The 56,698-nt window shown below is 62.2% G+C and carries 53 protein-coding genes and 1 pseudogene (2 of these 54 only partly in view); 27 read left to right on the top strand and 27 right to left on the bottom strand.

Annotated features, from left to right (window positions below; all coding sequences use genetic code 11):
* The 3 genes in view from HV782_RS04400 to HV782_RS04390 are tightly spaced (at most 13 nt apart) and all read left to right on the top strand, a layout consistent with a single transcriptional unit that may run on beyond the window.
* A protein-coding gene (locus tag HV782_RS04400; RefSeq protein ID WP_186748579.1) for an ABC transporter ATP-binding protein crosses the window boundary here: on the top strand, positions 1-1,122 show its 3' portion. It extends 426 nt beyond the left edge of the window; the window shows 1,122 of its 1,548 coding nt (coding positions 427-1,548); its start codon lies beyond the left edge, outside the window; it ends in the stop codon at positions 1,120-1,122.
* 13 nt (positions 1,123-1,135) lie between these two features.
* Positions 1,136-2,242: an ABC transporter permease gene (locus tag HV782_RS04395; RefSeq protein WP_123471138.1), complete on the top strand. Its 1,107-nt coding sequence runs from the start codon at positions 1,136-1,138 to the stop codon at positions 2,240-2,242.
* Positions 2,242-3,168, top strand: a complete 927-nt coding sequence (locus HV782_RS04390; protein WP_186748580.1) for an ABC transporter permease — start codon at positions 2,242-2,244, stop codon at positions 3,166-3,168. Before HV782_RS04395 ends, HV782_RS04390 begins: the two co-directional genes overlap by 1 nt.
* A gap of 59 nt (positions 3,169-3,227) precedes the next feature.
* Here the strand turns inward: HV782_RS04390 and HV782_RS04385 are convergent, their stop codons facing one another.
* Complete coding sequence (locus tag HV782_RS04385; protein WP_128614368.1) at positions 3,228-3,674, bottom strand: hypothetical protein; 447 nt, start codon at positions 3,672-3,674, stop codon at positions 3,228-3,230.
* Between the two features lie 83 nt (positions 3,675-3,757).
* Here HV782_RS04385 and HV782_RS04380 point away from each other — a divergent pair, with 83 nt between their 5' ends.
* From HV782_RS04380 to HV782_RS04370, 3 genes are all read left to right on the top strand, one after another.
* The gene (locus HV782_RS04380) at positions 3,758-4,108 is read left to right on the top strand and encodes a MerR family transcriptional regulator (RefSeq protein WP_186748581.1); all 351 of its coding nucleotides are present in this window, start codon (positions 3,758-3,760) and stop codon (positions 4,106-4,108) included.
* A 27-nt stretch (positions 4,109-4,135) separates the two neighbouring features.
* The gene (locus tag HV782_RS04375; protein ID WP_186748582.1) at positions 4,136-4,831 is read left to right on the top strand and encodes an SDR family oxidoreductase; all 696 of its coding nucleotides are present in this window, start codon (positions 4,136-4,138) and stop codon (positions 4,829-4,831) included.
* A gap of 254 nt (positions 4,832-5,085) precedes the next feature.
* Positions 5,086-6,444, top strand: a complete 1,359-nt coding sequence (locus HV782_RS04370) for an 8-oxoguanine deaminase (RefSeq protein ID WP_186748583.1) — start codon at positions 5,086-5,088, stop codon at positions 6,442-6,444.
* 125 nt (positions 6,445-6,569) lie between these two features.
* Here the strand turns inward: HV782_RS04370 and HV782_RS04365 are convergent, their stop codons facing one another.
* Positions 6,570-7,661, bottom strand: coding sequence for a calcium:cation antiporter (locus HV782_RS04365; RefSeq protein WP_128614372.1), 1,092 nt, complete (start codon positions 7,659-7,661; stop codon positions 6,570-6,572).
* Between the two features lie 285 nt (positions 7,662-7,946).
* Here HV782_RS04365 and HV782_RS04360 point away from each other — a divergent pair, with 285 nt between their 5' ends.
* From HV782_RS04360 to HV782_RS04350, 3 genes are all read left to right on the top strand, one after another.
* A complete protein-coding gene (locus HV782_RS04360) occupies positions 7,947-9,020 on the top strand; it encodes a BMP family ABC transporter substrate-binding protein (RefSeq protein ID WP_123471126.1) in 1,074 nt (357 codons plus the stop codon).
* Positions 9,021-9,162: 142 nt separating this feature from the next.
* The gene (locus HV782_RS04355) at positions 9,163-10,128 is read left to right on the top strand and encodes a 2-oxoglutarate and iron-dependent oxygenase domain-containing protein (protein WP_186748584.1); all 966 of its coding nucleotides are present in this window, start codon (positions 9,163-9,165) and stop codon (positions 10,126-10,128) included.
* An 80-nt stretch (positions 10,129-10,208) separates the two neighbouring features.
* Entirely contained in the window at positions 10,209-11,162 is a 954-nt protein-coding gene (locus HV782_RS04350; protein WP_123471122.1) for an adenosine deaminase, read from the top strand.
* Between the two features lie 121 nt (positions 11,163-11,283).
* Here the strand turns inward: HV782_RS04350 and HV782_RS04345 are convergent, their stop codons facing one another.
* From HV782_RS04345 to vimR, 3 genes are all read right to left on the bottom strand, one after another.
* Positions 11,284-12,666: an MFS transporter gene (locus HV782_RS04345; protein ID WP_123471120.1), complete on the bottom strand. Its 1,383-nt coding sequence runs from the start codon at positions 12,664-12,666 to the stop codon at positions 11,284-11,286.
* A gap of 131 nt (positions 12,667-12,797) precedes the next feature.
* A complete protein-coding gene (locus HV782_RS04340) occupies positions 12,798-13,529 on the bottom strand; it encodes an ArsR/SmtB family transcription factor (protein WP_123471118.1) in 732 nt (243 codons plus the stop codon).
* A 317-nt stretch (positions 13,530-13,846) separates the two neighbouring features.
* Entirely contained in the window at positions 13,847-14,776 is a 930-nt protein-coding gene (gene vimR / locus HV782_RS04335) for a transcription regulator VimR (protein ID WP_123471116.1), read from the bottom strand.
* 117 nt (positions 14,777-14,893) lie between these two features.
* On the opposite strand from vimR, the gene HV782_RS04330 reads away from it, so the two are divergent.
* Both HV782_RS04330 and HV782_RS04325 read left to right on the top strand, forming a co-directional pair.
* The gene (locus tag HV782_RS04330) at positions 14,894-15,907 is read left to right on the top strand and encodes a zinc-binding alcohol dehydrogenase family protein (protein ID WP_123471114.1); all 1,014 of its coding nucleotides are present in this window, start codon (positions 14,894-14,896) and stop codon (positions 15,905-15,907) included.
* 150 nt (positions 15,908-16,057) lie between these two features.
* Positions 16,058-16,231, top strand: coding sequence for a hypothetical protein (locus HV782_RS04325; protein ID WP_007914687.1), 174 nt, complete (start codon positions 16,058-16,060; stop codon positions 16,229-16,231).
* Positions 16,232-16,238: 7 nt separating this feature from the next.
* Here the strand turns inward: HV782_RS04325 and HV782_RS04320 are convergent, their stop codons facing one another.
* Together HV782_RS04320 and HV782_RS04315 are read right to left on the bottom strand one after the other, a co-directional pair.
* Positions 16,239-17,441 (bottom strand): multidrug effflux MFS transporter, encoded by a 1,203-nt coding sequence (locus tag HV782_RS04320; RefSeq protein WP_123471112.1) that lies wholly within the window; start codon positions 17,439-17,441, stop codon positions 16,239-16,241.
* Positions 17,442-17,590: 149 nt separating this feature from the next.
* A complete protein-coding gene (locus HV782_RS04315) occupies positions 17,591-17,788 on the bottom strand; it encodes a heavy-metal-associated domain-containing protein (protein WP_123471110.1) in 198 nt (65 codons plus the stop codon).
* A gap of 148 nt (positions 17,789-17,936) precedes the next feature.
* On the opposite strand from HV782_RS04315, the gene HV782_RS04310 reads away from it, so the two are divergent.
* The 3 genes from HV782_RS04310 (at position 17,937) to cueR (ending at position 21,251) form a co-directional block, all read left to right on the top strand.
* A complete protein-coding gene (locus tag HV782_RS04310; RefSeq protein ID WP_186748585.1) occupies positions 17,937-18,320 on the top strand; it encodes a hypothetical protein in 384 nt (127 codons plus the stop codon).
* Positions 18,321-18,447: 127 nt separating this feature from the next.
* Positions 18,448-20,841: a heavy metal translocating P-type ATPase gene (locus HV782_RS04305; RefSeq protein WP_186748586.1), complete on the top strand. Its 2,394-nt coding sequence runs from the start codon at positions 18,448-18,450 to the stop codon at positions 20,839-20,841.
* Positions 20,838-21,251 carry a Cu(I)-responsive transcriptional regulator gene (gene cueR, locus HV782_RS04300; protein WP_025111722.1) on the top strand — a complete coding sequence of 138 codons (414 nt, stop codon included), beginning with the start codon at positions 20,838-20,840 and terminating at the stop codon, positions 21,249-21,251. Before HV782_RS04305 ends, cueR begins: the two co-directional genes overlap by 4 nt.
* On the opposite strand, the gene HV782_RS04295 is transcribed toward cueR, so the two are convergent.
* Positions 21,205-22,419, bottom strand: coding sequence for an MFS transporter (locus HV782_RS04295; protein ID WP_186748587.1), 1,215 nt, complete (start codon positions 22,417-22,419; stop codon positions 21,205-21,207). The two genes, cueR and HV782_RS04295, sit on opposite strands and share 47 nt — an antisense overlap.
* A 177-nt stretch (positions 22,420-22,596) precedes the next feature.
* Between HV782_RS04295 and HV782_RS04290 the strand changes: the two genes are divergently transcribed.
* Positions 22,597-23,739 (top strand): IS481 family transposase, encoded by a 1,143-nt coding sequence (locus HV782_RS04290; RefSeq protein ID WP_186748803.1) that lies wholly within the window; start codon positions 22,597-22,599, stop codon positions 23,737-23,739.
* Positions 23,740-24,020: 281 nt separating this feature from the next.
* Here HV782_RS04290 and HV782_RS04285 read toward each other — a convergent pair whose 3' ends face one another.
* Positions 24,021-24,917 carry a PA4780 family RIO1-like protein kinase gene (locus HV782_RS04285; RefSeq protein ID WP_123471103.1) on the bottom strand — a complete coding sequence of 299 codons (897 nt, stop codon included), beginning with the start codon at positions 24,915-24,917 and terminating at the stop codon, positions 24,021-24,023.
* A gap of 444 nt (positions 24,918-25,361) precedes the next feature.
* On the opposite strand from HV782_RS04285, the pseudogene HV782_RS28910 reads away from it, so the two are divergent.
* A pseudogene (locus tag HV782_RS28910) lies at positions 25,362-26,450 on the top strand (cache domain-containing protein); the annotation flags it as partial.
* Positions 26,451-26,540: 90 nt separating this feature from the next.
* Positions 26,541-27,308 (top strand): methyl-accepting chemotaxis protein, encoded by a 768-nt coding sequence (locus HV782_RS28905; RefSeq protein ID WP_418951573.1) that lies wholly within the window; start codon positions 26,541-26,543, stop codon positions 27,306-27,308.
* Between the two features lie 218 nt (positions 27,309-27,526).
* On the opposite strand, the gene HV782_RS04275 is transcribed toward HV782_RS28905, so the two are convergent.
* Positions 27,527-28,804, bottom strand: a complete 1,278-nt coding sequence (locus HV782_RS04275; protein ID WP_123471099.1) for an acetyl-CoA C-acetyltransferase — start codon at positions 28,802-28,804, stop codon at positions 27,527-27,529.
* A gap of 239 nt (positions 28,805-29,043) precedes the next feature.
* Between HV782_RS04275 and HV782_RS04270 the strand changes: the two genes are divergently transcribed.
* The 4 genes from HV782_RS04270 (at position 29,044) to HV782_RS04255 (ending at position 35,101) form a co-directional block, all read left to right on the top strand.
* Entirely contained in the window at positions 29,044-30,396 is a 1,353-nt protein-coding gene (locus tag HV782_RS04270) for a 3-oxoacyl-ACP reductase (protein ID WP_186747419.1), read from the top strand.
* Positions 30,397-30,398: 2 nt separating this feature from the next.
* On the top strand, positions 30,399-31,253 hold the full coding sequence (locus tag HV782_RS04265) for a MaoC family dehydratase (protein ID WP_186747421.1): 855 nt from the start codon (positions 30,399-30,401) through the stop codon (positions 31,251-31,253).
* A 478-nt stretch (positions 31,254-31,731) separates the two neighbouring features.
* Entirely contained in the window at positions 31,732-33,297 is a 1,566-nt protein-coding gene (locus HV782_RS04260; protein WP_186747423.1) for a collagen-like triple helix repeat-containing protein, read from the top strand.
* Positions 33,298-33,430: 133 nt separating this feature from the next.
* A complete protein-coding gene (locus tag HV782_RS04255; protein WP_186747425.1) occupies positions 33,431-35,101 on the top strand; it encodes a ShlB/FhaC/HecB family hemolysin secretion/activation protein in 1,671 nt (556 codons plus the stop codon).
* A 107-nt stretch (positions 35,102-35,208) separates the two neighbouring features.
* Here HV782_RS04255 and HV782_RS04250 read toward each other — a convergent pair whose 3' ends face one another.
* The 8 genes from HV782_RS04250 to cpaB are packed head-to-tail and all read right to left on the bottom strand — an operon-like array spanning position 35,209 to position 42,688.
* On the bottom strand, positions 35,209-35,490 hold the full coding sequence (locus tag HV782_RS04250; protein ID WP_123471089.1) for a DUF3613 domain-containing protein: 282 nt from the start codon (positions 35,488-35,490) through the stop codon (positions 35,209-35,211).
* An 11-nt stretch (positions 35,491-35,501) separates the two neighbouring features.
* Positions 35,502-36,197, bottom strand: coding sequence for a tetratricopeptide repeat protein (locus HV782_RS04245; protein ID WP_123471087.1), 696 nt, complete (start codon positions 36,195-36,197; stop codon positions 35,502-35,504).
* A gap of 10 nt (positions 36,198-36,207) precedes the next feature.
* Positions 36,208-37,098, bottom strand: coding sequence for a type II secretion system F family protein (locus tag HV782_RS04240; protein WP_123471086.1), 891 nt, complete (start codon positions 37,096-37,098; stop codon positions 36,208-36,210).
* Positions 37,095-37,979 (bottom strand): type II secretion system F family protein, encoded by an 885-nt coding sequence (locus HV782_RS04235; RefSeq protein WP_186747427.1) that lies wholly within the window; start codon positions 37,977-37,979, stop codon positions 37,095-37,097. The genes HV782_RS04240 and HV782_RS04235 overlap by 4 nt, the downstream gene beginning before the upstream one ends.
* 10 nt (positions 37,980-37,989) lie before the next feature.
* Positions 37,990-39,261 carry a TadA family conjugal transfer-associated ATPase gene (locus HV782_RS04230; protein ID WP_186747429.1) on the bottom strand — a complete coding sequence of 424 codons (1,272 nt, stop codon included), beginning with the start codon at positions 39,259-39,261 and terminating at the stop codon, positions 37,990-37,992.
* The gene (locus HV782_RS04225; RefSeq protein WP_123471080.1) at positions 39,258-40,448 is read right to left on the bottom strand and encodes a CpaE/TadZ family protein; all 1,191 of its coding nucleotides are present in this window, start codon (positions 40,446-40,448) and stop codon (positions 39,258-39,260) included. The genes HV782_RS04230 and HV782_RS04225 overlap by 4 nt, the downstream gene beginning before the upstream one ends.
* On the bottom strand, positions 40,445-41,716 hold the full coding sequence (locus HV782_RS04220; RefSeq protein WP_186747431.1) for a type II and III secretion system protein family protein: 1,272 nt from the start codon (positions 41,714-41,716) through the stop codon (positions 40,445-40,447). The genes HV782_RS04225 and HV782_RS04220 overlap by 4 nt, the downstream gene beginning before the upstream one ends.
* Positions 41,717-41,737: 21 nt before the next feature.
* A complete protein-coding gene (cpaB, locus tag HV782_RS04215) occupies positions 41,738-42,688 on the bottom strand; it encodes a Flp pilus assembly protein CpaB (protein WP_186747433.1) in 951 nt (316 codons plus the stop codon).
* 172 nt (positions 42,689-42,860) lie between these two features.
* Here cpaB and HV782_RS28795 point away from each other — a divergent pair, with 172 nt between their 5' ends.
* Positions 42,861-43,229, top strand: a complete 369-nt coding sequence (locus HV782_RS28795; protein WP_367616130.1) for a Flp family type IVb pilin — start codon at positions 42,861-42,863, stop codon at positions 43,227-43,229.
* Positions 43,230-43,288: 59 nt separating this feature from the next.
* Positions 43,289-43,696: a response regulator gene (locus HV782_RS04205; protein WP_123471074.1), complete on the top strand. Its 408-nt coding sequence runs from the start codon at positions 43,289-43,291 to the stop codon at positions 43,694-43,696.
* A gap of 43 nt (positions 43,697-43,739) precedes the next feature.
* On the opposite strand, the gene HV782_RS04200 is transcribed toward HV782_RS04205, so the two are convergent.
* Both HV782_RS04200 and HV782_RS04195 read right to left on the bottom strand, forming a co-directional pair.
* Complete coding sequence (locus tag HV782_RS04200) at positions 43,740-44,519, bottom strand: response regulator transcription factor (protein ID WP_123471178.1); 780 nt, start codon at positions 44,517-44,519, stop codon at positions 43,740-43,742.
* A 126-nt stretch (positions 44,520-44,645) separates the two neighbouring features.
* Positions 44,646-45,116, bottom strand: coding sequence for a prepilin peptidase (locus HV782_RS04195; protein WP_186747435.1), 471 nt, complete (start codon positions 45,114-45,116; stop codon positions 44,646-44,648).
* Between the two features lie 75 nt (positions 45,117-45,191).
* Here HV782_RS04195 and HV782_RS04190 point away from each other — a divergent pair, with 75 nt between their 5' ends.
* Positions 45,192-45,632: a TadE/TadG family type IV pilus assembly protein gene (locus HV782_RS04190; protein WP_123471071.1), complete on the top strand. Its 441-nt coding sequence runs from the start codon at positions 45,192-45,194 to the stop codon at positions 45,630-45,632.
* Entirely contained in the window at positions 45,629-48,358 is a 2,730-nt protein-coding gene (locus HV782_RS04185; protein ID WP_186747444.1) for a PAS domain-containing sensor histidine kinase, read from the top strand. The genes HV782_RS04190 and HV782_RS04185 overlap by 4 nt, the downstream gene beginning before the upstream one ends.
* Here HV782_RS04185 and HV782_RS04180 read toward each other — a convergent pair.
* The 5 genes from HV782_RS04180 to HV782_RS04160 all read right to left on the bottom strand — a co-directional run bounded on the left by HV782_RS04180 (position 48,355) and on the right by HV782_RS04160 (position 52,845).
* On the bottom strand, positions 48,355-50,343 hold the full coding sequence (locus HV782_RS04180) for a pilus assembly protein TadG-related protein (RefSeq protein ID WP_186747446.1): 1,989 nt from the start codon (positions 50,341-50,343) through the stop codon (positions 48,355-48,357). The two genes, HV782_RS04185 and HV782_RS04180, sit on opposite strands and share 4 nt — an antisense overlap.
* 214 nt (positions 50,344-50,557) lie before the next feature.
* Positions 50,558-51,115, bottom strand: coding sequence for a DUF4136 domain-containing protein (locus HV782_RS04175; protein WP_123471066.1), 558 nt, complete (start codon positions 51,113-51,115; stop codon positions 50,558-50,560).
* A gap of 51 nt (positions 51,116-51,166) precedes the next feature.
* Positions 51,167-51,781, bottom strand: coding sequence for a DUF4136 domain-containing protein (locus HV782_RS04170; RefSeq protein WP_123471065.1), 615 nt, complete (start codon positions 51,779-51,781; stop codon positions 51,167-51,169).
* 12 nt (positions 51,782-51,793) lie between these two features.
* Positions 51,794-52,543: a methyltransferase gene (locus HV782_RS04165; RefSeq protein ID WP_123471063.1), complete on the bottom strand. Its 750-nt coding sequence runs from the start codon at positions 52,541-52,543 to the stop codon at positions 51,794-51,796.
* A complete protein-coding gene (locus tag HV782_RS04160; RefSeq protein ID WP_128616478.1) occupies positions 52,543-52,845 on the bottom strand; it encodes a MazG-like family protein in 303 nt (100 codons plus the stop codon). Before HV782_RS04160 ends, HV782_RS04165 begins: the two co-directional genes overlap by 1 nt.
* A gap of 165 nt (positions 52,846-53,010) precedes the next feature.
* On the opposite strand from HV782_RS04160, the gene HV782_RS04155 reads away from it, so the two are divergent.
* Both HV782_RS04155 and HV782_RS04150 read left to right on the top strand, forming a co-directional pair.
* The gene (locus HV782_RS04155; protein ID WP_115985475.1) at positions 53,011-53,304 is read left to right on the top strand and encodes a hypothetical protein; all 294 of its coding nucleotides are present in this window, start codon (positions 53,011-53,013) and stop codon (positions 53,302-53,304) included.
* Between the two features lie 612 nt (positions 53,305-53,916).
* Positions 53,917-55,266: an MATE family efflux transporter gene (locus HV782_RS04150; RefSeq protein WP_186747448.1), complete on the top strand. Its 1,350-nt coding sequence runs from the start codon at positions 53,917-53,919 to the stop codon at positions 55,264-55,266.
* Here HV782_RS04150 and HV782_RS04145 read toward each other — a convergent pair.
* Both HV782_RS04145 and HV782_RS04140 read right to left on the bottom strand, forming a co-directional pair.
* Positions 55,260-56,135, bottom strand: a complete 876-nt coding sequence (locus HV782_RS04145; protein ID WP_186747450.1) for an alpha/beta hydrolase — start codon at positions 56,133-56,135, stop codon at positions 55,260-55,262. The two genes, HV782_RS04150 and HV782_RS04145, sit on opposite strands and share 7 nt — an antisense overlap.
* 12 nt (positions 56,136-56,147) lie before the next feature.
* Positions 56,148-56,698, bottom strand: partial view of a DUF4123 domain-containing protein gene (locus tag HV782_RS04140; protein ID WP_186747452.1) — the 3' portion only. It continues 244 nt past the right edge of the window; 551 of the gene's 795 nt are visible here — the last part of the coding sequence; the start codon falls outside the window, past its right edge; its stop codon occupies positions 56,148-56,150.

The raw sequence follows: 56,698 nt of genomic DNA, 5'->3' as shown, positions 1-56,698 counted from the left end.
CTGTCGATCGGCGAGCGACAACGGGTGGAGATTGTGCGCTGCCTGATGCAAGACATTCGCCTGTTGATCCTCGACGAACCGACCTCGGTGCTGACACCGCAAGAAGCCGACGACCTGTTTGTCACCCTGCGCCGCCTCGCGGCCGAGGGCTGCAGCATTCTGTTTATCAGCCACAAACTCGCGGAAGTGCGCGCCTTGTGCCACAGCGCCACAGTGTTGCGCGGCGGCCGCGTGGCCGGGCATTGCGTACCGGCCGAATGCTCGGATCAACAGCTGGCGCAACTGATGGTGGGCGAGGCGGCGGCGTTGATCGGCGACTACCCGAAAGTCAGTGGCGGCGCGGCGTTTTTACAGGTGGCGGGCTTGAGCTGGCACAACCCGGACCCGTTCGGCTGCTCACTCAGCGATATCGACGTGCAAGTGCGCAGCGGTGAAATTGTCGGCATCGCCGGGGTGGCGGGCAATGGGCAGGATGAACTGCTGGCCCTGCTCAGCGGTGAGCACACCCTGCCCCGCGCCGAGGCCGCGACGATTCGGTTTGGCGAACACGCGGTCGCCGATTTACGCCCGGATGCACGACGCAAACTCGGTCTGGCATTCGTCCCCGCCGACCGTCTCGGGCATGGCGCGGTGCCGGAACTGAGTCTGGCGGACAACGCCCTGCTGACGGCGTTTCAACAAGGGCTGGTCAGCAACGGCTTGATCGCGCGCGGCAAAGTCGAAGCCCTCGCTCAGCAGATCATTCAGCGTTTCGGCGTAAAAACCCCGGATACACAAACCGCTGCGCGCAGCCTGTCCGGCGGCAATCTGCAGAAATTCATCATCGGTCGGGAAATCCTCCAGCAACCGAAGCTGCTGATTGCCGCGCACCCGACCTGGGGCGTGGATGTCGGCGCGGCCGCGACGATCCACCGTGCGCTGATCGCGTTGCGCGATGCCGGTGCGGCGATTCTGGTGATCTCCGAAGACCTCGACGAACTGTTCCAGATCAGCGACCGCCTCGGTGCATTGTGCGGGGGACGCCTGTCAGCCCTGCACAACACGGCGGACACTTTATTGAGCGATGTCGGCGGCTGGATGGCCGGCCAGTTCGACAATCCCCCTTCATCCGCCACGGCTTAACGGAGTTATTCACATGCTGCTTTCCCTCGAACCCCGTGGCCAGCAATCGCGCCTGATGCTGTGGTGCTCGCCGCTGTTGGCGGCGCTCCTGACACTGGGCTGCGGTTCGCTGCTGTTTATGGCCCTCGGTCATGATCCGCTGCACACCTTGCACACCCTGTTGATTGCACCGGTCAGCGACCTGTATGGCGTCTCCGAATTGCTGGTCAAGGCGTTGCCGATTCTGCTCTGCGCACTCGGGCTGGCCGTGGCTTATCAGGCGCGCATCTGGAACATCGGTGCCGAAGGTCAACTGTTGCTTGGCGCACTCGCCGGCAGTGCGTTGGCGGTGAACATCATCGACATGCAAAGCCGCTGGGCGCTGGTGCTGATCCTGCTCACCGGCACCCTTGCCGGTGCCGCGTGGGCCGGGCTGACGGCGTGGTTGCGCACGCGCTTCAACGCCAATGAAATCCTCACCAGCATCATGCTCAATTACATCGCGCTGAACCTGTTGCTGTTCTGTGTGCACGGGCCGCTGAAGGACCCGGCCGGGTTCAACTTTCCCGAGTCGGCGATGTTCGGTGACGCCAGTCGTCTGCCGTTGCTGATGGAGGATGGCCGTGTACATGCCGGGGTGTATTTCGCCCTGCTCGCGTTGGTCGCGGTGTGGGTGCTGTTGAAGAAAAGCTTTGTCGGCTTCCAGATCAAAGTGCTTGGGCTGGACAAGCGTGCAGCGGGGTTTGTCGGTTTTCGCGAGAAACGGCTGATCTGGCTGGCGCTATTGATCAGCGGCGGTTTGGCCGGGCTGGCCGGAGTCTGCGAAGTGACCGGGCCGATCGGTCAACTGGTGCCACAGGTGTCGCCGGGGTATGGCTACGCGGCGATTACCGTGGCGTTTCTCGGGCGCCTGAATCCAATCGGCATTCTGTTCTCCAGCCTGCTGATGGCGCTGCTGTACATCGGTGGCGAAAATGCGCAGATGACCCTCAACCTGCCGCAAGCGATCACCCAGTTGTTCCAGGGCATGATGCTGTTTTTCCTGCTCGCCTGTGACGTGCTGATTCTCTATCGGCCACGCCTGAAACAGCGCTGGGCACGGCGCACCTCGACCACTGCCGTAACCGCCGGAGCGCTGTGATGGACATTGATCTGCTGAGCAATATTTTCTACGCCATGGTGCGTTGCGGCACCCCCCTGTTGTTGGTGGCGCTGGGTGAACTGATCTGCGAGAAGAGCGGCGTGCTCAACCTCGGCCAGGAAGGGATGATGCTGTTTGGCGCTGTCATCGGTTTTATCGTGGCACTGAACAGCGGCAACCTGTGGCTGGGTGTGTTGCTGGCGATGCTCGCCGGCATGCTGTTGTCGTCGCTGTTTGCCCTGGTGGCGCTGGTGTTCAACGCCAATCAGGTAGCGACCGGCCTGGCCCTGACGATTTTTGGTGTGGGACTGTCGACGTTTGTTGGTGCGGCCTGGGTCGGTAAACCACTGGCCGGCTTCGAGCCGTTGGCGATTCCGTACTTGAGTGCAATTCCGCTGATCGGGCGGATGCTGTTTGCCCAGGATCTGCTGGTGTACCTGTCGTTCGCCCTGTTTGCGCTGGTGGCCTGGGTGCTCATCAAGAGTCGTGTCGGGTTGATCATTCAGGCAGTCGGCGAAAATCCGGATGCCGCCAGTGCGATGGGGTTGCCGGTACTGACCGTGCGCACCCTGGCGGTGCTGTTCGGCGGGGCGATGGCCGGGTTGGCCGGGGCGTATCTGTCGCTGGCATACACGCCGATGTGGGCCGAGAACATGACCGCCGGGCGCGGCTGGATCGCCCTGGCACTGGTCGTGTTTGCCAGTTGGCGGGTGTGGCGCCTGTTGCTCGGAGCGTACCTGTTCGGCCTCGCCAGCATCCTGCACCTGGTGGCGCAGGGGCTGGGGCTGGCGATTCCGTCGAGTCTGCTGGCGATGCTGCCGTATGTGGCGACGATTGTGGTGTTGGTGCTGTTGTCGCGCGATGCGGTGCGGACTCGGTTGTATGCGCCGGTGTCGTTGGGGCAGCCGTGGCAGGCCGGCCATTGATTAGTGTGTGAGCGGGCCTCTTCGCGAGCAGGCCCGCTCCCACATTTTCCGCGCCCGACTCAGGAATGTGAGGTGATACCCATTTCCTGTGGGAGCGAGCCTGCTCGCGAAGACTTACTCACAGGCAACACCTGAGCAATACCCCACGCCAGTTCAAGGACCAGAAAACCTACCACCAACGAACTGGCGCCGTGGGCCAAGGCATACGCCAGCCACGCGGCGAACAGAAATCGCGTCACCGCGTCATAGCGCCCATAAATCTGCTGTGGATCACGAATCCGCAGCACCGCCCACATGCACACCACCGAACCGAACAAATTAGCCATCAACCGATGCACAGGTTCGAACGGCGGCAGCTCGCCGGGCAGATCCAGCGCCTGACTCAGCGCCGTCAATAACCCATGCAACACAGCAAAACTCCACGGTGTGACAAACGCCGCCGTCACGATCAAGTCATACCAGGCACTGCCGCGCACCAACTGCCGATACTGCGTTGAAGTCCACATCATCCTTGCTCCGAAAATTCAGGGAGCAACCACGCTAAAGCCTGGAGTATGCTCCAGGGTCAAACACTTTCGAGATCTGCAAGATGCGCATCGGTGAGTTAGCCCAGGCCTGCGATGTCAGTCGTGACACGTTGCGTTTTTACGAAGAGCGCGGATTGATCGCGGCACGACGCAGCGCCAACGGTTATCGCGACTATCCGCCGGAGATGGTGCAACTGGTGCTCTACATCAAAACGGCGCAGCGCCTGGGCTTTACCCTCGGCGAGATCGGCAGCAGCGTTGGCGCGTTGTGGCAATCGCCGAACCCCGATACTACTGTCACGCAACTGCTGCAAGACAAGCTCAAGTTGGTCGAAACCCGCATGGCCGAGCTCGGCGAGCTGCGCCACGAATTGCAGCATCGGCTCGGTCAACGCTGTCCATTGAACCCGTGATCTTTCAACTTTCAAGGAACGCCCATCATGTCCGCACTTAATCCTGCCAAGCACGCACTGATCATCGGCGCCTCCCGCGGCCTCGGCCTGGGCCTGGTGAAAACCCTGCTGGCCGACGGTTGGCAAGTCACCGCCACGGTTCGCAATCCTGCGAACGCCGAGGCGCTGAAAGCACTGGGCAACGTGCAGATCGAAAAGCTCGACATGGATGATCAGCAAGCCGTGATCGCCCTGAGCCAACAGCTCAAGGGCGAAACCTTCGACCTGCTGTTCGTCAACGCCGGGGTCAAAGGCCCGGAGGTGCAGACCCCGGGTGGCGCGACACTGGCCGAAGTCGGCCAGTTGTTCTTCACCAACGCGGTGGCGCCGATCAATCTGGCGCAGCGCTTTGTCGGGCAGATCCGCGACGGCAGCGGTGTACTGGCGTTCATGAGTTCCGGGCTGGGCAGCGTCACCGTACCCGACGCGCCGGAACTGGCGCTGTACAAAGCGAGCAAGGCCGCGCTGAACTCGATGACCAACAGTTTCGTCACGCAATTGGGCGAGCAGAAACTCACGGTGCTGTCGCTGCACCCGGGCTGGGTGAAGACCGACATGGGCGGTGAAGGTGCCGACCTTGACGTGGACACCAGCACTCGCGGGCTGATTGGTCAGGTGAATGCGTACACCGGCAAGGGTGGGCATCACTTCATCAACTACAAGGGTGAAACCATTCCCTGGTGAGCAAAGCAAATCCTGTGGGAGCCGGGCTTGCCCGCGATGACGGCGTGTCAGTCTCCGCATGAGGTGGCTGATCCGCCGCCATCGCGGGCAAGCCAGCTCCCACAGGGATGTGAGTTGTCCTGTCGGGTTGGGCTTGCCCGATGCCGCGATTTGTTTGAAACTGCGCGCCTCGTCCTTCGCGGCGACCCTGGATCAGCAGACAGGGCAACACTGAGCTGGCAACCCTGAACCCCACTTTCAGAGGAGCCGGCAACATGCCCGCGACCCGTACCTGGTTAAAAAATCCCCTCGCCATTTTCACGGCCAATGCGCTCGATGCCCGTGGCGGTCTGGTGCTGCAAGACGGCGTGATCGTCGAAGTGCTGGCAGCCGGTCAACAACCGTCCGCCCCGTGCAATGAAGTGTTCGATGCCCGCGAGCATGTGATCCTGCCGGGCCTGATCAACACCCACCATCATTTCTATCAAACCCTGACGCGCGCCTGGGCGCCGGTGGTCAATCAGCCGCTGTTCCCGTGGCTGAAAACCCTGTACCCGGTGTGGGCGCGGCTGACCCCGGAAAAACTCGCCCTCGCGACGAAAGTGGCGTTGGCCGAGCTGTTGCTGTCGGGTTGCACCACCGCCGCCGACCACCACTACCTGTTCCCGGACGGTCTGGAAAACGCCATCGACGTGCAAGTCGAAACCGTGCGTGAACTGGGCATGCGCGCCATGCTTACCCGTGGCTCGATGAGCCTCGGCGAGAAGGACGGCGGCCTGCCACCGCAGCAAACCGTGCAGGAAGGCCAGGTGATTCTCGACGACAGTCAGCGCCTGATTCACGAGTACCACGAGCGTGGCGACGGTGCGCAAATCCAGATCGCTCTGGCGCCGTGCTCGCCGTTCTCGGTAACCCCGGAAATCATGTCGGCCAGCGCCGAACTGGCGAACCAACTCGACGTGCGCCTGCACACGCACCTGGCGGAAACCCTCGACGAAGAAGACTTCTGCCTGCAGCGCTTCGGTCTGCGCACCGTGGATTATCTGGACAGCGTCGGCTGGCTCGGCCCGCGTACCTGGCTGGCCCACGGCATCCACTTCAACCCGGACGAAATCGCCCGCCTCGGCCAGGCCGGCACCGGTATCTGCCATTGCCCGAGCTCGAACATGCGCCTGGCGTCCGGCATCTGCCCGAGTATCGACTTGACCGATGCCGGTGCGCTGTTTGGTCTGGGCGTGGACGGCTCGGCCTCTAACGATGCGTCGAACATGATCCTCGAAGCGCGGCAGGCGCTGTACATCCAGCGTCTGCGCTACGGCGCGGAAAAGATCACCCCGGAACGCGTGCTGGGCTGGGCAACCAAAGGCTCGGCAAGCCTCTTGGGGCGTACCGACATTGGTGAACTGGCGGTGGGCAAACAAGCGGATCTGGCATTGTTCAAGCTTGATGAGCTGCGTTTCTCCGGCAGCCATGATCCGGTTTCGGCACTGTTGTTGTGCGGTGCGGATCGCGCGGATCGGGTGATGATCGGTGGCAAGTGGCGCGTGGTGGATGGTCAGGTCGAAGGGCTGGACCTCAAAGGCCTGATCGCTGATCACAGCCAGGCGGCTCGGCAGTTGATCGCCGGGACCTGATCCCAAGCGGGTTAAACCCTGCAGGGGTGAGCCTGCTCGCATTTGCGGTGTATGAGGTATGAATATCTCGACTGACACTCAGCTATCGCGAGCAGGCTCACTCCTGCAAATGTTGGGTGGTGGGCTTAAAGGCCCAGCAGCGACAACATGATGAAGGTCGCAAACAGCACAAAGTGCGTCATGCCTTCGATGGCATTGGTCTCGCCGTCATTCAGGTTGATCGCGCTGACGATCAGCGTGATGAAGATCATCACCGTCTGCACCGGGGTCATCGCCATTTGAAATGGCTGGCCGGTGTACAGCGCCATCGCCTCCATCACCGGCACGGTCAGGATCACCGTCGACAGTGACGCCCCCATCGCAATGTTCACCACCGATTGCATGCGGTTGGCCAACGCCGCACGCAACGCAGTCAAAATCTCCGGCGCCGCCGAAATCGCCGCCACCAGAATCGCCGTGATCACGGGCGGTGCGCCTGTGCCTTCCAGACCCAGATCGAGGGTCTTGGACATCACTTCGGCCAGCGCGCCGATCACCACCACCCCGAACACCAGAATGCCGATCGACCACGCCAGGCTCAGCGGTTTCTGCGCCTCCTCCACCGGCTCTTTCTTGCGGCGCTTGTCCGGGTAGCTGTAGCTGAAAAAGTAACTGTGCGGGCCCACCTGCATACGCAGGAACAACGCGTAAAGCACCACCATCGCGCCGATGGTGAACGCCGAATAAATCTTCCAGTTGGCCGCCGGAATAAACTCCGGCACCACCATCGAAACGCCCATGGCGGTGAGGATCATCACGCTGTAGCTGCGCGCCGAATCGTCGTTGTACGACTGCTCGCCGTGCTTGAGTCCGCCCATCAACGCGGCGAGGCCGAGGATGCCGTTGATGTCGAGCATCACCGCCGAATAGATCGTGTCGCGCACCAGTGTGGCCGACGCCTCGTTGCTCATCATGATCGCCAGAATCACCACTTCCACCAGCACCGCGGCGAGGGTCAGGATCATCGTGCCGTAGGGGTCGCCGACTTTTTCCGCGAGCAGTTCGGCGTGATGGGCGACGCGCATCGAGGCGGCGACGATGAAGGCGATCAATACCAGGCCAGACATCAGCGCGACGATCTGGCCGCTGTGCAGCATCCAGTGTTCCAGCGGGTAGGCGATGCACGCGGCAATCACCGCCAGCAGCAGAAAGCTTTCTTGCTTGAGAATCGTGAGCATGGCGGGCCTTTTTGCCGAGAGGTTCGAATGAGCTACTGACTGCGGCGCGGCGCTAACGTTTCGTTACACCTTAGCGCACCAACTGATAGCGGTACTTTGGCAGGTGCACTTTTATTGGCCTTGCAGGCCCTGTCGCGAGCAGGCTCACGCCTACAGAGGAATGCGGTCCCCTGCAGGCGTGAGCCTGCTCGCGATGGCCTTCATACAGATTCGAGCCGTTTGTTGTCCTGTTGGTCAGCAATTTGCATTGCCCTCGACCACACACAACAAAAGGAGCTCCAATTCATGCAAATACGTCCGCTGCACAAACTGCTGTGCGCCGCCATAGGGCTGGGGATCAGCCTGAGCGCCAGCGCTGCCGATCCGCTGAAGGTCGGTTTCGTCTACATCGGCCCGATCGGCGACCACGGCTGGACGTATCAGCATGAACAGGGGCGCAAGGCCCTCGCCGAAAAACTCGGCGGACAAATCACCACCAACTACGTGGAAAACGTCGCCGAGGGGGCCGACGCCGAGCGGGTGATCCGCAACATGGCCAAGGATAACTACGACCTGATCTTCACCACCTCGTTCGGCTACATGAACCCGACGCTGAAAGTCGCCAAACAGTTTCCCAAGGTGACCTTCGAACACGCCACCGGCTACAAGCAGGACAAGAACCTCGGCACCTACCTCGCGCGTACTTATGAAGGCCGTTATGTCGGTGGCTTCCTCGCCGCGAAGATGACCAAGACCAAGAAGATCGGCTACGTCGCCTCCTTCCCGATTCCCGAAGTGATCCGCGACATCAACGCCATCCAGTTGGCCCTGAACAAGTACAACCCCGGCACCGAAATCAAAGTGGTGTGGGTCAACTCGTGGTTCGATCCGGGCAAGGAAGCCGACGCCGCCAACGCACTGATCGATCAGGGCGTGGACGTGGTGTTTCAGCACACCGACAGCCCGGCGCCGATCCAGGCCGCCGAACGGCGCGGCGTATACGCCGTGGGCTACGCCTCGGACATGGCGCACTTCGGTCCGAAAGCGGTGCTGACCTCGATTGTCAACGACTGGGCGCCGCACTACATTCAGGCCACGCAAAGCGTGATCGACCACACGTGGAAGTCGCAGGATTATTGGGGTGGACTGAAGGAAGGCACGGTTGAACTGCCGATCAGCGATCTGGTGCCGGCCCCGGTGAAGGCCGAGGCCGAGCAGATCATCGCCGACATCAAGAGCGGTGCATTGCAGCCGTTCACCGGGCCGATCAAGGATCAGGCCGGCGTGGAGAAAATCCCGGCGGGCGTGAGTGCGACCAATGCCGAACTGGCGTCGATGAACTACTACGTTGAAGGGATGAAGGCCGAGATGCCGAAGTAACTTTTACTAACGACACGGACCCTGTGGGAGCTGGCTTGCCAGCGATGAGGCCATCACATTCAACATCATTGTTGCCTGTCAGACCGCTATCGCTGGCAAGCCAGCTCCCACATTTGAGTTTCAGCGTATTCAAGGATTGCGTATGGATCAGCTTCCGATCATCGACATCAGCCCGCTCTACTCCAACGACGAACACGCCTGGCCCGCCGTGGCCGGGCACATCGACCAGGCCTGCCGCGAATGGGGCTTCTTCTACATCAAGGGCCATCCGATTTCCACGCAACGCATCGCCGCCCTGCTCGATCACGCGCAGCGCTTTTTCGCACAACCGGCCGAAGAAAAACTCAGGATCGACATCACCCAGACCCGCCATCATCGCGGCTACGGCGCTATCGCCACCGAGCAGCTCGACCCGGACAAACCCAGCGACCTCAAAGAAACCTTCGACATGGGCTTGCACCTGCCGGCCGATCATCCAGACGTGCTCGCGGAAAAACCGCTGCGCGGGCCCAATCGCCATCCGGCGCAAGCAGGCTGGGAAGCCTTGATGGAGCAGCATTACCTCGACATGCAGGCGCTGGCGCAAACCCTGTTGCGGGCGATGACCATTGCGCTGGGCATCGAGCGTGATTTCTTCGACTCGCGCTTCAATGAGCCGGTCAGCGTGCTGCGCATGATCCACTACCCGCCGCGCCACACCGCCAGCAGCGCCGAGCAGCAAGGCGCCGGGGCGCACACCGATTATGGCTGCATCACCCTGCTCTATCAGGACAGCGCCGGCGGCCTGCAGGTGAAAAACGTCAATGGCGACTGGATTGATGCGCCGCCCATCGAAGGCACCTTCGTGGTCAACCTCGGCGACATGATGGCGCGCTGGAGCAACGACCGTTATCGCTCGACACCGCACCGGGTGATCAGCCCGCTGGGGGTGGATCGCTACTCAATGCCGTTCTTCGCCGAGCCGCACCCGGACACGCGCATCGAATGCCTGCCCGGTTGCCAGGACTCACAACACCCGGCGAAATATCCGACCACCACCTGCGCCGAATTCCTGCTGTCGCGCTTTGCCGACACCTACGCCTATCGTCGCGAGCAGGAAGCGGTCTGATGGATCGCTTGGTCAGGTTTTGCCAATTGTTTCGGCGAGCATCTGTAGAATGCCGTCATTGCACCTGATGAGAAAAGCATATGTACGACTGGCTCAACGCCTTGCCCAAGGCTGAACTGCACCTGCACCTGGAAGGCTCGCTGGAGCCCGAGCTGCTGTTCGCCCTGGCCGAACGCAACAAGATCGCCCTGCCGTGGAGCGACGTCGAAACCCTGCGCAAGGCTTACGCCTTCAACAACCTGCAGGAATTCCTCGACCTGTATTACCAGGGCGCCGACGTGCTGCGCACCTCCCAGGATTTCTACGACCTGACTTGGGCCTACCTGTTGCGCTGCAAGGCGCAGAACGTGATTCACACCGAGCCGTTCTTCGACCCGCAGACCCACACCGACCGGGGCATCCCGTTCGAAGTGGTGCTCAACGGTATCGCCGCGGCGCTGAAGGATGGCGAGCAGCAACTGGGCATCACCAGCGGTTTGATCCTCAGTTTCCTGCGCCACCTGAGCGAAGACGAAGCACAGAAAACCCTCGATCAGGCGCTGCCGTTCCGTGACGCCTTCGTTGCCGTCGGCCTCGACAGTTCCGAGATGGGCCACCCGCCAAGCAAATTCCAGCGGGTGTTCGACCGTGCTCGCCACGAAGGTTTCCTGACCGTCGCCCACGCCGGTGAAGAAGGTCCGCCGGAGTACATCTGGGAAGCGATCGACCTGCTGAAAATCCAGCGCATCGACCATGGCGTGCGCGCCATCGAGGACGAGCGCCTGATGCAGCGGATCATCGACGAGCAGATCCCGCTGACCGTGTGCCCGCTGTCGAACACCAAGCTCTGCGTGTTCGATCATATGTCGCAGCACAACATCCTCGACATGCTCGAGCGTGGGGTGAAGGTCACGGTGAACTCCGATGACCCGGCGTACTTCGGCGGTTATGTCACCGAGAACTTCCATGCGTTGTACGAACACCTGGGCATGACCCAGGATCAGGCCAAGCGCCTGGCGCAAAACAGCCTGGATGCGCGTCTGGTAAAACCGTAAACCTCAGCGCATAACCCTTTGCAGGAGTGAGCCTGCTCGCGATTGCGTCGTGTCAGTCGAAACATCTGTATCTGACACACCGCCATCGCGAGCAGGCTCACTCCTACAATTGGATTTGTGTTCAGCCTGCGACTTGGGTTTCAGTCAGCTCCTCCAGCGTCTTGCCCCGCGTTTCCATCCCGAACAGCCACACCACCCCCGCCGCGATCGCAAAACACAACGCCCCCAGCGCAAACACCCCGCCCTGCCCGGTTATCGGAAACACCAGCCCGGTCACCAACGGCCCGAGCAATGAGCCGACCCGGCCAATCGCCGAGGCAAACCCCGAACCGGTCGCCCGCGCCGAGGTTGGATACAACTCGGGCGTGTAGGTGTAGAGCACCGCCCACATGCCGAACAGGAAAAACTGCATCAGCAGCCCCGTACTGATCAGCAGTGCCACGTTGCCGCCGAACACCGCGCTCTGGCCATAGAAAAACGCCATCACCCCACCGCCGAGCAAGGTGACGATGCACACCGGTTTGCGCCCCCAGCGCTCGACCAGCCACGCCGCCATCAGAAACCCGGGAATCCCGCCGAGCGAGATCAGCACCGTGTAATACACCGACTGGGTCACGGCGAAACCCGACTGTTGCAGCAATGCACTGAGCCACGACGTCAGGCCGTAAAAACCCAACAGCGCGAAAAACCACAAACTCCAGATCATCGTCGTGCGGCGGCGGTATTGCGCCGACCAGATTTGCTTGAGGGCCGAGAAAAAGCTGCCCGGTGGCGTCACCGTCCGCGGCAAACTCACCGGCTCGGGCAACGTGGTGACACCGAGCGATGCGCGCACGCGCTGTTCGATCGCGGCCAAGACCTTGTCTGCCGCCTCATGCCGCCCGGCCTGTTCCAGCCAGCGCGGCGATTCGGGGATAAAGAAACGGATCGCCAGGACAAACACCGCCGGCACCGCCAGCACCAGAAAGATGTCGCGCCAGCCAATAACTGGCAGCAGGAAATACGACAGCACCCCGGCCGCAACAAACCCCAACGGCCAGAAACCATCCATCAGGGCAATGTAGCGTCCGCGTCGTTGCGCCGGAATCAGCTCCGACAACATCGACTGAGCGATGGGAAACTCCATGCCCATGCCGATTCCCAACAGGATGCGGAACAGCGTGAGCATCTCGACGGTTTGCGCCGTCGAGCACAGGTAACTGGCGACGCCCCACAACACGATGCTCCACTGGAACACCGGCTTGCGGCCGAAACGGTCGGCGAGCAGGCCCGACAGCGACGCCCCCAGCACCATGCCGAAAAAACTCGAACTGGCGAGCAGGCCGGCTTGCGCGCTGCTCAGGCCGAATTCGCTTTTGATCGAGCCGAGCAGGAACGTCATCATCGCCAGGTCCATGGAGTCGAAGAAGAACGCCAAAGCAATAATGATGAAAATGATGCGGTGATACCCGCTCAGTGGCAGACGTTCCAGGCGTTCTGCCGCGCTAAAGCGTTGAGTGTCCATATCGTGCTCCCCCATCCGGAAATTCCCCGGATCGAGTGTGCGCGATGGTGATTCAGAGGTCGTACTGAATGCGACCTGCTCGCAGTCGTAGGCGACGCCGGGACGGCCTGACGTCGATCACGAATGCTCTATCACGCCATTTCCAGCTCGGTTTCCCGGGCAAACCGCTGCAATTCACGCTGGCCTGTGGCCGTCAATTGCAGGGCTCTGGAGTCATTGGGCAAGGTCAGCCATCCCGACTGCATGAACAACTGCAGCAGCGCCGCGCCGAGAGAGCCGCCCAGGTGTGGGCGTCGCTCGCTCCAGTCCGGACAGGCGCAGGCCACCTGCACATTGCGGTGTGCCAGTGCCTGGATGAAAACCCCGCGACCGGCCAGCTGTTTCGCGCCCTTGTGGGTGACCACTACGCGTTGCTCAAACTGTTCGATCCAGCCGACGTCGAGCAGTCGCTGATACAGGTCAGCGGCCAGCGTGCCGCCCAGGTGGTCATCGCAAAAGCGTGCGCGCAACAGCGAAGAAGGTGCCGCCTGGGATTTGGCCATCGGTGTGGTGCGTTTGAAAATCTCGGGAATGTCCCGTGGTGCGCTGGCGATGGTGGCGCTGGCCAGCGCTTCGATGGCGGCGCCGACCTCGGGTGCCGAGAGACGGAAAAAGCGTTTGCGACCACGGACTTCGACCTTCAACAGACCGCCAGTGGACAGACGCGCCAGATGCGCGCTCGCCGAGGATGGTGACAACCCTGCCAGCAACGCCAGCTCCTCGGATTGGCGGGCCGAGCCATCCATCAACGCCCACATCATCGCGCTGCGCTTGGGATCGGCCAGCAGCGTGGCGATCTGGCTGATGCAAGGTGCATGTTCCATGTATTCACTCCCTGTGGAATCGTATCGTCTACTGCTCGGAGACATCTTGACCAGTAATGGGGCATCGGCCAAGGCGCGCGCATCACCCTGAACCGGGGCAAGGCAGGCCATTGGCTCAGCAGCCTGCGGCACTGATCTCGCCGCGGTGGCGCTGGCAGACATTAAACAGCGCCCGGTCGGCCGGACGGTGTCCGGGCCGGGGTTTGCGTACTGGCTTGAGGCGGACGCTAGTATAAGCGGGATGGGCGCCGCGTCCTGTAACGGGGCCTGCACGGGTGGTGATTGTTCCTGAGAGAAATTTCTCTATTTACCTGCGACTAATGATCAACTCTCGGGAAAGCGGGAAATTGACTACTCAAATCGGCGCATCGACTGGCGAGCATTTCCCTCAGCAGGTTCACCGGCTTACTCAATTGGGCGCGATGGGCGCACAACAAATTCAGCGGAGCGCGCTCGCACAGCAACTCCGGCAACAGCACTTTGAGGCGCCCCGCCAGCACGTCGGCGCCCACGTCCAGCCAGGATTTGTAGGCAATGCCCGCCCCCGCCACGGCCCATAAGCGCACCACGTCCGCGTCATCGCTGAAGCGGTCGCCGCTGACCGTCAGGCCGACTTCACGTTTGCCGTCGTGGAAACTCCAATGGTCGTGGACGCGGCTGCCAAGCATGTACAACAGGCAATTGTGCTGGGCCAGTTGTTCGAGCTGGCGCGGTTCACCATACCGCGCCAGATAGGCCGGGGAGGCACAGAGCACGCGGCGGTTATGCGCAGCGATGGGCAAGGCGATCAGGCTGGAGTCTTCCGGTTCGCCATAACGCAAGGCGATGTCCACCGGCTGACGGAACAGGTCGGCGATGCGGTCCCCCAATAACAGGCGTACCGTCAGTTTCGGATGTGCGCGCTGGAAATCATCGAGCCAGGGCAGCAATAGATTGCGCCCGAAATCCGACGGCGCCGACAGCTGCAGAATCCCGCTGACCTGATCCTGCCCGCTGGCCAGCAGACGCCGGCCCTCGTCGAGATTGCTCAGCGCCGCCCGGGCGTATTCGAGAAAGCCCTCGCCCTCGGCCGTCAGGCGCAGGCTGCGCGTCGAACGAGCCAGCAGGCGTGCGCCCAGCTGCTGTTCGATTCGCTTCAACGCCGCACTGGCGACCGCCGCCGACATGTCCATCACCCGCGCCGCCGCCGACAGACTGCCCAGATCCGCCGCGCGAACAAACAACTGCAAGTCATCGAAACGCAGCATCCTCAGCCCCGATTATCAAAAAAATATTGAAAGAGACTGCTGTTTTAGCCGGTTTTATCTTGCAGAGAAATAGCCAATCATCTGTCCCATCGTTGTCCCCACTTCTGGAGTCCACCCATGAAAGCCATTGCCTACTACGCCTCCCTGCCGATCAGCGACGAAAAAGCCCTGCAAGACATCGAACTGCCAGAACCGGTCGCCGGCCCGCGCGACGTGCTGGTGGAAGTCAAAGCCATTTCGGTCAACCCGGTCGATACCAAAGTGCGGCAGAACGTGGCCCCTGAAAACGGCGCGGCAAAAGTGCTCGGCTGGGACGTGGCCGGTGTGGTCAAGGCCGTCGGCAGCGAAGTGACGCTGTTCAAGGCCGGCGACAAGGTCTTTTATGCCGGCTCCATCGCCCGCGCCGGCGGCAACAGTGAACTGCACGTGGTCGATGAGCGGATCGTCGGCCATATGCCCAAGTCGCTGGGTTTTGCCGAAGCCGCAGCCCTGCCGCTGACGGCGATTACCGCGTGGGAATTGCTGTTCGAGCGCCTGCAGATTCGCGAAGGCAACACCGATGAAGGCCAGAGCCTGCTGATCGTCGGAGCAGCCGGTGGCGTCGGCTCGATCCTGACGCAACTGGCCAGTCAACTGACCGGGCTCAACGTGATCGGCACCGCTTCCCGTGCGCAGACCCGCGACTGGGTCAGCCAGTTGGGCGCCGATCTGGTGATCGATCACAGTCAGCCGCTGAGTGAAGAACTGAAGCGCGCCGGCATTGACAGCGTGACCCACGTCGCCAGCCTGACCCAGACCGATCAACACCTGGATCAACTGGTCGAAGCCCTGGCACCGCAAGGCAAGCTGGCACTGATCGACGATCCGAAATCCCTGGACGTGACCAAGCTCAAGCGCAAGAGCCTGTCGCTGCACTGGGAGTTCATGTACACCCGTTCGCTGTTCGAAACCGCCGACATGATCGAGCAGCACAACCTGCTCAATCGTGTGGCCGAACTGATTGACGCCGGGACATTGAAGACAACCGTGGGCGAGCACTTCGGCACGATCAACGCGGCCAACCTGCGTCGGGCCCATGCGTTGCTGGAAAGTGGCAAGGCCAAGGGGAAAATTGTTTTAGAAAGTTTCTAAAGGCAAAGGATCGCAGCCCTCGGCAGCTCCTGCGGGCTTCGAGGGCTTTTTGCCGTCAGTCTGACAGTTGACCCTTGTCACAATTGCGATCGTATTCAGGTCTACAATCGAAAACTCTGCGATACATCTTTTACGCAAGGGAGGTCAGCAATGAAGATCCTGATAAAAGAAGTGGCAAAGTCTCAATGGCAGGTTCGTCTGGACCAACACGCCGTCACTTTCCGCAGTGAAGCCGAAGCACTGGCCTTTACCCGCACCCTCGAAGCGCGACTCTGCGCCCCCCATCAGATTCCCGACCGCAGCCAACAGCGCGCTGCTGGCTGACGACTGTTCAGGCCTGCGCCTGGGCTTGTGCCAACGCTCGGGCATTCTGCAGACGCCGGGTGAGCATCGCGACGCTCACCACCAGCACACCGCACAGGCTGATGACCATGGACATCGGCACGGCGGTGCCGTCGTGCAGCACGCCCACCAGCGCCGATGCCCCGGCGGCGACACTGAACTGCATGCAACCGAGCAACGCCGACGCGCTGCCGGCGCGGCCGCCCTGCCCGTTCATCGCGCAAGCGGCAGCGTTGGGACTGATGCAGCCCAGGCTGGATACACAGATGAACAATGGAATCAGCAATGGCCACAAGGCCGCGGTATGCAAGGTGCTGACGGCCAGCAGCGTCAGCCCGGCCGCCAGATAAACCCAGACCGCGCGCGCCAGCAGGAACGCCGGGCCACGCTTGGCCAATAATCGCGCATTGACCTGTGCGACGAGAATGAAGCCCGCCGCGTTGGTACCGAACAGCCAGCCGAAATGCTCGGCCGGCACGCCATACAGCTTGATGAAGATGAACGGTGAACCGGCGATATAGGCAAACATCCCGGCAATGGCGATGCCGCCGGTCAGCGCATGGCCGAGGTAAACCGGATCCTTCAGCAGGCGCCCGTATTGGCGCAGGGCACCGGACAACGGTTGGCGCGGCATGTGCGCCGGCATACTTTCCGGCAGGCCCAGAGCGACCGCCAGTCCGGCCAGCGCACTGAACACGGTCAGTGCCAGGAAGATCGACTGCCAGCCCGTGGTGTTGACCAGCAGACCGCCAAGCATCGGCGCCAGAATCGGCGCCAGGCCCATCACCAGCATCAACTGCGAGAAGACTTTTGCCGAACCGACCGCGTCGCATTTGTCGCTGACCACCGCCCGGGCAATCACCATGCCTGCGCAACCGCCCAACGCCTGCACGAAACGCGCACCGATCAGCCAATCCAGATTCGGTGCATAAGCGCAGGCCAGCGAGGCGAGGGTGAACAGCGTCAGGCCCACGAGCAACGGAATCCGTCGGCCGAAGCGATCCGCCACCGGACCGTACGCCAGTTGACCGATCGACAACCCGGCGAAATACGCCGCCAGCGTCATCTGCACGTGTTTCTCGTCGGTGCCGAAGGCCAGCGCCATCGCGGGAAAGGCGGGCAAATAGAAGTCGATGGCCAAAGGACCGAAAGCGGTCAAGGCTCCGAGAATCAGAATGGTACGGAAGTTCATCAGGCACCCAGGTTGGCAAGTCGGCAGCCCGACAGTCTAGCCGCGCGTGGACGCCTTGAACATTCCGATAGCTCGCTAACAATTAAATAACCTGGAAGCCGGGCGCAAATCGGTGGCGAGGGAGCAAGCTCCCTCGCCACTGGGGTCAATCAGGCCAGTTTCACGGCGTAGCCTTCCTCGCTGATGACCTCGATCACCTGTTCGGCACTCAGCGAACTTTCCACGCCGACCTCTTTCGCCGCCAGATCGACCCGCACGCTGGCCGCCGGATCCTTGGCCTGCACCGCCCGGGTGATGGCGTTGACACAGTGACCGCAGGACATGCCTTGAACGTTGAACACTTGCATGCGATGACTCCTTTGAGTGAGGTTGCCGGCAGTCTCGAGCTTGCCATGATGGCAAGGTCAAGTTCTGAAAGAAACTGCCGGGCTGGCAATCGGCGCCGCGCTCGGCCAAGCTGCGTACATCAATGACTTCTATTCAGGAGATTCAGCCATGCGCTGGTCAGCTTACAGCCTGTTTGGCTTCCTCAGCCTTTTTGCCGCATTGCCCCAGGCCAACGCGACCGGCGAGGACTACGCCGTTCTGATCATCTCTCGCGAGCGCCTGGAAGTGCCGACCTCCTGCGAGATTGGCGTGTACATCCAGGATCAGTTTGCCGGGCGTTTGCTGCAGGAACAGTCCACCTCGTTCAACCTGCAACATGGCACGTTTTCCATCCGCCTGAAGCTGGAGCCGAGCCAGGTCCCGGGCTGCAAGCCGGGCATGCTGGCACCGCCGGCGCAGGAGATCTCGCTCAAGGCCGGTGACGTGGTCAAGTACCGGATTGCAGCATCCGCCAAAGGCTTGTACCTGCGACCTGCCGCTCTCGAATACTGAGCAAAGGCAGACTGTGGGAGCAGGCTCGCTCCCACAGGTGTTTTGTGACGCGCCAGAGATTGGCGCTTGACCTTGCCCGCATGGCAAGGTTGATCCTTGTAGGCATCTACTACAGGGGGTACGACCGATGTCCGATTCCATCACTTTCGACCTGCCGATTGCCGGCATGACCTGCGCCAGTTGCGCCGGACGGGTCGAGCGGGCGTTGAGCAACGTCAGCGGCGCCAGTGCGGTCAGCGTCAACCTCGCCACCGAACAGGCCCGCGTGCAGGCACCCGGCGGCAGTCTGCCGGCGCTGATGGAGGCGGTGACGCGTGCCGGTTACAGCGTGCCGCAACAGACCCTCGAATTGAGCATCGACGGCATGACCTGCGCTTCCTGCGTCGGTCGCGTCGAGCGTGCCCTGAACAAGGTCCCGGGGGTGAAAATCGTCAGCGTCAATCTGGCCAACGAACGCGCCCACCTCGAACTGCTCGGCAAAGTCGACGCGCAAACCCTGCTCGACGCGGTGAGCAAGGCCGGTTATTCGGCGAGCGTCTGGCAAGCCGAACACCCACAAACCGATGACCAACAGCGGCGTCTGCAACATGAGCGCTGGGCGCTGATCTGCGCAATCGCCCTCGCCTTGCCGCTGGTGCTGCCGATGGTGCTGCAACCGTTCGGCATTCACTGGATGCTCCCGGCCTGGGCGCAATTCGCCCTCGCCACCCCGGTGCAATTCATTTTCGGTGCACGGTTTTATGTCGCCGCGTGGAAAGCCGTGCGCGCCGGCGCTGGCAACATGGACTTGCTGGTCGCCCTTGGCACCAGCGCCGGCTATGGCTTGAGCCTGTACGAGTGGGCCACCGCCGCCGGGCGCATGCCACACCTGTATTTCGAAGCGTCAGCGGTGGTGATCGCCCTGGTGCTGCTCGGCAAATACCTCGAAAGCCGCGCCAAGCGCCAGACTGCCAGCGCCATCCGCGCCCTCGAAGCCTTGCGCCCGGAGCGGGCGACGCAAGTGATCGACGGCCGCGAGCAAGACGTCGCCATCAGCGCACTGCGCCTGAACGATCAGGTATTGGTCAAACCTGGCGAACGCTTCCCGGTGGACGGCGAGGTGCTGGAAGGTCAAAGCCACGCGGACGAAGCCTTGATCAGCGGCGAAAGCCTGCCCGTGCCGAAACAACCGGGGGACAAGGTCACCGGTGGCGCGATCAACGGTGAAGGCCGGCTGCTGGTGCGCACCACCGCCCTCGGCGCGGAAAGCGTGCTGGCGCGGATCATCCGTCTGGTCGAAGACGCCCAGGCAGCCAAAGCGCCGATCCAGAAACTGGTGGATAAAGTCAGCCAGGTGTTCGTGCCGACGGTGTTGGTGCTGGCCCTGGCAACGTTGATCGGCTGGTGGCTGTACGGCGCGCCCATGGAAACCGCGTTGATCAACGCCGTCGCCGTGCTGGTGATTGCCTGTCCGTGTGCCCTCGGCCTCGCCACCCCGACAGCGATCATGGCCGGCACCGGTGTAGCGGCGCGGCACGGCATTCTGATCAAGGACGCCGAAGCGCTGGAACGTGCCCATGAAGTCAGCAGCGTGGTGTTCGACAAGACCGGCACCCTGACTTCCGGCACGCCACGCATCGCCCATTTCAGTGCCGTCGACGATGACGAAGACGCCCTGCTGCAAATGGCCGGCGCCCTGCAACGCGGCAGTGAACACCCACTGGCCAAAGCCGTGCTGGACGCGGCTGCCGAGCGTGATCTGAGCGTGCCCGATGTCAGCGACAGCCAATCCCTGACCGGGCGTGGCATCGCCGGCAACCTTGGCGGGCGGCGCCTGGAGCTGGGCAACCGGCGCTTGCTGGAAGAAAGCGGGTTGAGCGCCGGCAGCCTCGCCGAATCCGCCACGGCCTGGGAAGGCGAAGGCAGGACCTTGTCGTGGCTGATCGAACAAAGCCCCGAGCCGCATGTGCTTGGCTTGTTCGCCTTCGGTGACACGCTCAAGCCCGGCGCACTGGAAGCGGTGCAACAACTGGCCGCTCGCGGTATCCACAGCCACTTGCTGACCGGCGACAACCGCGGCAGTGCTCGCGTGGTCGCCGAGGCGTTGGGCATTGCCAACGTTCATGCCGAAGTACTCCCGGCCGACAAAGCCGCCACGGTTGCCGAACTGAAGAAAACCGGCGTGGTGGCGATGGTCGGCGATGGCATCAACGACGCGCCGGCACTCGCCGCAGCCGACATCGGCATCGCCATGGGCGGCGGAACCGACGTGGCCATGCACGCCGCCGGCATTACCCTGATGCGCGGTGATCCACGACTGGTGCCGGCGGCGCTGGAGATCAGCCGCAAGACCTACGCGAAGATCCGCCAGAACCTGTTCTGGGCCTTCGTCTACAACCTGATCGGCATTCCGCTGGCGGCGTTCGGCTTCCTCAACCCGGTGCTGGCCGGCGCGGCGATGGCGCTGTCGAGCGTCAGCGTAGTGAGCAATGCGCTACTGTTGAAAACCTGGAAACCCAAGGATCTGGAGGAGCACCGATGAACATCGGCCAAGCGGCCCGGCACAGTGGTCTGAGCGCAAAAATGATCCGCTATTACGAGTCGATCGGCCTGCTCAAGGCGGCTCATCGCACCGACAGCGGTTATCGGGTCTACGGCGATGATGACCTGCACACCCTGGCATTCATCAAGCGTTCGCGCGACCTGGGGTTTTCCCTGGAGGAAGTCGGCAAGCTGCTGACCCTGTGGCAGGATCGCCAGCGCGCCAGTGCCGACGTGAAGGCTCTGGCGCGCCAGCACATCGACGAGTTGAATCAGAAGATCCGCGAACTCGGCGAATTGCGCGACACCCTGCAGGATCTGGTCGAGCACTGTAATGGCGACCATCGTCCCGATTGCCCGATCCTCAAGGAACTGGCGTCGGGCTGCTGCGCGCAACCCGCTCGCGCTTGAGTGCGAGGACTTTCACCGTCACTAACGTACCGAGCGGGATGCCGTGGAACAGCAGCACCACGGCACCCGGCGTCCACCAGCCATAGAACGGCGCGGCAATCAGCATGCCGACGCCGAATCCGGTCATTTGCAGCAAGGTCAGGAAGCTGAAGATCGGCAGGCGCAAACGCTCCGGTTCGCGTTGCAGGCGCGACATCAGGCCCACTTCGGAAAAACCGTCGCCCAACCCTGCCGGCAGGGAAAACAGCAACAGACCGAGAAGGCTGTGCTGCTGGAACATCAGGATGAAGCCGCAGGACATCAGCGCCACGCCGAAGAAAAACCGGCGCTCGAGGTGGCTGTTGTCCGAGCCCTTGAGGCGGCTGGCGATGCGCGCGCCCAGCAGTTTGCCGCTGGCCCATACCGCGAGCATCAGGCCCAGCGTGGTACTCGCCGACTCTGGCGTGAGCAGTTTGGAGATGATCGGAAAACCAACGTTATGCGCGGCGCTGCCCAAGGTGTCGGCCATGGTCACGGCGAACATCGCCGCAATCACCGGCGCGCTGCGCAGGCCCTGCTTGAGGACTGACCATTCGCCGCGTTCGCAGGTTGATTGTTCGCTGACGTCTGAAGCGGCGAAGCGCAACGGCGCAATCAACAGCGCCGCCAGCACATAGGTCAGTGCGTTGAGCGCGAATACCGTTTCAAAACCGAACGCTGCCACCAGCAAACCGGAGACCAGACTGCCGCCGACCATCGCTGCGGATGACGCCGAGGTGATCCAGGCATTGGTTTTCAGCAGCTGCGCCGGCTCGATCAGCCTCGGCAACTGGCTGTTGAGGCCGATGGCGAACATCGAGTTGCCAAAGCCCAGGCCAAAAGCGATCACCGGCAACAGCAACGCCTGCTGGCTCACCGGCAGGATCAACAACAGGCCAAGCAGCGCCGCGCGTAGCAGATCGAAGGCAATCAGCGGCACCCGACCATTCCAGCGGCGGTAGAAACGAGTACCGATCAGACTGGCAAAAATCCCCCCGCCTACACGGCTGGCGAGAAAGATCCCGACGCTCATGGCGCTGTTGCTCAGCAGGTAGACGTAAGTCGCCAGCGCAACCATGTTGAGGAAAGCGCCGAAGTCGGAGATCAGCCGGGCGGCGATGATCAGATGGGTGTTGCGGGGGGTGGTCACATTCAGTCCTTGAGTGTGGTTGGGGCGGTGGACAGTAGACTTGAATTTGCGTTGATCCGAAAGAGCCCCTCACCCTAACCCTCTCCCTGTATGTACCGGACACATGGTGGACAGGTGTTCGGAGACATGGTGGACACTTTTTAATAGGCACATTGCTCATCACTAAGGAGATGACCTGTGTCTTGGGAAGAGGTGTCCACTGTGCAGCTTCGTTCAGAATTCGTGCTTTTGGCTCGGCAAGAAGGGGCCAATGTCCGGCAGCTTTGCCGTCGATTTAATATCAGCCCAAGCACCGCCTATAAATGGCTTAACAGGTTTGAAAACCTGGGTGCAGAAGGACTGAACGATCAGTCTCGACGACCGAAGACATCACCCAAGCGATGTGCTGATGAGGTTGAACAGCAGATTTTGACCGTGAGTCAGGAGTACGCGGCCTGGGGCGCTCGCAAGCTCAAACGTGTGTTGGAAGACAACGGCTTAGTGATGCCTTCGGTCAGTACCGTGCATGCGGTTTTACAGCGTCATTCACGCGTTGATCCAAAGGCCGCCGAGATCAAACCGTTTATCCGTTTTGAGCATGAAGCGCCCAACGATCTTTGGCAGATGGACTTCAAGGGGCATATCAGTCTGGGTCAGGGGCGTTGCCATCCGTTGACGATACTGGACGATCATTCGCGGTTTTCACTGTGCATCGCGGCGTGTATCAATGAGCAGCGCGACACCGTCCAGGAGCATCTGGTCCGGGCCTTTCGGCGCTATGGCCTGCCTTTGCGCATGACGATGGACAACGGCTCTCCATGGGGTGATCAGACAGGCGTTTATACCGCGCTGGAGGTCTGGCTGATGAGTCAAGGCATCAAGGTCGGCCACTCTCGACCTTATCATCCGCAAACCCAAGGAAAGCTGGAACGCTTCCACCGCAGTCTGAAAAATGAAGTCCTCCAGGGTCAGCACTTTAACGATCTCAACAGCGCGCAACGGGCGTTTGATATCTGGCGTGATATTTACAACCAGAAGCGCCCGCATCAAGCGCTGGACATGCAGGTTCCTGCTACTCGGTACAGCAGCAGCTCAAGGGAATATCAGGAGCAACCCGCAGCGCCGGAGTACGACGATGGTGATGTGGTCAGGAAGGTTCAGGTAAAGGGCGAGATCTACTGGAGGAACCGTGAATACACAGTCGGGAAAGCTTTTTACGGGAAGTCAGTAGCTATCCGGGAAACGACGGAGGACGGCATCCACGATGTCTACTGGAGTAGACATCGCATCGCCCGAATCGACTTGAACTTGCAGATCGTTATGGCAGGTAAGAAGATCTAAAACCGTCCACCATGTCTCCGAACATGTGTCCACCATGTCTCCGGTACATACACTCCCAGAGGGAGAGGGGACTGATTGGGGGATATTTGGGAGGTACACCGACCTGAACGTTTTTCGTTGAATCCATAATCGACTCGTTTTTTCAGGTCGATGTATGACGCAAGACACCTCGGTCGGCTCCCTCTCCCTCTGGGAGAGGGCTGGGGTGAGGGGCTTCTGGGCTTGTAAGGCTTCTGAATCAAACAAAAAACCCGGCCGAAGCCGGGTTTCTCATCAAGCGATCACTGCATCCACGGGGGTGGCGGTGGCTCGTCGGACTTGCCTTTCGGCTCGTCGTCCGCTGCACGGATTGCCTGCTTGCGCTCCTCGTCGAGGCGCGCCGCTTCGATCTCGCGCAACACCCCGCCAACGTCGGCCAGGTCTTCCGGATCATCGAACTCACCGGTCAGCACACTGTTCGGGTGCAAGGTGCCAGCTTCGTACAACGCCCACATTTCCTTGGCGTACTTGGTCTTCTTCAACTCCGGGGCAAAGCGGCCGAAGTACGAAGCCATGTTGCCGACATCGCGCTCCAGCATGCTGAAGGCGTGGTTGTTACCGGCAGCGTCGACGGCTTGCGGCAGGTCGATGATCACCGGGCCGGTCGGCGTCAACAGCACGTTGAACTCCGAGAGGTCACCGTGCACCAGACCGGTACACAACATCAGCACGATCTGCGAAATCAGGAACGCGTGATATTCGCGCGCCTGATCCGGCTCCAGCACCACGTCGTTCAGACGCGGCGCGGCATCGCCGAATTCGTCGGCCACCAGTTCCATCAACAGCACGCCGTCGAGGAAGTCGTAGGGTTTGGGCACCCGCACGCCGGCGCCGGCCAGACGGAACAGCGCCGCCACTTCGGCGTTCTGCCAGGCATCTTCGGTCTCTTTGCGACCGAACTTGGAGCCCTTCGCCATCGCCCGAGCCTGTCGGCTGTTGCGAACCTTGCGGCCTTCCTGATACTCGGCCGCCTGGCGGAAACTGCGTTTGTTCGCCTCCTTGTAGACCTTTGCGCAACGTAACTGATTGCCGCAGCGCACCACATAAACAGCTGCTTCTTTACCACTCATCAGTGGGCGCAGCACTTCGTCGACCAGACCGTCCTCGATCAGGGGTTCAATGCGTTTTGGAGTCTTCATCAGCTTTTATTGTGGGTCCTTTATTACCAAACACGCGAATGTCACTCGTTATACGGCAATCCTCGCATCACGGGGAGGGGTTGCCGACCTGTGAACCTTGAGAATGCACACACTGTGCCGGATTGAACGGCGCCAACGCTACGCGTACATGACCGTTGCGAATCATAGCCGAGCCCACCGAACTTGTAGGCGCCCGTGTTCAAGGGCATTTGCGACAGAATCTGACAGTTGCCTTCACACCCGTCGCAAGATTTTTCCGCAGTGCCCTCAATTTCCCCGTTTTGCAGCCGAAGTCCTCAATGACAGAGGGATTTGTCCGACAATCGTTCCACAAAAATCAGCGATGTCGCACTCAGGGAAACGGGTGATCCACACCGTTTTCGGCTGCCAATAAACCACAAGTCATCTGCACTGCGTGGGCCTACAAGAAAATCTGGAGCGCGGATGAACATCAAACAGAAATTGACGTGGGCGTTTGCAATCATCGCCTGCTTGCCGGTGGTGCTGGTCGCGACCCTGGTGGTGATGAACCTGCGCAGCGATGCCCGGGACAGTTTTGTCGACAGTAGCGGTCGCGAGATTCGTCAGGTCAGCAATGCCATGCAGCTGTTTTTTGATGGCATCAGCCAGAACGTCGATTACCTGGCGTCGCAACCGCTGATCAAAAACACCGACGACAGCCTCAAGACCTACATGAGCGCCAACGCCGAATCCATCCCCCAGGGTGAGATGGATAAAAAGGTCTTCGCGTTCCTGCAGGATCTGGGCAACGCTCACCCGGCGTACGCTTATGCCATCGTCGGCACCGCCGCCGGCGGCTACGTGTCGTGGCCGGATGATCCCAAACTCAACAACTACGACCCGCGTCAGCGGCCGTGGTACAAGGCGGCCCAGGCCAAACCGGGCAAACCGTTCCGGACCGCCGCTTACTACTGGGCGCAGGACGATGCGACCTACGTCAGCACCGTGCGCACCATCGACAACAAACTCGGCAGCAACGGCGGCGTGGTCAGCATCGACGTGACGCTCAAGCAGCTCACCGAGATCGTCAAGCAGATCAAGCTGGGCGAAACCGGCTACCTGATGCTCCTGGAAAACAGCGGCACGGTGCTGGTCGACCCGAAACAGCCGGAACACAATTTCAAGCCGCTGGACAGCCTCGGCGAAGGTTATGCGCAGCTGGCCAAGGCCGGCAAAGGCCTGGTCGAAGTCGAGCTTAACGGTGAGCGCTACATGGCCAACGTCTGGCCGTCGGAGCAATTGGGCTGGACCTTCGTCGGCCTGATCAAGCAGAGCGATGTGATGAGCTCGGCCACGCAGCTGACCTGGCTGATCGCGATCATCGCCGCCGTGCTCGCCGTGCTGTTCGCCGTGGTCGGCGCCAGTTTTGCCAGCCTGATCGTGCGTCCGATCCGCAGCGTCGCCAGTGGCCTGGAAGGCATCGCGCAGGGCGAAGGCGACCTGACCAAAAACCTCGACATCCGTGGCAACGACGAAACCGCGCAATTGGCCAACTGGTTCAATCAGTTCCTCACCGCGATCCGCAGCCTGATTCAGCACATCGGCGGCGCCGCCGGAAAGATCCTCGCCACCTCGCAGAGCTCGACCCGGGTCTCCAGCGATATGGCCGAAGCGGCCGGACGACAGCGTGAAGCGGTGGACATGGTATCGACGGCGTTCCACGAAATGGTCGCCACCGCCAACGAAGTCGCCCGCTCGTGCAGTCAGGCGGCGGACTCCGCCGACAGCGGCCAGCGTCAGGCCCGCCAGGGGCAACAGCAGATTGATGCAGCGGTGCACAGCGTCGATCAACTGAGCCAGGAGCTGGAGCAGTCGGCACAGTCGATGCAGCAACTGGAGCGCGACAGCAACGATATTCAGTCGATTCTCGGCACCATCCGCTCCATCGCCGAGCAGACCAACCTGCTGGCACTCAACGCCGCCATCGAAGCAGCCCGCGCCGGTGAACAGGGGCGCGGCTTTGCCGTGGTGGCGGATGAGGTGCGCGCACTGGCCAAACGCACGGCGGACTCGACGGCGGAAATCGACGGCTTGCTTGGCAATCTGGCCAAGCGCACCAGCGAGGTCACGCAACAGATGCACGCCAGCCTGCAAGTCTCGCAGCAGTCGGTGACGCGCATCGGCGAAGCGCGCGAGAGCTTCGGTCAGATCCGTGAGTCGGTCGACGTGATTCGTGACATGAACACGCAAATCGCCACCGCCGCCGAAGAGCAGCATCAGGTGGCTGAAGACATCAATCGGCACATCAGCCAGATTCATGGCGATGCGCAACTGGTGGCGGAACTGGCGAACTCGGCACAGCAGGATTCGCAGAGTCTGGCGGGGCTGTCGAATGAGCTGGACGGGTTGGTACGTCGTTTTCGTACCTGAACCTCGGTCAGCCCCCTCTCCCGGAGAGAGAGCGGGCTGACCGAGGTGTCTGGCGTTATACATCGACCTGAAATACCGCGTCGAATTTGGACTGGCAAAATTCTCCAGACTGGGTCGATTCTGGATTCAGCGTTGTTCTCTCACGTCAGCGTAGGTCTGCAATTTCCCGCGATCAGTCCCCTCTCCCTCTGGGAGAGGGCTAGGGTGAGGGGCCTTTTCTAGCGTTCGATAATGGCGGTGACGCCCTGCCCGCCCGCCGCGCAGATCGAAATCAGGCCGCGGCCCTTGCCCGCTGCGTCCAGCAACTTGGCCAGGTTGGCCACGATGCGCCCGCCGGTGGCGGCAAACGGATGCCCGGCCGCCAGCGAACTGCCCTTCACATTGAGCCGGCTGCGATTGATCGAGCCCAGCGGCGCGTCGAGGCCCAGACGGGTTTTGCAATATTCGGGATCTTCCCAGGCCTTCAGCGTGCACAGCACCTGCGCCGCGAACGCCTCATGAATTTCGTAATAGTCGAAGTCCTGCAAGGTCAGGCCATTGCGCGCCAGCAAACGCGGTACCGCGTACACCGGAGCCATCAGCAGACCTTCGGCGCCATTGACGAAGTCCACCGCGGCCGCCTCACCGTCACGCAGATAAGCGAGGATCGGCAGCCCGCGCGCGTTCGCCCATTCCTCGCTGCCCAACAGCACCACCGAAGCGCCATCAGTCAGCGGCGTGGAGTTGCCCGCCGTCAACGTGCCCCTGGCGCTTTTCTCGAAGGCTGGCTTCAGTGTGGCGAGTTTTTCCAGGGTCAGGTCCGGGCGCAGATTGTTGTCGCGGGTCAGGCCGAGGAACGGCGTCATCAAATCGTTGTGCCAGCCCTCGCTGTAGGACGCGGCGAGTTTGTGGTGGCTTTCGAGGGCCAGTTGATCCTGTTCTTCGCGCGGGATGTTCCAGGTCTGCGCCATCAACTCGCAGTGTTGGCCCATCGACAGCCCGGTACGCGGCTCGCCATTGCGCGGAAACTCCGGAATCAGGTGTTGCGGCCGCAGTTGCAGGAAGGTCTTCAGTTTGTCGCCGGTGGTCTTCGCGCGGTTAGCTTGCAAGAGGATTTTGCGCAGGCCTTCGCTGACGCTGATTGGCGCGTCCGAGGTGGTGTCGACGCCGCCGGCAATGCCGCAATCAATCTGGCCGAGGGCAATTTTATTGGCCACCAGCAATGCTGCTTCCAGGCCGGTGCCGCAAGCTTGCTGGATGTCATAGGCCGGGGTGGTCGGGGACAGGCGTGAGCCCAGCACGCATTCGCGGGTCAGGTTCATATCCCGTGACAATTTCAATACTGCGCCCGCCACCACTTCGCCAATGCGCTGGCCGTGCAGGTTGTAGCGTTCGATCAGGCCTTCCAGAGCGGCGGTGAGCATTGCCTGATTGCTGGCGGTGGCGTAAGGCCCGTTCGAACGGGCAAAGGGAATACGGTTACCGCCGATGATCGCGACGCGGCGCAGCTGACTCATGAATAACTCCTTGTTGAATATCCGGGTTCATAGAGAACCCTGTGGGAGCTGGCTTGCCAGCGATGGGGCCGGCACATCCAACCTTTTCAGTGGCTGACACTCCGCTATCGCTGGCAAGCCAGCTCCCACAGGGTCGGTGGTCTACTCTGCTGTTCTAGCGTAGGCCTTATTGCGTGGATCGAACGATTGATTGCCGTGGGTAGTCCACACTTTGAACCCCAACTTTTGGAGAGCGTTCCATGTCTGACCGCTATATCGACTTCGCCAACTCGTCCATCGGCCACCGTTTGGTCGGGGCTTTGGGCCTGCCGTCGCCGGTGCGACTGGAACGCTGGCAGGCCGGGCGCCTGCGGCCGGTGGACGGTGCGCTGCTGCTCGGTGGCGGGCCGCTGGCAGAGCGGGTCAATGCCTTTGCCAACCGCCTGACCGATGCGATCTACAGCTACGGCACCGAACCTTCGATGGCCGCCGCGTGGATTCCCGGCCACGGCCCGAAACTCAAGGCCGTGGTGTTCGACGCCAGCGACCTGCAGCACACCGACCAGCTCAAGCAGTTGCGCGAGTTTTTTCAGCCGCTGATGAAAAATCTCGAGCACAGCGCGCATCTGGTGATTCTCGGCCGGGCGCCGGAAACCCTGCGCGATCCCTTTGCGGCCAGCGCGCAACGGGCGCTGGAAGGTTTCTCACGCTCGCTGGCCAAGGAGCTGCGCAGCGGCGGCACCCTGCAACTGATTTATGTCGGCGAAGGCGCCGAAGATCAGCTGGAAGGCCCGCTGCGGTTTTTCCTCTCGCCGAAAAGTGCGTTTGTTTCCGGGCAAGTGATTCGGCTGACGGCGTGCACTACGCCAGTGACCGACTGGACCCGCCCCCTGGCCGGGCGCAAGGCGCTGGTCACCGGCGCCGCGCGGGGTATTGGAGCGTCCATCGCCGAAACGCTGGCCCGTGATGGCGCCGAGGTGATTCTGCTCGACGTGCCGCCGGCCAAGACCGATCTTGATGCCCTGGCGGCGCGCCTCGGCGGTCGCAGCATCACCCTCGATATCTGTGCCGAAGACGCTGCCACGCAACTGATCGAACACCTGCCGGATGGCCTCGACATTCTGGTGCATAACGCCGGCATCACCCGTGACAAGACCCTGGCCAACATGACCCCGGAATTCTGGGACGCGGTGCTGGCGGTCAACCTCAACGCCCCGCAAGTGCTGACCAAGGCCCTGCTCGACAACGGCACCTTGCACGACAATGCACGGGTGATTCTGCTGGCCTCGATCAGCGGCATCGCCGGCAACCGCGGGCAGACCAACTATGCCGCGAGCAAGGCCGGGTTGATCGGACTGGCTCAGGCGTGGGCCCCGACATTGCTCGAGCGCGGTATCAGCATCAATGCCGTGGCTCCGGGTTTTATCGAAACCCAGATGACCGCGCATATCCCGTTCGGCCTGCGCGAAGCCGGGCGGCGCATGAGTTCACTGGGCCAGGGCGGCTTGCCCCAGGACGTCGCCGAAGCGGTGGCATGGCTGGCGCAACCGGGCACTGGCGCGTTCACCGGCCAGGTGCTGCGGGTCTGCGGCCAAAGTGTTCTGGGGGCGTAGACATGAGCATTGAATGGCACACCCTCGACCGCGAACCGCGCCTGCCCGGCCTGTATGTGCGGGCCGCGACGCGTCGCAAGATCCGCGGCACCCAGTTGCCCGACAGCGGTTTGCGCTGCTGGGTCGATGTCGACGCACAAAAACTGGCGGCCTATCGCAAGGTCTGTGGCTTTGCCGATGACGGCCTGTTGCCGCCGACTTATCCGCATATCCTCGCCTTCGCGTTGCAGATGCAATTGCTCACAGCGAAAGACTTTCCGTTTCCGCTGCTGGGGCTGATTCACCTGAGCAACTGCATCCGCGTAGTGCGGCCGATGGGCGGGATCAGTCGCGCGCAAGTGAGCGTTCGCGTGCTCAACCTGCAACCGCATCCGAAGGGCGCGACGTTTGATGTGCTGACCACTCTGGACGACCAGCTCGGACCGCTGTGGGAAGCCGAAAGCCGCATGCTCTGTCGCGGGGTGAAACTGGCAGGCGAGTCGCCCGAACAGGACTGGGAGCCCGCGCAAACGCTGGTGGAAGTGGCGCACTGGAAAGCCCCGACGGACATCGGCCGGCAGTACGCCAGGGTGTCCGGAGACTACAACCCGATTCATCTGAGCGCCGCGAGTGCCAAGGTATTCGGCTTCCCCACGGCCATCGCCCATGGCTTGTGGAACAAGGCTCGCACGCTGGCAGCGCTGGCCGATCACTTGCCGCGGGCGAATCTGGAAATCACCGTGCACTTTCGCAAACCGGTGCGCTTGCCGAGCGAGGTGACACTGCTGGCGAGCGCGCCTGGGTCCAGCGGTGAATTGCGCCTGGTGGGCGCCGGGGATCTGCAGCACATGGTGGGGCAGTGGCAGCCGCTGGCCTGAACAACCGGGAAAATGGCCTGCTGCCTGTGACAAGGGGATTTATCCCCGTTGGGGCGCGCAGCCGCCCCAGCACAAGCACCTGCGGTGAATCTGATACATCCGGTACATCTCTTTACGACGGCTGCGCCGCCGAGCGGGGATAAATCCCCTCGCCACAGATGCTCCGTTGCGTGCATTTCACTGGCGGGGCAAGCCTGTAAATTGTGTATATATCACTTAAGTTTTTCTTCCCGCTTTGCTCCCTGCGGCAAAAAACCCGGCCTTGATTTTCAAGGCTTTTTTTTGCCCGCCTATCACCCCGGTATTAGTTCTTAGGCACTGCGCAGCCCCTTATATATAAAGGCGTTAATACCAACTTGAGAATGGCGTGAACTGACCGCGCGATTGAGATTGGCACCACGGACGAGGCATTGCCGGCGACAGATCGGCGAGCCATCGAAAACGACGAATGTTGTGACAGGTGCAAGGAATCTTAATCATGAAAACTCAAGACGTGTGGTGCAAATCGGCAATTACTCTGGCATTGATCCTCTCCCTCGGCCTCGCCGGCTGCAGCAGTGGCGGTGGCGGTCATCACAGCAGCTCGGGCAGCTCATCCTCCGATGGCGCGGCACCAGGAGCGGCTGACGGCGGCACCAGTGGAACCGGTGGTTCAAGTGGCACCGGTGGTACTGCGGGCACTGGCGGCACTGGCGGCACGGGCGGAACCGGTGGCACGACCACCCCGACAACACCAACCACGCCGACCGATCCAGGTGGTCCAACCACCCCGACCACGCCGACACCTTCACCACTGGTGACCAGCACCCTGGTCCAGGATGTCGGTAATACCGTCGCCGGCGTCGGCACTGGCGTCGGTCAGGTCGGCGACTCCCTGAGCGCCGTGCCTGTGGTCGGTGGCGTGGTGCAAAGCGCCGCCAAAACAGCAGGCAAGGTGGTCACCACACTGGGTGATGGCGTGGCCAACGGCATCGGCAAGTTAGGCACCGTCGATAACGGTCTGGGTGTCACCGCGTCGTCCGTCGGCGGCGTGGTCGCGGATGTCGGCAGCGGCGTCTCGGACCTGAGTGGCAAGCTCGCCACCGCCACCAACAGCGTTCCCGTGGTGGGCGGCGTGGTGACCAAAGTCGCACCGGTGCTCGACGGTGTTGGCGAGAAAGTCACTATGCTCGGTGACACCCTCAGTGTCGCCACCACCACCGGGCCGCTCGGTTCCGTGACCAAGAGTGTCGGCAACGGGCTGGTGCCGGTGATTGCCATGGTGGAAAGCACCACCGACAAAGTCGGTGATGCAACCGGGCTCGGCGCTCCACTCAACGGCCTGATCAAACAAGTCGGCACTGCGGTTGACGGCGTGGGCGACAAAGTGACCGGCGCCGGCAACGGCAACGCGCTGACCAATACGGTCGGCGGCGCCCTGAGCAACGTCGGCACGGCGGTCGGCAAAGCCGGCGGACTGGTGGACAACGGCACCGATTCAGGGGGCGTCGGCGGCGGTCTTGGCGGCGGTCTCGGTGGTACCGGCCTGCTGCAAACGGTCGGTGGCGCAGTGGTCAACGTCGGCAGCGGCCTGAACGCCGGCAACACCAACGGCGCGGTCAGTGCCGGTGGTGTCGCGGTAGGCGGACTGGGCAACACCATCGCCTCGCTCAACACCGTGCTCGGCGGTTCCGGTACACCGATCACTGGCACCACTGCACCGCTGGCGGGAGTGGGCAACAGCGTCGGTACGGCACTTAATCCAGTGACCACCGCGGTCACCGGTCTGACCCAAAACGTCGGCGCTGCAACCGGTCTCGGCACTCCGGTCGCCGGTCTCACCGGTCAGGTCGGCGGCGCGGTCAGCAATGTCGGCGCCACCATCGCGGCCACCAACAATCCGGTGACCACAGCAGTCGGCGGTCTGGTCAGCAACGTCGGAGCCACTGTCGGCGCAGTCGGTGGCCTGGTCAACGGCGGCGCCGCCACCGGAGGCACGGCAACCGGCGGACTGGGCGGCGTACTGGGCGGCCTGACCGGCACTCTGGGAGGCAACAAACGCTAAATTGCACCTGGCCGATTCGACGGCCTCACCTACAGCGCCTACGCTTGGTTGAGGGCGGAAGACTCCGACGAGTCTTCCGCTTTTTTCTTAGGAAAAAACAGCCCTGTGCTGCGACCTGACCACGGAGTGTCCTATGCGCGTAATGGCATCCCTGCTGTTCCTCAGTCTCAGTTCCGCCGCTTTCGCCGACACCCTGCCCAGTTTTCTCAACAGCAACGAAACCATCCGCAACCTGCCCGTACCGAACCTGCCCGCCGATGCCTATCGGCCGGCCGCCACCCCGGTGCTCGTGCCGGAACCCGGCGCGGCCACTGCGCAGCCGCTGATGCTGGAAACCCGAATCAACCTGAAAACGGTGCAGATTGAAGGCGGTACGATCTACCCGCTCAACGAGTTGGCCGAGATCTACAAACCCCTGATCGGTCATCCGACCAGCCTCGCCGATCTGATCGAAGCCACCCGCAACATCACCCGCCGCTATCAACAGGACGGCTATCTGCTGTCCTACGCGTTTTTGCCCCAACAGAAGTTCGACGACGGCGTGGCGCGGGTGGTGTTAGTTGAGGGTTATGTCCGGGATATCCAGATGCAGGGCGATGTCGGGCGGGTCAAAGGCCTGCTCGACGAACTGGCGGCGAAAATCCAGGCCGAACGGCCGCTGACCCGCAAGACTTTCGAGCGCTACACCACGCTGATGACCCGCATTCCCGGGGTGACGGTACAGGCCCAGGTGCCACCGCCGGGCACCACCGACGGCGCCACCACCCTGGTCGCCCAGGCCAGCCGCAAACCCTTCACCAGCACCCTGAGCACCACCGAAGACAATCGCAATGGCACCCAGGCATTGCTGGGTGTCAGCAGCAACTCACAGACGTCGATGGGTGAGCAACTGACCCTCAGCGGCCTGTTTCCACCGGGGGACGATCACGAGCATTACTACCGCCTGGACTACAACCAGTTCCTCAACAGTGAAGGCACGCAGTTGAGCCTGTTTGCCTCGCGCTACCGCGCCGACCCGGGTACCAATCTGGTCACCAGCGACGGCTTCGAACTCAAGCCGCACAAGGAAGACGACCGTTACTCGATCGGTGTCAGCCACCCGTTCATCGCGGCGTCCAACGAACTGCTCAATGCCGGCGCGCGGCTGTATGCGGTCGATAGCAGTACCCGCTACAACGTGATCGGCTTCCCCCTGAGCATCGAGGAACGGACCGACGTCCGCGCCCTCGCTTTCGAAAGCGACTGGCGCAAGGCCGATGCCCGCCGATTGCGGATTCTCAGTGGCGGTGTGTATCAGGGCCTCGACAGCATGGGCGCCCATAGCAACAACCCGGCGCTGGACCTGAACTTCCTGCGCCTGCGCCTTTCCGGCGTGCAGAGCGACAAATTCCTCGACAACTGGCAAGGCGTGCTCTCGGCGGCGGGGTACTGGAGCGATGACACCCTTCCCGACAGCGAGCGCGCAGTGTTTGGCGGGCAGAACTTCGGTCGGGGCTACCCGGACGACCAGGCCTCCGGCGACAAAGGCTGGGGCGCGGCGTACGAGGTCAATTACAGCTTCAATCGTGATGGCAACTGGGTGCGCATCCTGCAGCCGTACGTGGTACTGGATCGCGCGAAAACCTGGTTCAACCAACTGGCGGTGCAGAGCAGCGACCTGTCATCGGCAGCCATCGGCCTGCGGTTTGGCGACGCCAAGTACTACAACATCGCGCTGGAGGCAGCGAAAGCGATGTCCGATGAAGCGCTGGACACCCACAACCGGCGAATGAGGTACAGCATCAGCTTCAGCTATCAGTTGTAGGGCAAGCCCTGCGAGTTTGACCAAGTGCCCTCGCTGGCAGGCCGGCTCCCACAGGGGGACTACATCCCCCAGTGAGGCCCGCCCGCTGGCGATCAACAACGCCCGGCCTAAGGTGTCCCGCCCCCAGATCCACTGTCGACCTTGCCACCCTGCTGCTGATCGTAGAACTCCGGAATATCGTGCTGGTAACTTTTCAACCAGCGCTGCATGGCCAGCTCGCGCTCGGTCGGCGTGACGGTTTGCAGGGTCGGCGAAGGCACCTTGTTGCGCGCCTGCAGCTGTAACCAGCCTTCGGTTTCCTGTTGCTCGGCCGAAGCCGGGCCCGCGTCGATGGCATGACTGACCAAGGGCAAGGCCAGCAGACTGAAGCAGACAATCGCAGCTCTCATCGCAGTTCTCCTTATTTGAGCATGGCCGTGACAGCGGCCGGGGCCGGGACTTTCGCCGGCACCTTGAGCTGTTCCGCGCGCCTCTGCGCTTCGCTGAATTGCTCGGGGCTCAGGCCGAGGCGACTGACCAGTTCACCGGCACGGTTCCAGTCATCCTGATACAGCAACAGCGTGACCAGATTCAGCGCGGCCAGTTGATCGCTTTGCTTGAGCTCCATCGCCGTCAGGAATTCGAAGCGCGCGTCTTCAATGCGCAGTTGGTTGAGGTAGACCACGCCGAGGTCATTGCGGATTTTTTCGTCGGTCGGCGCCAACCGTGCGGCACGTTGCAGATGCGCTTGAGCCTGACCGTAATCGGCCTTGGCCGCCGCCAGTTGACCCAGACCGTGCTCGGCCTCGGCCGCCAGGCAACTGCCGAGCAGGCCTCGATAAAGCGGCTCGGCCTCACTGCGGCCGAGCAAGCGGTAAACCCGGGCCTTGCGCAGGCGCACGTCGGCGAGGTTGTCCGGCAGGCTCTGCAGGTTGGCAAGGCTGGCGTGCAGCTTGCCGTCCTTGACCATATCGTCGGCGAGGTTCAGCGACAGTTGTTGCTCGGAACTCAATTGGCCGCAGCTGGCGTTGCTGCTCAGCGCCGCCCAAGGGGTCTGCCCGGTATTGGCACAGCCCCCGAGCAACAGAAGACAGGTACCTGCAATCATTGCTTTCATTACGATCCCTCTAGGCTCCCAGGGCCTTGGCCAGGGCGGTGAAGCCCGGACCGGCCAGGACGATCAATAACGCCGGGAAGAGAAACAGCATCATCACGACGGACATTTTGGCGGACATTTTCGAGATGTATTCCTGCAACCGGGTCAGGCGGCGGTCGTCGAGCAATTGCTTGAGTGACAGCAACGATTTCATCGCGCCGCCGCCCTGATGCAGCAATTGCTGGAGGATCACGCAGGTGTCAGTGAACTCGTCCACCGCCAGCAGTTGCGTGGCCTTGTTCAGTTCTTCACCCAGCTCAAGGCCGGAGTCGACCCGCGCCAGCACCAGGCGCAACTCTTGCGTCAAGACCGGCAGCAACGCCTGGGCCTCGTGGCTCAAGACCCGCAACGCCTGCTCCACGGCCATGCCCGACTCGAAGAGAATGCGCAGCAGCGGCAGGAACGTAGCGATCTCGCTCGCCAGGCGTTTCTGCCGACGCGCCACCGCCATTACCAAAAGGCGCTTGGGCAGCAGGTAGCCAACGCCGAGGGCGAACAGTGGCGCGATCCATTGTTTCTCTACAGACGTAAAGAACACCCCTTGCAGCAACACCACCACCGCGAGCATCAACAGCGGCGCGCCGATCTGGCAGGCAGCGAACAGCGAGCGCTGACGCGCACTGCGCCAACCCAGGCGGCTGAGCAGGGTCTGGGTTTCATTGTCGAGCTTGACGCTGTGCTGGCCCACCCGGCTCTCGCCGAGCACTTGCAGCAGGTTGCCAAAACGGTTCTCGCGGCTCAGCTCGCCGTCGAGCCGGCGGCTGATCTGGCGGCTGCGCCGACGCTGCTCCAGCAGGTTGGCAATCAGCAGCACTGCGGCACCGAGCAAGCATAAAGCGCTGATCATCAGGGGCGTGGTCATAGGCTGCGCAACATCCGCCAGAGCAACAGACTGCCGATCACCTGCATGCCGAACGCCGAGGCGAGCATGCGCTGCCCGGAAGGGTCGTGCCACATGGCAACCAGGTACACCGGATTGGACATCAGGAAATAGCCGGCCATGGCGATCGGCAATAGTCCCAGCACCCACGCGGTGAGGCGGGTTTCGCCGGTCATCGCGCGCAACTGGCGCGAGGCCTGGTCACGTTCGCGGATCATCTTGATCAGGTTTTCCAGCAACTCGCTGGCGTTGCCGCCGTAGCGGTGATTGACCTTGAGGCCGAGGGCGAACAGACGAAACTCATCCTTCTCGTACAACTCGGCCAGATCCGCCACGGCGTCCGGCAGGCTCACGCCCAACTGCACATTGCGCTGAACCCGGCCCATGGCATTTTTCAGCGGATCTTCACTGGCTTCGATGCCGCCAAGCACGGCATCGGCCAGCGTGCGCCCGGACTTGAGACTGCGCACGGTGTGGTCGAGCAGTTGTGGCAGTTGTTCGATCATCCGCCGCAATCGACGCTGGTAACGCCAACTGACATACAGGCGCAAAACCACCGGCGGCAACGTCAGCAGCACCAGCAAGCCAATCCATCCGGCGATGGCAAAGCCGATCAGTGTCGCAAACGCCCACAACAGCAGCCACACGCCGAGTCGATCCGTCGGACGCCCCAGACCCGCGCGTAGAAATGTCCGGTCCAGACCGGCCCAGCGCGGAACTTCGCCAGCCCGTTGCGGCTGCCCCTGACTCAGCCGGTCGAGCACGCGCTCCGCGCCACTCTGGCGCCAGCTGTTATAGAACAGGCGCAGCGACAGACCGAGCAACGCCAGGCAAATCACGATCAGCAACAGCGGTTTGAGCATGCTGTGCCCCTCAATGCGAATGCGCCGGTTCGCGGCGCAATTTGTCACCGGCCGGGTTGACCGCTTCACGCAGAAAGCCGAAACCGGTGCGACGGTCGAGGCGGAACAAGGTGTTGGTGACATAGATGTCGTCGCGCACGCCGACCACTTCCACCACTTCGCTGACGCAGCGGCGACCGTCAGGCATGCGGGTCAACTGAATGATCACGTCGAGGGCTGCGCAGATCATCTGGCGCAACGTACGTTCGGCGATGGAACGCCCGGTGAGCCCCACCAGTGTCTCCAGCCGGAGCAAGGCATCCTGGGCGTTGTTGGCGTGTACGGTGCTCATCGAGCCGTCATGGCCGGTGTTCATGGCGGTCAGCACATCGACCACTTCGACCCCGCGAATCTCGCCGAGGATGATCCGGTCCGGGCGCATCCGCAGGGCGTTGCGGATCAGGTCGCTGGGCTTGACCTCACCGTGGCCCTCGGCATTCGGTGGTCGGGTTTCCAGGCGCACGACGTGCGGGTGGCCCAGCTGCAATTCGGCGACGTCTTCGATGGTCACCAGCCGTTCATGGGGATTGATCAACTGGCTGAGAATATTCAGCAGCGTGGTTTTTCCGGTGCCGGTACCGCCACTGATGAGGATATTGCAGCGCTTGCCGACGGCTTCCTCGATAAAGTCGAAAATCGCCTGATCGATGGTTTGCATCGCCATCAGGTCGGTGCTTTTGAGCATGTCCTTGCGAAACTTACGGATCGACAGGCAGGGGCCGTCGAGGGCAATCGGCGGGATGATGGCGTTGACCCGGCTGCCATCGGGCAGCCGCGCGTCGACCATCGGCGACGACTCGTCGAGGCGACGCCCGAGCGGGGCGAGGATGCGTTGCATCACCCGTTCGACGTGATGCGCATCAATAAACCGCAGATCGCTCAGGTGCAACACGCCGTCGCGTTCGATGAACACCCGGTGCGGGCCGTTGACCAGAATCTCGGTCACCGCACTGTCGCGCAGCAGCACTTCCAGCGGACCGAAACCGGTCAGCTCGTCGACGATTTCTTCAGCCAGCCGCTCCATTTCATAACGCGAAATCGCCAGGTGCAGCCGTGCGATGTAATCGGCCACCTTGTCGATGACAAACTGCGAAAGCACCTGCCGCGAACCTTCCAGCAGGTTTTTCCCGGACTCTTCGATAGCGTCGATGATGTAGCGGTGCAGCACCAGTTTCAGGCCGTCGTGATCGGTGTTGCCGGCGGCTTGGCGCTGCTGCTCGCCGAACAGTTGCTCGCCGTTCATGAGGTGCCTCGCAGGCGGTTGAGCCAGTTGACCTTGGGTTTGACCAGGCCTTCGGAACGTTTGGCCAGACGTTCGCCGAGGGTGCGCAGGCTTTGACTGAGGGCTTCGCGCGGCGCCAGCTCAAACAGGGTGACACCCTGGTTTTTTGCGTTCAGGCGCAGCTCCGGACTGCAAGCGAGCACGGCGATCACTTCCAGGCCAAAGGTCTTGCCGAGGGTGTCGGAGTCGGGCGCGACGTTGCGCAGATAACGGTCGACCAACAAGCGGCCGTGCTCGAGTTTCATGCCTTTTTCGCGCCACAGGTTGAGCACCGCAAGGTTACGCCGACAATCGAGGACATTCTGGTCGGTGTACCACAACAGCTTGTCGCAATGGCTGACGAAGGTGCGCAGGGCTTCGCTGTCCGGCTGGCCGGTGAGGTTGACCACAATGTGCTGGAAGTGCTGCCGCAAGGCGCTGAGCAGCATGTACAGCTCAGCGGCACTGGTGCGCTCGAGCGGCTCGTCGCCACTGGCGTACGCGAGGATGCGCAGGCCAGCTTCGGCAGTGGTGAAGGCGCTGTCGATCAGGGTCGCGTCAAGGCGCCGCAAGTGGCGCAAGGCATCGCCGAAATGGAACGAGCTCTCCAGCCCCAGCAGCGCCAGACTGTCACCACGCGGCAGGCCCAGATCGAGTAGCAGGGTTTGCTGGCCGCTCTTCTGCACCACCAGCGCCATGTGGTTGGCGAGCAACGCGCCGTCGGCATTGCTTTGCACGCCGTACAGCACGGTCAGGCCGCCGAGCTGGGCATTCGGCGTCACCGCCGGCAGGCGTTTGCTCAGGCGTCGCACCAGCCCGGCGACCTCGCTGGAACGCGAGCCATAGGCGACGAAATCCCGCGCCCCGGCGCGCATCGCATTAAGCACCAGCTGATTGTCCATGCCATCGCCGAGGGCAACGATGGCGAGCATCGGTTTGGCTTCCAGCACACCTTCGATCAATGCACTCTGCGCCACCAGATGGTCGCGATCGAGACCGACGAAGACCAGGCTGGCGAAAGTCACATCGACCAGCGCCAGCAATTCATCAAGACTGCCGCCACCGGCACTGACCACTTGGCCCAGCGGCGCCAAAGCGCCCTGCAACCATTCAAGGTCGGTGTCGTTGCGGGTGATGGCGAGGAAGGTCTGGCTGAGGCTCTGGCTCATTGCGATAGCCCGCTGCGTTTGTCGAAGTTGCCGTTTTCCAGGAAGTACAGGCGGTACCAGTTCGGATCGTAGTTGCGCAGTTTTTCCCCGGGTAGCGACGGTAACGGCGCATTCGCGGCCAGTGGCTGCACCAGGTGCGGGGTAACGATCATCAGCAGTTCGCGCTCCTGGCGGTTGACCGACGAGTTGCGGAAAAACGCACCGAGCACCGGGATATCGCCCAGCCCGGGAAACTTGTTCACTTCCGAAGCGTTGTTGGTGCTGATCAGCCCGCTGATGACAAAACTCTCGCCATCGGCCAGCGAGATGCTGGTATCGGTGCGGCGAATAGTGAACGCCGGCACCTTGGTGCCGCCGATGGTCACGCCGTTGTTGTAGTCCAGCTCACTGACCTCCGGAGCGACCTTGAGGGCAATCCGGTCACGACCGATCACGGTCGGGGTCAGTGTCAGGCGAATGCCGAATTCCTTGTACTCGATGGAGTAGCTGTTGCTGTTGGCACTGGGGACCGGAATCGGGATTTCGCCCCCCGCAAGGAAACTTGCACTCTGCCCGCTCAGCGCCACCAGGCTCGGCCGCGCCAGGGTATAAGCGAAGCCGCTGCCCTCCAGCGCGTTGACGATGCCAAGGAATTTACTGCTGCCGCCACCCCAGACAATGTTGAACATATCGTTGGCCAGCGGGATGCTCGGCACCGCGATGCGCGGATCGAGATTGCGCAACGGCACCACGCCCGGCGTGACCGAGGTGTTGGGCACCGTGCCCGGCGCGCCAAACAGAAAGTTGTTCGAGCCCTTGCCGAAAATCTGCGTGCCGGCTTCCTTCAGTTTGGTGCGACTGACTTCGACGAAGCGGATGTCGGTCTGTACTTGCGACGGCAGGGTCGGATCATCGCTGGCCGGCAATGCCACGGCGGTCATCGCTGCACTGGCCTTGCCCTGGACGAACACCATGCTTTGGCGCGGTGCGCTGGCGCAGGCGCTCCAGATCATCAGTGTGGTTGCACCGGGAGCGACGCCGGTCAGCAATACCCCTTGATCGCCGGTCACGCGCACGTCGGCGATTTTCGGGTCGCCCACCGCAACCCGGGTGATCGCCACCGGTGATTGCAGTGCTTGCTGCATGCCCTCGCCGACTTCCAGCGCCGCCGGCAACGGGGCCAGTGCCGCGCAATTGCCACTCGCGGCGGCAGCACTGCCGCTGGCGGCAACGCCCAGCAGCGGGGCCAGTAGCAAGCCGATGAACAGGGGCGTAAAACGTCTGCGCATGTAAAGGCGTCCTTGCTCGATTCAGGGGGTGGGTTGTGCGGTTTCGGCACCGCGGATCACTTCCACGGATGCTTTGCGTGGGGTCGGTGCGCCAGCCACTGCCATGGGTTTGGGGGGCGCAGCCAGTGACAGCTGACTGAACTCCAGAAGTTCGCGACGCGGCGTGTCGAGTCGCGTCGCGACATCGTTTTCACCCTTCCAGTATTTCGCCAGTTGCTGTTCATCGGCACTGCGCACGGCCAGGCGCAGCACACCAGCGCCGGACGCCAGCATCAAGCGACTGAGTAACGGCTCCGGCACCGCCAGCACCACACTGCGCGCGGCCATGCGTTGCTGTTCCTGCTTGAGGCGTTCATCGTCGCTGCGTGCCGCACCGGTGGGCTGGCCGTCGTTGGTCAGGCCGGTCTGGCTGCCGACCACCAGCACCCGTACCGCCGGGATCACCAGCTGTGCCGAAGGTTGTGGATTCATTTCGTCCTTGCGCAGAAACAACAGCACGTCCACGTAATCGCCGGGCGCCAGTTGCCCGCCGACGTTGATTACTTCATCGACGGCCACGGCCAGTGCGCGCTCACCGGGACGAATCATCCGCGACAGTTGGCTACCGGGTTCGAAGCTTTCTTCACTGAGCCAGCTGCCAGCGCTCAACGGCCGCCACGGCGTGCGCCCAATGACTTGATCGACGTTGCCCAGACTACCGGCCGGTGCGGTGCGCAGCTTCTCCACGGCCACGTCGGCGGCGGTGATTTTCACGAACGGAGCGATGTCGCGCAGCAGCACGACAACCGGTTGGCGGCTCGGGTCCTCCACCGCAGCAGGGGTAGCCGGCGCTGACGCGACAGCTGCGGTCGCGGGCGCCGCGACCGGTTCAGCAATGGCAGGTTGCCGGCTCAACGTGAGTCCCCAATACCCGGCGATGATGGCCCCCAGCAGGAACAATCCGGCCAGACCCAACGTGATGCGACTGTTCATGACGGCTCTCCCTTTCCCGCTGCGCGCTCTTCTTACTGCAATGACCCGTACTTCCAACGAGATAACTTCGCAATCAGGCAGCTATGAACAAGTAACTATTTCGCTATTTGACGGTAGCGCAGGAAGAACAAAACGCCATTACGAAGGCGGAAATATCCAACGAAAGTAGCGGGTGGATACGCCAAAAGTGGTTTTGCATGGTCTAACGGCGCCTTACTACTTTGGAGTTAATCCGTTCTTACAGTTGCTGGGGCGGAAAATGCCGACAATGCTGATGCTGGCACAGGGAAATCATGTTGCGAATGCGCAACACCTGGTGTGCTCAAGGAGAACTCTCATGTCGTATTCCCGGGTAGCCCGCAAAATCAAAGCTCAAATGGCGTTTTTCAAAAGGCTGGCCAAAGACACTGAAGGTGCATCAGCCATCGAATATGCATTGGTCGTGGGTCTGGTGGCGCTGGTGATTGCTGCCTTCGGTAACGGCATCGGCCTTCGTGTCACCGCGATCCTGACTTCGATCCAGACCGCGCTGGGCGGATAACTTGTCAATGCGCCCATTGGGTTCTACCGTCAGAACTCAGTCCATTGCAGGTGTCGCCCATGAACGCTTCCGTACCTTCTCGCCAGCAGTTGCTTCTCGTCGACGATGAAGAGGACGCACTGCTGGAGTTGGCGGAATTGCTGGAAGGCGAAGGCTTCATCTGTCATACCGCGACGTCGGTGAAGCTTGCGCTGCACCATCTGACCCGCCACCCCGATATCGCATTGGTGATCACCGATCTGCGCATGCCGGAAGAAAGCGGCATGTCGCTGATCAAGCGCCTGCGCGAGCACACGTCGCGCCAGCACCTGCCGGTGATCGTCACCTCGGGCCATGCGGACATGGAGGATGTCAGCGACATGCTGCGCCTGCAGGTCCTGGACCTGTTTCGCAAGCCGATCTATCACGTGCGCCTGCTGGAAACCCTGGACAACCTGTTTCCCAAGGTCAGGACCCATCTCGGTTGAGATCAAACGGTTTGACCCCGGCGGATACCGGGATCATCAGCGGTCAGTGCGCCGTCACTCGCAGGCGTGATCCCGAAGTGCCTGGCGACAACGCCAGGGCCAACTGGGTGCGGTTATGCATGTGGGTCAGGCGCAACACCTGCGAGACATACAGCTTGACCGTGTTCTCGGTAATCCCCAGCTCACAGGCAATCTGATAGTTGGTCTGGCCTTTGCCGACCAGCCGTGCGACGTCGAGCTGACGCGGTGACAACTGATTGAAGATCGCCGGGATTTCCACCTCGTGCTGCCCGTCCGCCGACGGCTCGGCGCTGCTTGGCACTGGCGCGCGACGCACCTTGTCGAGGTCCTGATACAGGTCGTCGATCGACTCGGAGAGGTACTGCAGCTTCTCGTTCAGGTGGCCCAATTGCAGGGTTTTCTGCCGTTCCTGCAGGGCGGCCTCCTGACGTTGCAAGCCCTCCAGCAACTCGTCCAGATCAATCGGCTTCTGGTAGTAATCGGCGATCCCGGCACGCAAGGCCTTGATCACGTCCTGCTTGTCGGCACGCCCGGTGAGCATGATGGCCTCGAACACCCGGTGTTTGCCCGACAGGCGTTGCAGTTCCTGCACCAGCTGGATGCCGTCCATGTCCGGCATGTGCAGATCGCACAACACCAGGCCGATGGCAGGGTTTTCGACAAATTGCTCGATGGCCTGCCGGCTCGATTGGCAAGGCACGCAACGGTAGCCACTGCTTTCGAGAAACTCGCAGAGCTCCTCGACGATCAGCGGCTGATCGTCGACCACCAGTACCTTCACAACAGACGTAAACTTGTTCACTTGCAACTCCATGCCCGGGCCAAAAGGCTGACCGTTCCTGTACTCACAGCGTGTGGTTGTATAACCGTTGATTTGAAAGTAGACCCACTTTCCTACTATGTACATAGCAGTAGTGGCAGGTGGCGACTAATGGATCCAAACCAGCGTCAGAGCGGTTCCCGCGAGCACGAACGGTGCAAATGGCAGCTTTTTTGACTTTGATGGCGCCATGTATCGCAGACGTCGCCTAAGTCCTTGACTCATATGCAGCCAGAGTTTTGGCGCAAACAACAGCCAGAGCGCACTGGCGAGTGCGGCGCCGATGAACGTACCGAGCAGCAGTTGACCGTCCGTCGCAAGGCCCAAGGCTGTCATTAGTTTCACATCGCCGGCACCCAACCGACGCCATCGGTAACCGGGCAACGTCAACGCCAGCGCGAGCACTGCGGCCCAGCCGCCCTGAACCGCTTCAGCCCCCAGCCAGGTGGTGCCGGTGCTCAGCAGATAGGCCATCGCCAAGGCCCCCACACCCAGCGTGAGCGCATTGGCGATATGCCGCTGGCGGGCATCCTGCGCCGCGCACAGGGTCAGCCAGATCAGTAGGACAATGCTCTGCATGCGGTAAAAAACGTCCGTTTTGGCCGATTGATTCTATGCTGACATTACGTAGTGATTGTCAGGGTAGACGCACTCATGAAAACCAACCTCCCCCGCAAGCAAAAAGGCGCCGTGGCCATCGAGTTCGCCCTGGTGTTCGTGGTGTTCTTCGCGGTGTTTTATGGCCTGGTGAGTTACAGCCTGCCGCTGCTGCTGATGCAGTCGTTCAACGAGTCCACCGCCGAAACGGTGCGCCGCAGCGTGGCGCTGGATCCGGCTACCGCCAACTACCCCACCGCGCTGACCACCCTCGCCCGCACCGAACTGACCCGGCAACTGGGCTGGCTGCCCGGGGCTCTGAACTTCAATGCCGCCACCGACAGCAGCATCACCTATGTCGGCGGATTGCTGACGGTGAGCATCAATTACCCCACCTCCAAGTTGAATCAGGCGCTGCCGTTTCTGGTACTGCCGGGAATCGGTACGGTGCCACGTCTGCCGGCGACGTTACGCGCCTCCTCGAGCCTGCAGTTTTGAGTCCCGGGGACACCTTGTTCGGGCGCCTGCTCAATCGACCGCCGGGAACGCCCGAGGCTACGGATCTGCCGCTCGTGCCGGGCGTCGGCCTGCAGGTGTATCTGGACAGTGAGGGCCACGTCGAACACCTGGGTGGCCCCGTGCGCCATGCCCTGCTGCGGTTGACGGCGCGTTCGGTCACGCACCTGACAGACTACCTGCTGCCCCACAGCGGCCTGGTGGTAGAAGGTCGGCCGCAGGACTGGCAAGGGCAAACACTCGACCTGGATTTTTTCAGCCAGGCCGGGCCGCCCCTGCATCTACGCGGCTGGGTTCAGCCACAGGGTGATGGCTGGTTGCTGCACTTGCTCGACATCGGTGACCTGCTCGGCGAGCGGCGTCAGGCGCGCAGTCGCGAACAATGCCAGTGGCTCGCGGGGCAGATCCGCGAGCAACTGCGCCTGTGCAGTCTCACGCGTCTGGCGCAGGTGCTGGGCGAACAATTGCAACGCGTCAGTCAGTACTTGCACATCCCGTGTCTGGCGCTGGCGGTACTCGATGATCAGGAGCAAGGCTGGCAGATCCATCAGCACTACTGCGCGCCCGGGGCGCCGCAGCTGTGGAGCCCGGCGCAAGGACTGGGGACCGCGCTGGACAGTCTGAACAGTGCGGCCCCGCAAGCCCTGCAGGTCAGCGAACAGCCGCGCCTGAGTAGCGTGTTTGGCCCCAATCCGGGCTTTGCCGTACCCTACTGTGATGCTCAAGGAGTCGCGGCGTGGCTGCTTTGCGCCAACTATGACGCCGGGCAACAGGCGCCAGACCTTGGCGATCGTGACTGGCTGGCACTGGCCACCGCCATCGCCGCGCCACTGCTGGAAAGTTTGCGCGAGCACCGCCATCAGCAACAACTGGAACGCCTGGAAGCGCTTCAGGCACTGCTCGGCACCGGATGGTGGGAAGTGTTCGACAGCGCCGAAGTGCAACTGGCCAGGTCGCTGGCCGACAGCCTGGGCCTGCCGGCAACTCGCCTGTCGCTGCAGGACTGGTTCGCCCGGGTGCACCCCGCCGATCGCGATGAACTGCGCAGTCAGCTGCAAGCCTTGCAGGATGAGGGCACACCGCTGGAGTTATGCGTGCGCCTGCAACCCTGCGAACAGGCGCAATTGCTGTGGTATCGGGTGCAGGGCCAGGCGCTGGGCATCGGTGCCGGACGCCGGCTCGTGGGGTTCATGCTCGACATCAGCGACATCAAGAATCAGCAGCAACAGGCCGCCGCCGCCCATGCGCGGCTGGACAACCTGATCGCCAGCTCACCGGCGGTGATCTATGTGCAGCGCTACGTCGAAGGCGCGCTGCAACCAACATTTTTCAGCGCCAGTCTGCAACCGCTGCTGGGCTGGAGTCTGGCCGACTGCAGCGATGGCGCACTGGTCGAACACGTGCATCCTGACGACCGCGCGGTGTATTTCCAGCGCACGCGACAATTGCTGCGCGAGGGCACGGTGAGCACGCGCTATCGGGTCCTCGACCGGCAAGGCCATGCACACTGGTTGCTCGATGAAGCCAAGCTGCTGCGCGACGACCTCGGCTTGCCGGTGGAAGCCGTGGGCCTGTGGCTGGATATCACCGAGGCGACGCTCGCCGCCGAGCAGGTCCGGGCCAGCGAAGAACGCTACCGGATTCTGGTAGAGGATTCGCCGGCGATGATCTGTCGCTACCGTCCGGACCTGACCCTGATCTTCGGCAATCGGCCCCTGGCGACGTATCTGGAGTGCGCGCCGGAGCAGTTGCCCGGGGTCAACCTCGGCAGCTGGATGTCGGACGAACAGCGCGCAGCGTTCACCCAGCGTCTGGCGCAACTGACCCCGCAGGTGCCGGTGAGCACAGCCGAAGTCAATCTGCGCCTGCCAGGGCGTGAACATGCGTGGTGGGTCTGGTCGGATCGCGGCGTGTTCGACGAGCAGGGACGCCTGCTCGAAGTGCAAGCGGTGGGCCGCGACAACACCGAGGTCCGCCGCTCGCAACAGCAACTCACGCAGAGCGCGAAAATGGCCACCCTCGGCGAAATGGCCACCGGTCTGGCGCACGAAATCAATCAACCGCTCAACGTGATGCGCATGGCCATCGTCAACGTGCTCAAACGCCTGGGCAACGGCGATGTGCAGGTCGATTACCTGACCGACAAACTCAACCGCATCGACGCCCAGGTCCAGCGCGCCGCGCGGGTGGTCGATCACATGCGGGTATTCGGACGCCGCTCGGAAATCGAACAACATCCGTTCAACCCCCTCGAGGCCATCGACGGCACCTTGTCGCTGCTCTCGGAGGGCTTGCGCGGCAAAGGCGTGGAGCTGCGGCTCAAGGAATCGGACTTGCAGGTGCAGGTGCGCGGTTATGTCGATCAACTGGAACAGGTGCTGATCAACCTGATGGTCAACGCCCGGGATGCGCTGCTGAGCAAGCGCGAAGCCGATCGCGACTTCCAGCCGTGGATCGCGGTGTCCGCCGAGAGCGACGAGCATGTGGTGCGATTGTGGGTGGAGGACAACGGCGGCGGCATCGACCAACGCCTGCTGGAGCGGATTTTCGAGCCTTTTTTCACCACCAAACCGGTGGGCGTCGGCACCGGCCTGGGGCTGTCGGTGAGCTACGGCATCGTCGAAAACATGGGCGGACGCCTGAGCGTGCGCAATGGCGATGAAGGCGCACGCTTCTGCATTGAACTGCCGCTTGCCGTGGTCGACTAGATCGCCAGCATCGGTTGTCCGGGCGGCTTGCAACTGAGGTTGGCGCCGACGTCGACCTTGTTCAGGGTGATGCCGAGGTTGGCGAGCAAACCATCAAGTATCGGATCGAGCACCGGACTGAGCAGGTTGTCGATCACCACCCCCAGCGTGTTGTTCACCCCTGCCAGCACATCGGCGGTGGTGGTCAGCAAACCGCCCAACAGGCTGGAGCCGGTCGGTTTGTATGCCTGCACCTGAACCCCGGCCAACGTGCCCCGAAGGCTGTCGACCACGCCCTGGGTAGCAAAACTGTAATACTGCGGCGGGGTTTTGATTTCCGGTGGCTGATTGTAGATGTGCGTGCTTTGGGTGGCGGCCACCGAGGTATCGACCTTCACCCCCAGACCACCGCCGTAGAACGGTTTGCGACTGTTCGGGTCACAGGTCGCCGAGCCGAGCCCCAACAGCGGAATGGTACAGGTGACGACGCCGACGTCGATCAGCGCCAGCGGCTGCACAGTGATGTCTGCCGAGGACGAAAAGGCATTGGCGGTGTCGATCCTGCCGACCTTGAGCTTGACCAGCGACGAGTTGGTCTGGGTGGTCAGGGTCTTGGTCGCATCGCTGACGCAGGTGTAATCGGTGACATGGCTGTCGGCGGCCGCCACATCCAGTGCAATGTCGATGGTCGAGGTCGGGAGGATTTTCAGGTCGGTCCGCTGGCAGGTGCCTCCCAGTGTGCAGAACAACGAGTTCAAGGTGCCGGCGATGTTCAGGTGCAACAGGTTGTTCAGGGTATCGGTCAGCCCGCCCACCAGCGGCGCGCTGACAATCGCATTGGCCAGGCCGGTGACGCCGGTCAGCAATGGCAGGTTCAACGAAATCACTGTGCGGACTTGCGCGGTTCGCACGTAGATCCGGTTGGCGCCCATCGGGTCGGCCTTGGCCAGCGCCGGGTTGCCGAACGCCGACAGTTGCGGCGGCTCGATGACCTTGACCTTGACCGAACCATTGACCAGCCCCGGAATGTTCAGCGGCACGCTCGCCACCAACGCATTCTGACTGTTGGCCAGTTGCACGAAGGCTTCCACCAACTGGAACACTTGAAGATTGGCATTGAGCGCCGAAGACGTGGCGCCGGTCTGCAATTGCAGCAGTTGCCCGAGCACCACCGAGGTATTGCCGACCACCGCTCGCAGCCCGACCAGACCGTCGACGGCCACACTGGCCGTGTTGCCGCCCTGGGTCAGCACGTTGATGGCGGTGTCGATCAGTTGCGTCAGCTGGATGTTCTGGCCGAGCAGTTGCGTGTAATTGCCGGCTTGAACGTTGACGTCCAGTGCCAGCTGATTGAGGTAGCTCAGCACATTGATATTGGTGTCCACCAACCCCTGCCAGCCCGCCACACTCAGGTTGAGATTACCGCCGAGCATCTGCCCGATCAGTGCATTGAGGGCAGCCGATTTGCTGGCGTCGATGGTCAGCGCCGTGGTGCCGAGGGTCAGTTGTGCGATCGGTGGCAACACCGCATAAGTACCGACGGCGGTGGCCGTAAGGCGTGTGGTCGGGGACACCGAACCCGGTGTGAACAGGGCGTAGAGGGCGGCGGCGACGCTGGTTGGCACCACGCGGGTGGCAACCACGCTGATGGCTTGCTTTTGCGCAGCGTTCGCGGTGAACGCCCGCAGGTTGTTCGCCCCGGTCTGCACGGTGCCGCAGGTCACAGTCAGGGTTGTCCCAGAGCCCACCGTGAAGTCGTTGCGCGCAGCGCTCGCGGTGGCGTAAGTGGCAGCCGTTGTGCCCGCCAGGCAATCGCCCTGGCGCGATACCGCTTCCAGGGCCGCCACATCCACCACGCGCTGCAGGCGACGCTGCTCCATGTACAAGCGGCCGCTGTCGACCACCAGCACCATGCACACCAGGGCCAGTCCGAGTGTCAACGCGGCCATCAGACCGATCGCCCCGCGTTGCCGGGTGCGGCCTTTGAAACGAGAACGGGGCGACATGGCGCACTCCTTTGCCGGCCCACTGCCGGGCGCTGCCTCCATGGGTGCAATTGAGTGTAGTAGCCACTACTGGCAACGCGCCATTCCATACACCGCAAAACCCTGTAGGAGTGCGCCTGCTCGCGACAACGGCGGCACATTCAACAACAAAGTGCCAGAGAGTCCACCATCGCGAGCAGGCTCGCGCCTACAGGGGAGTTGTTTTTATGCCGTCTTAGCGCGGTGGATAGTTGGCGAGGATCCGCCCGACCGTTTCGCGAATCGCCTTGCTGCGCTCCTGCGGATTCGGCGAGCTGCTGAGCATTTGCTCGTCACTGCCACGCCAGACCAGTTTGCCGTCCTTGCCGTCGAGCAGATCAATCTGGATGGTCGCGACCTTATAAGTGATGTTGCGCGTTTCGTTGTACATCGGCGCGCCCCAGTAACCGTTCCACGGGCCACCCCAACCACCGCCGTAGTTGGTCGTCACTTGCTGCTGACGATCTTCGACGATCAGGTAGGCCTGCACATTCAAATCGCCCCTGGCCCCCGCGGCGGCCGGACGCAAGCCACGTTGATCGAGCTGATCGGCAACCGACTGGCGGATACGCTGCTCGGTCAGGTCGCTCTTGATTCGCGGATCATCGGGACGATATTGCAGGGCGGGTTCTTTCCAGCCCCAGCTGCGGTAGGCAGCGAAATCGCGGCTGGCATCAAAGTCATGGTTGACCTGGTTGGCGGCGCAGGCGCTGAGCAGCGCGGCCATGGCCAGTAAAGCGAGACGGCGGAACATGGCATTTCTCCGGTGGAAGACATGACCCTGCGAAAAAGGCTGATTTGAAGATTAGCTCGGTGGATACGTCGACATGGCTTTTTCCAACGCCTCGCGAATGGCATCGGTGCGCACGAGTTGGCTGCCCTGGTTGGCGGTTTCGGCACTGGCGCTCCACACCGGTTGACCGGTGCCGGCGTCGAACAGATTGACCTGCACCACCACGACCTGCTCCTGATACGTGCGCACGATTGGTACGGTGTTGTACATGCCGTAGCCGCGGCCATAACGATCGTAGCCGCCGTAGCCACTGCCGTAATAACCATAGTCGTCCTGCACCTGACGCAAACGGGTTTCCAGGCGCAGATTGGCGCTCACCAACAGATCGGCCGGACGCTTGTCGTGCAACGGGCGCAAGCCGCGCTGATCCAGCGCATTGCTCACTGCTTCGGCCACTTGTGCCGAGTCAGCCCACGCCGTGCCCGGCGGCAGTTGGCCGTTGAGCCAGGCCCAACTGCGGTAGCGCCCGTAATCCCGTGGCGGTGCCGGGTACGCGCTGCGATCAAAGGTGTTGGCCGCTTGCGCCGGCGCCGGGGGCAAGGGCCGCGACTGCGCCACGTAAGGGTTGCTGCCCTGGCAGGCAGCCAATCCCAGACACATCAGCAATAACCCGGATTGAGCTTTCATGTCGCGCTCCGATCAGATCGGCCGGCAGATCCAGTGCAAGTAACGCCCAAGCCCGGCGAAGCTTGGGTGACGACGGTGGGCGAGCTCCATTTCCAGCAAGTCCACCAGTTCGGCGCGGGCCTGGAATTCCACCGGCATGTAGTCGTGGAAAACCCGGATCCCGCTTTGCGTTTCGACCTGCCACAAGCCGGCGAGTTGCGTGGCCAGTTCCCGCGGATCCAGCGGCTGCTGAGGCGTCAGGCTCTGCTTTTCGCCGGCCAGGCTGTTCTTGCGCATTTTCTTGAAATGGCCTTTGAGCAGGTTGCGGTAGATCAAGGCATCGCGGTTGTAGAACGCCAGCGACAACCAGCCGCCGGGCCTGGTCAGTTGATGCAGCACCGGCAGAATCGCATGGGGTTCGGCCAGCCATTCGAGTACGGCGTGGCAGATCACCAGATCATACGGTTCGGTGAGTTGACCGAGCAGTGCCTGCCACGGTGCCTGGATGAATGTCGCGGTCTGCCCGGCCTCGGCGAAACGCTGGCGGGCGCCTTCGAGCATTGGCTCGGCAGGTTCCGTGAAGGTCACGTCATGCCCGCGTTCGGCCAGCCACAATGACATGTGGCCGAGGCCGCCACCGATATCGAGCACCCGCAGCGGCCGATCCGGCAGCGCTTCAGCGAGGTCGGCCTGCAACACCGCGAGGCGAATCGCGCCTTTGGCGCCGCCGTAGATTTTCTCGGCGAACCGCGTCGCCAACTGATCGAAATGCCGGTCGCTCATCAGCTGAACCGCCGTTCGCTGTCGGCGAGCTTGGCGCGCACCACTTCGTTCATGTCCAGGCCCAGTTCACTGCAGAGCAATAACAAATACAGGACGATATCGCCGACTTCCTGCCCGGCATGCGCCAGTGTTTCCGCCGGCAACTGGCGCGACTGGTCTTCGCTCAGCCACTGGAAAATCTCCACCAGTTCGGACATCTCGACGCTGGCGGCCATGGCGAGGTTTTTCGGGCTGTGAAATGGTCGCCAGTCATTACGGTCGCGAATGGCGTGCAGGCGTTCGGTCAATTCAACAAGGTTCATCGGGCTCTCCTGAAGGCGTATAGCTTCGGGGGGATACGTCCTGAAGGCAAGCGGCGCGCTGCGCTTTTGGTGGGAGCGGGCTTTAGGCAAACCCTCTATAGTTGCAGGGAACTCGGCCACCTCCGCTGCGGCCCAAGGCTCAGCTCTTTTCATCAGGATGCACACATGCAGGTAGAAAGCTTTTTCGAATGGCTCGGCCAGGCACTCGGCTCGATCATCCGCTTCATCGTCGATGGGCTCAGCGGCTTGTTCAACATTCTGAGCAACGCCGGCGGCAATTTCGTCGATGGGCTGGCCAGGACGCTGGGCATGGACACCTCGATCATCAGCATCCTCGCGCTGATTGTCGGCTTGATGCTGTTGTGGTCAGCGATCCGTGCGTTCATGAATGCGTCGATCATTGCCGGGATCATCTGGTTGCTGCTGGGGTTGTGGTTACTGAGCTGGATTATCCATTAACGCCTTCAAAAGCCCCTCACCCTAACCCTCTCCCGGAGGGAGAGGGGACTGACCGGAGTGTTTTCGAGAAATACACCGACTTGCAATACCGCGTCGAACTCCGGTTTTGAAAACGCCAGAGATCGGCGCCCTCTCCCACCGGGAGAGGGGACTGATCGGAGTGTTTTCGAGAAATACACCGACTTGCAATACCGCGTCGAACTCCGGTTTTGAAAACGCCAGAGGTCGGCTCACTCTCCCACCGGGAGAGGGGACTGACCGGAGTGTTTTCGAGAAATACACCGACTTGCAATACCGCGTCGAACTCCGGTTTTGAAAACACCAGAGATCGGCTCCCTCTCGCACCGGGAGAGGGGACTGACCGAAGTGTTTTCGAGAAGTACACCGACTTGCGATACCGCGTCGAACTCCGGTTTTGAAAACGCCAGAGATCGGCGCCCTCTCCCACCGGGAAAGGGCACTGACCGGAGTGTTTTCGAGAAGTACACCGACTTGCGATACCGCGTCGAACTCCGGTTTTGAAAACGCCAGAGGTCGGCTCCCTCTCCCTCCGGGAGAGGGCTGGGGTGAGGGTCGCTTCTACCGCTACAATGCAGCTCCCAAGGAGCCCGCATGTCCAACCTGATTGCCGACTGGCGCGACCGCCCGACTCACCGCAAGGTCTGGGCGCTTGCCGCGCCGATGATTCTTTCCAATATTTCCGTGCCACTGGTGGCGCTGGTCGACAGCACTGTCATCGGACACTTGCCCCATGCCCATCAATTGGGGGCGGTGGCGGTCGGCGCCAGCCTGTACACCTTTCTGGCCTGGGCCATGGGGTTTCTGCGCATGGGTACCACCGGGTTTGCCGCACAGGCTGCCGGGCGCAGCGATGGTGCGGCGTTGCGGCAGACTCTGTTGCAGGGCTTGTTGCTGGCGATGGGCCTGGCGCTGGTGCTCGGCACCCTCGGCGTGCCATTGAGCGAGGTCGCGTTGCACTTCATGCAGCCGTCGGCCGAACTCGATCAACTGACCCGCGACTTCTTTCACACCCGGTTGTTCGGCCTGCCGGCCGCGCTGGCCAGTTATGCGCTGGTCGGCTGGTTCCTCGGCACCCAGAACGCCCGCGCACCACTGGCGATTCTGCTGAGCACCAACCTGATCAACATCGCCCTCAACCTATGGTTCGTCATTGGCCTGGAATGGGGCGTGGTCGGTTCGGCCCGGGCTTCGGTGATCGCCGAATGGAGCGGCGCCCTGCTCGGCCTGTGGTTGACCCGTGGCGCCTTGCGCGCCTATCCCGGGCACATCGCCTGGGCCGCGTTGAAGCTGTGGCACAGCTGGCGCCCGCTGCTGGCGGTCAATCGCGACATCTTCATCCGCAGCCTGGCCCTGCAATCGGTGTTTTTCATGATCACCGTACAAGGCGCGCGGCTGGGCGATGCGACCGTCGCCGCCAATGCGCTGCTGCTCAACGGCCTGCTGCTGACGGCCCATGCGCTGGATGGTCTGGCCCATGCGGTCGAAGCCTTGTGCGGCCATGCCATCGGTGCTCGTGATCGCCTCGCGCTGCGCCGTTCGCTGGTGGTGGCCGGTGGCTGGTCACTGATCGCCAGCCTGGGGTTTGCCGCATTGTTTCTGCTGGCCGGGCACTTGTTCATCGAAATGCAGACCAACATCCAGAACGTACGCGACACGGCGTTCATCTACCTGCCGTATCTCGCCGTGCTGCCGTTGATTGCGGTCTGGAGCTACCTGCTCGACGGCCTGTTCATTGGCGCCACCCGCGCGCGGGAAATGCGCAACGGCATGCTGCTGACCATCGCCCTGCTGTTGCCGTTTGCCTGGGCGTTGCAAGGGCTGGGCAATCACGGGCTGTGGATCTCTTTCCTGCTGTTCATGGTCCTGCGCAGCCTGACCCTCGGTGGCATAGCCCTGTGGCTGCGACGTCACGACGGCTGGTTCAGCGGCGGTGTTCACTGAACCGGCGTGTGCTTGACGAATAACACCACCTGGTCGAGCACCGGCGCCAGACGCCGAAGCGGTCGTGACAGGGTTGCCACCAGCGTCACATGACTGGGCCGCGAGTAGTACAGGTCCTGAACCGGCACGCCCGCCTCGCGCAGTTTGCGTGCCAGGCCTGCGGTGTTGCGCGTCGGGTTGACCAGAGTGTCCCGGGTCGCGGCGATCAGCAGCGCCGGGGGTTCGCCCTGCCTGACATGGTTGATCGGTTGCGATTGCGGCGGTGAGTCCGGCCAGAAAAACACCGGGCGCACGTCGGCATTCTTGATCGGCAGAAAATCATAAGGGCCGGCCAGACCGATCCAGCCGCTGAGGTCTTTCGACGACATGCCCACCGCCCCCAGCAGGCCTGGGTCCAGCGCCAGCATCGCCGCGTTGTAGGCCCCGGAACTGTGGCCCATCAGGTACAGGCGCTGCGGGTTGCCGGAGAACGCGCGTATGTGTGCCCGGGTCCAGGCCACCGCCTGCGCCGAGTCCTCGAGAAACAGCGGATAACGCACTTGCGGGTACAGTCGATAATCCGCCAGCACCGCGACGATTCCCCGCGACGCCAAGGCCTCGCCGACAAAGGCGTAATCGCCGCGATCGCCGCTGTTCCAGCTGCCGCCGTAGAAAAACACCACCACCGGCGCCCCTTCCAGTGGCTGGCGTGGCATGTACACGTCGAGTTTCTGCCGTGGATCGGCGCCATAGGCAATGCCGGCGGTTCGGTGGAAGGTGTCGTCGGGGGTCAGCGCATTCAGCAGCCTGACCGGTGAACACCCTGTCAGCACCATCAGCAGGAGCCCGCCGAGGACTGTGCCGAACCACTGCCGCGAAGGATTTGCCATGGACGCCTTACCTCACGATTGATCTTTCTGCCAGTACCGCCGCACATGGTCGAGCCGCTCCTGCGCGGTCAGCGCGCGCGGAAAGTCTGGCAGTTCCGCCCGGGGATGCTGCAAGCGTAGCCACAACCAGGCATCCAGCACCGTCCGTTCGCTGAAACCCAGGGCCAGACCTTGCTGAACATGGGAGGCCATGCACGCGTAATCGGTTCCCATCGCTTGGCTCCAGCGCCAGATGTGCTGTTCCAGCAGGCACGTCTGCAACCGCTCGCGCTGACGATACGTGAGGCTTTGTTCGATCCCCAAGGGTTCGACCGGCCACTGCGGATTGCGCAATTGCTGCCAGCCTTGACTGCCGATCGCCCGATCGGGCCAGGTGCCGCCGAACCAGCGCAACCGGCGGATCGGCCCCAGCCAGCGACTCAGCTCGGCGGCATCGCAGGCGTCGAAGAAATAGCTCGCGGTCTGGCGGTTGTAATAGCCGAGCAAGGCCCGGTGATTGCGGCCGAACGAAACCGTCAGCATGCGCCGCAGGTGACTCAACAGCAGCTGCTCCGAGGCATCTG

The organism is Pseudomonas monsensis (assembly GCF_014268495.2).
Classification (GTDB): Bacteria; Pseudomonadota; Gammaproteobacteria; order Pseudomonadales; family Pseudomonadaceae; genus Aquipseudomonas; species Aquipseudomonas monsensis.
Note: the sequence above shows the minus strand (reverse complement) of the source record. Positions and strands in the feature narration are given on the sequence as shown.

Coding starts and splice junctions, on each gene's coding strand:
- HV782_RS04395 (WP_123471138.1), top strand. CDS start 1,136: ATGCTGCTTTCCCTCGAACCCCGTGGCCAGCAATCGCGCCTGATGCTG.
- HV782_RS04390 (WP_186748580.1), top strand. CDS start 2,242: ATGGACATTGATCTGCTGAGCAATATTTTCTACGCCATGGTGCGTTGC.
- HV782_RS04385 (WP_128614368.1), bottom strand. CDS start 3,674: ATGTGGACTTCAACGCAGTATCGGCAGTTGGTGCGCGGCAGTGCCTGG.
- HV782_RS04380 (WP_186748581.1), top strand. CDS start 3,758: ATGCGCATCGGTGAGTTAGCCCAGGCCTGCGATGTCAGTCGTGACACG.
- HV782_RS04375 (WP_186748582.1), top strand. CDS start 4,136: ATGTCCGCACTTAATCCTGCCAAGCACGCACTGATCATCGGCGCCTCC.
- HV782_RS04370 (WP_186748583.1), top strand. CDS start 5,086: ATGCCCGCGACCCGTACCTGGTTAAAAAATCCCCTCGCCATTTTCACG.
- HV782_RS04365 (WP_128614372.1), bottom strand. CDS start 7,661: ATGCTCACGATTCTCAAGCAAGAAAGCTTTCTGCTGCTGGCGGTGATT.
- HV782_RS04360 (WP_123471126.1), top strand. CDS start 7,947: ATGCAAATACGTCCGCTGCACAAACTGCTGTGCGCCGCCATAGGGCTG.
- HV782_RS04355 (WP_186748584.1), top strand. CDS start 9,163: ATGGATCAGCTTCCGATCATCGACATCAGCCCGCTCTACTCCAACGAC.
- HV782_RS04350 (WP_123471122.1), top strand. CDS start 10,209: ATGTACGACTGGCTCAACGCCTTGCCCAAGGCTGAACTGCACCTGCAC.
- HV782_RS04345 (WP_123471120.1), bottom strand. CDS start 12,666: ATGGACACTCAACGCTTTAGCGCGGCAGAACGCCTGGAACGTCTGCCA.
- HV782_RS04340 (WP_123471118.1), bottom strand. CDS start 13,529: ATGGAACATGCACCTTGCATCAGCCAGATCGCCACGCTGCTGGCCGAT.
- vimR (WP_123471116.1), bottom strand. CDS start 14,776: ATGCTGCGTTTCGATGACTTGCAGTTGTTTGTTCGCGCGGCGGATCTG.
- HV782_RS04330 (WP_123471114.1), top strand. CDS start 14,894: ATGAAAGCCATTGCCTACTACGCCTCCCTGCCGATCAGCGACGAAAAA.
- HV782_RS04325 (WP_007914687.1), top strand. CDS start 16,058: ATGAAGATCCTGATAAAAGAAGTGGCAAAGTCTCAATGGCAGGTTCGT.
- HV782_RS04320 (WP_123471112.1), bottom strand. CDS start 17,441: ATGAACTTCCGTACCATTCTGATTCTCGGAGCCTTGACCGCTTTCGGT.
- HV782_RS04315 (WP_123471110.1), bottom strand. CDS start 17,788: ATGCAAGTGTTCAACGTTCAAGGCATGTCCTGCGGTCACTGTGTCAAC.
- HV782_RS04310 (WP_186748585.1), top strand. CDS start 17,937: ATGCGCTGGTCAGCTTACAGCCTGTTTGGCTTCCTCAGCCTTTTTGCC.
- HV782_RS04305 (WP_186748586.1), top strand. CDS start 18,448: ATGTCCGATTCCATCACTTTCGACCTGCCGATTGCCGGCATGACCTGC.
- cueR (WP_025111722.1), top strand. CDS start 20,838: ATGAACATCGGCCAAGCGGCCCGGCACAGTGGTCTGAGCGCAAAAATG.
- HV782_RS04285 (WP_123471103.1), bottom strand. CDS start 24,917: ATGAAGACTCCAAAACGCATTGAACCCCTGATCGAGGACGGTCTGGTC.
- HV782_RS28905 (WP_418951573.1), top strand. CDS start 26,541: ATGGCCGAAGCGGCCGGACGACAGCGTGAAGCGGTGGACATGGTATCG.
- HV782_RS04275 (WP_123471099.1), bottom strand. CDS start 28,804: ATGAGTCAGCTGCGCCGCGTCGCGATCATCGGCGGTAACCGTATTCCC.
- HV782_RS04270 (WP_186747419.1), top strand. CDS start 29,044: ATGTCTGACCGCTATATCGACTTCGCCAACTCGTCCATCGGCCACCGT.
- HV782_RS04265 (WP_186747421.1), top strand. CDS start 30,399: ATGAGCATTGAATGGCACACCCTCGACCGCGAACCGCGCCTGCCCGGC.
- HV782_RS04260 (WP_186747423.1), top strand. CDS start 31,732: ATGAAAACTCAAGACGTGTGGTGCAAATCGGCAATTACTCTGGCATTG.
- HV782_RS04255 (WP_186747425.1), top strand. CDS start 33,431: ATGCGCGTAATGGCATCCCTGCTGTTCCTCAGTCTCAGTTCCGCCGCT.
- HV782_RS04250 (WP_123471089.1), bottom strand. CDS start 35,490: ATGAGAGCTGCGATTGTCTGCTTCAGTCTGCTGGCCTTGCCCTTGGTC.
- HV782_RS04245 (WP_123471087.1), bottom strand. CDS start 36,197: ATGAAAGCAATGATTGCAGGTACCTGTCTTCTGTTGCTCGGGGGCTGT.
- HV782_RS04240 (WP_123471086.1), bottom strand. CDS start 37,098: ATGACCACGCCCCTGATGATCAGCGCTTTATGCTTGCTCGGTGCCGCA.
- HV782_RS04235 (WP_186747427.1), bottom strand. CDS start 37,979: ATGCTCAAACCGCTGTTGCTGATCGTGATTTGCCTGGCGTTGCTCGGT.
- HV782_RS04230 (WP_186747429.1), bottom strand. CDS start 39,261: ATGAACGGCGAGCAACTGTTCGGCGAGCAGCAGCGCCAAGCCGCCGGC.
- HV782_RS04225 (WP_123471080.1), bottom strand. CDS start 40,448: ATGAGCCAGAGCCTCAGCCAGACCTTCCTCGCCATCACCCGCAACGAC.
- HV782_RS04220 (WP_186747431.1), bottom strand. CDS start 41,716: ATGCGCAGACGTTTTACGCCCCTGTTCATCGGCTTGCTACTGGCCCCG.
- cpaB (WP_186747433.1), bottom strand. CDS start 42,688: ATGAACAGTCGCATCACGTTGGGTCTGGCCGGATTGTTCCTGCTGGGG.
- HV782_RS04205 (WP_123471074.1), top strand. CDS start 43,289: ATGAACGCTTCCGTACCTTCTCGCCAGCAGTTGCTTCTCGTCGACGAT.
- HV782_RS04195 (WP_186747435.1), bottom strand. CDS start 45,116: ATGCAGAGCATTGTCCTACTGATCTGGCTGACCCTGTGCGCGGCGCAG.
- HV782_RS04190 (WP_123471071.1), top strand. CDS start 45,192: ATGAAAACCAACCTCCCCCGCAAGCAAAAAGGCGCCGTGGCCATCGAG.
- HV782_RS04180 (WP_186747446.1), bottom strand. CDS start 50,343: ATGTCGCCCCGTTCTCGTTTCAAAGGCCGCACCCGGCAACGCGGGGCG.
- HV782_RS04175 (WP_123471066.1), bottom strand. CDS start 51,115: ATGTTCCGCCGTCTCGCTTTACTGGCCATGGCCGCGCTGCTCAGCGCC.
- HV782_RS04170 (WP_123471065.1), bottom strand. CDS start 51,781: ATGAAAGCTCAATCCGGGTTATTGCTGATGTGTCTGGGATTGGCTGCC.
- HV782_RS04165 (WP_123471063.1), bottom strand. CDS start 52,543: ATGAGCGACCGGCATTTCGATCAGTTGGCGACGCGGTTCGCCGAGAAA.
- HV782_RS04160 (WP_128616478.1), bottom strand. CDS start 52,845: ATGAACCTTGTTGAATTGACCGAACGCCTGCACGCCATTCGCGACCGT.
- HV782_RS04155 (WP_115985475.1), top strand. CDS start 53,011: ATGCAGGTAGAAAGCTTTTTCGAATGGCTCGGCCAGGCACTCGGCTCG.
- HV782_RS04150 (WP_186747448.1), top strand. CDS start 53,917: ATGTCCAACCTGATTGCCGACTGGCGCGACCGCCCGACTCACCGCAAG.
- HV782_RS04145 (WP_186747450.1), bottom strand. CDS start 56,135: ATGGCAAATCCTTCGCGGCAGTGGTTCGGCACAGTCCTCGGCGGGCTC.